Genomic DNA, 57,671 nt, shown 5'->3' with positions numbered 1-57,671 from the left:
TCCTCTATCTCTCTAAAATTACTTCTTTCCACATTTCTTTTTCTTAAATAATCTATAGCACTGTTTACAGCAATTCTATAAAGCCATGTTCTGAAACTACTATTCCCTTTAAATTTTTTTATATTTAAATACGCTTTAAGCAACGTCTCCTGCGTAAGGTCTAATGCTTCTTCTCTGTCAAAAATAATCCTTAATATCACATTGTAGATGTATTTTTGATGCTCACTTGCGAGAATTTCAAAAGCCTCCACATCTCCAGCTTTTGCCCTCTCCAACAACTCCTCCTGTCCCACCTTCTAACCTCCCTTTCATTCAATTTAGACGTAAAAAATAAAACTTGTTCCCAAATATTAAGATGCAATATATGGAAAATATGTGTTGCAGGAAAAAAGTTATTTCTGTAGAATAAATATAATTAAGATATATATTAATAATACGACATGCTGATTACTTTATCCTTCTAATTTAGAAAATTTTTGATAATGGAGTGAACAAATATGTATGAGCTTCTGATAATACTTGCAGAAAGGTTTAGCATAATAGCTCTTCTAGCTTTTGTGCTTTCTAAGGCAGAATTTTTCAAAAAAATAATCTATAACAGTCGCGTTACAAAAAAAGACCTTCTTTTGACCATGGTCATCTTTGGGGTAATAGGTATTGCAGGAACTTACGTCGGTGTACCTATAAAAGACGCTATTGCAAACTCAAGAGTGGTAGGTCCAATGGTAGCAGGCTTAATAGGAGGCCCTTTAGTAGGTTTAGGTGCAGGTTTAATAGCAGGAGTTCACAGATTTTTCTTAGGTGGTTTTACAGCAATGTCTTGTGGCGTATCTACTATTTTAGAAGGATTTTCTGGTGGACTTATAAGAAAATATTATAAAGGGGAACATGTCCCTTGGGAATTGGCATTTGTAGCAGGATTTATAGGTGAAGCTGTACAAATGTTAATCATTTTAACAACTGCCAAGCCTTTTTCCCAAGCTTTAGAATTGGTAGATATTATAGGATTACCTATGATGATAGTCAATGCAACAGGTATAGCTATATTTATGATAATAATTAAATCGGTCTTCGATGAAAAAGAACAAATCTCTGCCATGCAAGCAAAAATCGCCCTTGAAATTGCATCCAAAACTCTGCCATACTTAAGAAAAGGATTAAATGAAGAATCGGCACAAAAAACAGCAGAAATAATATATAATTCCACAAATGTATCGGCTGTTACATTAACTGACAAAAAGAAAATTTTAGCCCACGTAGGTATCGCTTCAGACCACCATAAACCTGGTACACCAGTACTCACAAAAGCGACAAAAGAAGTTTTAAAAACCAGAAAAATCCGCATAGCCAAATCAAAAGAAGAAATCGGATGTTCCCATGAGGATTGTCCTTTATCCTCTGCTGTAATTGTGCCTCTTTTTAAGTACGATAAAGTGGTAGGAACATTAAAACTCTACAAAGGAGGAAATAAATCGAGAAATAATGTCATCTCAAATACAGAAATTGAGCTTGCAAAAGGGTTAGGACATTTAATATCTTATCAATTAGAAATTGCTGATGCAGAATATCAGAGAAAATTAGCTACTGAAGCAAAACTTAACGCTTTACAAGCTCAAATTAATCCTCACTTTTTGTTTAATGCTTTAAATACTGTCATATCTTTTATAAGAACAAAACCTGATGAAGCGCGAGCACTTTTAATAAATTTAAGTGAATATTTTAGACACAATTTAAAAAATGTAGGAAAGTATGTCACTATTGAGCAAGAGTTAAATAATATCAATGCTTACTTATATATAGAAAAAGCTCGTTTTGGAGATAAACTAAACATAGAACAAGACATTGATGAAAGTGTACTGTCCTATTACATGCCTTCTTTTACCCTTCAGCCAATAGTTGAAAATGCCGTAAAACACGGTATCCTCCCGAAAGGTGATGGTGGAACTATCAAAATAAAAATAAAAGACAAAGTAGACTACATTAGCTTTTGTGTAGAAGACGATGGAATAGGAATAAAACAAGAAGACCAACAAAATCTTTTGAGAAAAGGTTTTGGCAATGGAGCAGGAATTGGTCTTTATAATGTAAATGAAAGGCTTACTACTATATTTTGTAAAGAATGTTCTCTAGTAGTTAAAAGCGAAGAAAAGATTGGTACAAAAGTTTCTTTTAAAATACCCAAAGCTTACTTAAAAAGGGATGATGTATATGAAGAAATTGAAAGCGTTAATTATTGACGACGAACCACCTGCAAGAGATGAACTCAAATATCTTCTTAGTGAGTATGAAGACATAGAAATTGTAGGAGAGGCTGACAACGGTCTTTCAGCGCTAAAATTGATAGAAGAGTTAAAGCCTGAAGTAGTATTTCTCGACATAAACATTCCAAAAATAAACGGTTCCGATGTAGCAAAACATATATCTTCTGTCGGGAAACTGCCTTATGTGGTTTTTGTAACCGCTTATGATATGCACGCAATAGAAGCTTTTGAAATAGGAGCCCTTGATTATCTTTTAAAACCAATAAGTCAGCATAGGCTATATAAGACATTAGAAAAAATAAGAACCTTTTATAAAGATATGGAATGGAAACAACAATATAATCCCCCCTTAGAATTTGAAAACAAAAAATAGAAAAATTAGCTGTTGAAAAAAACGGAAGAATAAAACTTATCGATTTAGATGAAATAATTTTTGCAGAAGCCTATGAAGGAGACGTTATGGTAAAAACTAAAAGTGACAATTTTATATACAAAGGAACGATAAAAAGCCTTGAAGAAAAGCTTAAAGAAAATGCCTTTTTTAGGGTTCAAAAAAGTTACATTGTTAACTTAAATAAAATAATAGAAATATTGCCTTGGTTCAAAGGCACTTACTGGGTGGTAATGGATGACAACAAAAAACCCAAATACCTGTAGGCAAATCTCAAATAAAAGAGCTAAAACTTTTGCTGGGTCTTGACAGGGATAATTAACCCTGTCATTTCTTTTTATCTATATATATTTCTTTTCATAGTTTAATTTCTTCTTTTCATTTCAAATTGGCTGAAATCGTTTAAAATCTGTGTTAAACTTATAATTGAAAATTATTACAGGAGGGGTTATATTCAATGAACGGTCTAGTTTTAGTTATCATAACAGCAAGTGTATACGCTTTAGCATACCGGTTCTATGGCGCCTTCATCGCTGCCAAAGTTCTGGCATTTGATGAAAACAGGACAACACCTGCTTATAGACTGGAAAATGGCTATGACTACGTTCCAACTAACAAATGGGTCCTTTTTGGACATCATTTTGCTGCAATAGCCGGTGCAGGACCTCTTGTAGGACCGGTACTTGCTGCACAATTTGGCTATCTGCCAGGAGCTTTGTGGATTTTAATTGGCGCAGTACTGGCAGGAGCAGTTCACGACATGGTAATACTTTTCGCTTCTGTAAGGCATGATGGATCTTCTATAATAGACATTACCAGAAAAGAAGTAGGTAAAGTATCAGGAGTAGCAACTGCTATAGCCGTCCTTTTAATAATTATAATTACACTGGCAGGTCTTTCACTTGTTGTAGTAAATGCCTTATACAACAGCCCATGGGGAACATTTACAGTTGCTGCCACAATTCCTATAGCAATCTTTATGGGAATATACATGAAATGGATTAGACCTGACGATGTAAAAGGAGCAACAATAATAGGTGTGACTCTTTTGATATTGTCCGTTGTAGCAGGACCTTATATTGAACACACATCTTTAGCTCGTTATTTAACATTTAGCCAAAAAGAAATGACTGTAATATTGGCTAGTTATGGTTTCATTGCGGCAGTATTACCCGTGTGGCTTTTGTTAGTGCCCAGGGATTATTTGAGCACTTATATGAAATTAGGTGTAATGCTTCTTCTTGCAATAGGAGTTATAATCGTAAATCCTGAAATAAGAATGCCTGCTGTAACACAATTTGTCGCAGGAGGAGGTCCTATAATCCCTGGAAAAGTATGGCCTTATGTGTTTATAACAATAGCCTGTGGAGCCATATCTGGTTTTCATTCTCTTGTGTCATCTGGAACAACGCCTAAAATGATAAAAAACGAAAAAGATATACTGCCTATAGCTTATGGAGCAATGTTAGCAGAAGGTTTTGTTGCAATGATGGCGTTAATAGCTGCAACAAGTTTAATCCCTGCTGATTACTTTGCTATAAATGTATCTCCTGAAGTCTTTCAAAAATTGGGCATGAAAGTCGTAGACTTACCAGTTTTATCTCAGTTAGTCGGTGAAAATGTAGCAGGAAGGCCAGGTGGTGCAGTAACTCTTGGTGTAGGTATGACCTTTATCTTCTCCAAAATTCCTTTTTTAGAGCATCTCAGTGCATATCTCTATCATTTTGTAATACTATTTGAAGCATTATTCATTCTAACTACAATAGACGCAGGCACTCGTATAGGAAGATATTTGTTACAAGAAGCAGGTGGAGCAATATACAAACCTTTAGGAGATAGAAATTGGTGGCCAGGGATAATTTTTACAAGCTTCTTAATATCTTTCGCATGGGGTTACCTAGTATATACTGGAAATATTTCAACAATATGGCCTTTATTTGGAACTTCCAACCAATTACTTGCAGCAATAGCTTTAGCCTTAGGAACAACTGTCATCATTAAAAAAGGAAAACCTCAATACATGTGGATAACATTGATTCCCTTCATATTTATGGCTACAACTACATTATACGCTGCATACTTAAATATAGTCACCAATTACCTTCCAAAAGGTAACATGTTACTTGTGGTGCTTTCAATTACAATAATACTGCTAGCAATCATCATTATAATAGATTCTGTAGTAAAATGGTATGGATGGCTCAAAAAAGGAAAACTCACAAAAGAGGCAATTAAAGCAAGTGTATTTAATTAAAGTAGATTTTGAAACGGGGTGTTTTATTTGAAAATCACTAAAGCTGCAAAAGAATATATACTCAAAAAAGGCGGCAATATATACATTAAATATCATGACATCCAAAATTGCTGTATAGAGCCTAACCTCACCCCAGAAATATTTATTGGTATTCCAAAAAATCAAGAAAAATACTATATTGTAGGAGTTGACAGAATTAACGTATACGTAGACAAAATAATATATGAAAGGGAATTAGAAAATCTAACAATTGAACTTAAAAGTATTTTAGGTATAAAATATCTTGCAATCAATGGATGGAAAGTAATTTAAAGCAGGGAAATTGCTTATTAAGGCATTTTCCCTGCTTTCTTATTTAACTCTTTTATAAATTCCTCTCTTTTATCCACAGAAAAAATAGCAGTATCTACCCATCTTTTGAAAAAGAATAAATAATATACTCGAACTTTCTTTTTTAATTCTATCTTAACAAGACTTCTTTTAGCAAAAGCCATATAACAAGTATTTTTCAAAATACGCATTCCCCCAAAAGGAATGTCTTTTTCGTTATACTCTGAAATCGCAGATATATCACTATATCTTATATGCATAAATCCTAAAATTCCAAATCTCAATATCAACCGGTCTTCATTTAACTCGTGAAAAGAATTAGCCAAAGATAGCAAAAATCCTGAAAATACCATCACTAAAAAAACATATAAAAACCACTCAAGCAAAGTATCAAATACATGAATCCTTTTTTCGTTTACATCAATAAAAGCATTAAAAAAGCTCACTAAAAGCACTGTATAAATCAATAATATCAAAAGATATAAGAGCACCCTTTCTTTTTTTGTGAAAGTCTTGTATTTCATGCAGCACCTCCTTCAATTTATAATATCGAATTTTACTATAGAATAGTTAAATTTGCAATAATAAGCTAACACTAATTTGCCAATAATAATACTAACAATTTGTGGAGGTGTAAATATGGAAAAAGGTGCACTATCTGTCAACGAATTAGTACTTATCGGCGTTGGAGGAATTTTGGGGGCAGGATTTTTCTTAGCCAGTGGCATTGCAATTCATACTGCCGGCCCTATTATTATACTTAATTACGTTGTATCAGCTTTTATCATGTCACAAGTTTTTTATGCACTGTCACAAATGATTACTTATAAACCGGTAGAAGGAACTTTTAGAGTATACGCAGAAGAAGCTTTGGGAGATATTGGAGGTTTTTTGAGCGGCTGGGTGTACTGGACAGCAGGAGTTTTCATCATGTCCAGTGAAGTAACTGCATCAGCTATATTTACAAAATATTGGTTTCCTAAAGTACCCTTATGGATTTTTTCTCTTATATATTCCGCTTTAGTTATAACTATCAATTTAACGGGAACGAAAAACTTTGGAGAAATTGAATCCTGGTTTTCTACTATAAAAATAGTGGCTTTATTTATTATAGTCATAGTAGGGATCCTTACACTAATGGGCTTTTTTGCAAAGACTCCTACTATGGGAATTAAAAATCTCTATGTTCATGGGGGATTTGCACCTCACGGTATAAAAGGATTTTTAGGTGCAATGCTCATGTCACTAATCCCCTTTGGCGGTGTAGAAGTTGTAGCAATGTCAGCAGTAAAAACGAAAAATCCTCAAAAATATACTCCAATAGCTCGTAAATATATAGTCTTATTTCTTACAATATTATACATTTCCTCAATAACCCTATTACTAATGATAATACCATGGGACACCATCTCCATTAACGAAAGCCCTTTTATAAAACTTTTGTCCTTTACCAAAATTCCCTTTATAGCTTCAATAATGAATTTTGTAATACTTACGGCAGCTTTAACTACAATGAATGGCGCAATGTATGCCGTAACACAAGTCCTCTACTCTTTGGGACAAAGCAGGTTTGCTCCTACTTTTCTAACAAAAAAACAAAAAGAGATGTACCCATATATGCTCTTGCCTTAAGTAGTTTTGGGCTTTTCATAGCAGTTATTCTTTCTTACATACTACCAAAGGACGTCTACGAATATATAACAAGCGCTACAGGGTTTGTACAATTTTTCAACTGGATAATAATACTCTACACATTTATAAAATACAAACCTGTCATGGGAAATACATCATCTTCAAAAAAAGAATGGTTTACAATAATGCTGATAGGGATAGTATTGTCTTCCTCATTGTTAATACCAAAACAATCAGTTGGATTTGTCGGAGGAATTATAATACTCCTAATAATCTTCTTTTTATATTATATAACTAAAAAACTTAATCTTTTTGACGTATGGTAAAAGTACTAATAATTTGTCATATCTTTTGAAACTTTGTCATTCCTGCTACGTCTACATATATGGAAACCAAAAATAATTAAAAATAAACCTCAAGAGTAAAATTAATTCCTCTAAATATTACAAATTTGTAACATAAAATTAATTAATTATTAATAACTGCTAACAGTTTAAAGAGTATAATTGAAGCAACGAGGAGATGATTATATGGCCTCAAGAAGACGCCGCAAAAAAAAATAGAAGTATAATTTATACACTTATAATAGTGTTTTTACTGTCAGTCCTCATTGGTTCAGCAGCTTTTGCCTATAAATATATGTTTGAGGATAGATATGTACAAGTAAATTCTACCACAAAAATTTGGGACACACCATCTGACGAAGAAAAAAGTTCCTCCCCACTGCAACAACAACCTAATACTACCAAAAATCAGGAAAAAATAATTCTAAACAAACTTCTTCAAACCAAAATTCTGTAAACCCTAATACTACAAAAGACACTAAAGTAAGTGATACTACAAATGTGTCACCTGAGGAAAATATTTCTCCTCAAATTGATAATTTAGATAAAGATTATGGCATAAGTACTTTCATATTCAAATTGCTCAATAAATCTGAGATAGAAAAACTCTTTGGACCTCCTATCCCTTTTAATAAAAGGGTTTTTGGTTACAACAAAAGTGCAGGTAAAGTAGTTGCTCTTACCTTTGATGACGGACCGATACCAGAATATACAGAGAAATATGTTGATATCTTAAAAAGCATGGAGGTAAAAGCTACATTTTTTGTCATTGGTAAAAATGCTCAAAAACATCCTGAACTTCTAAAATATATTTATGAAAATGGCAATGAAATTGGACTACATTCCTACAGCCACTTTAATATGTCGAAAATGAAACCAGAGCAAATGGTAGAGGAACTTTACAAAACGCAAAAAATCGTCGTTGAATCTACAGGAGTAAAACCTATACTTTTTAGACCTCCTTATGGAGCTTTTAACAAAACTCTTTTAGAAATATCAGATGCATTGGGACTTCACGTTGTTTTATGGAATGTAGACCCAGATGATTGGCGAAGCCCAGCAGTAGAAAATGTAGTCAATCGGGTGATAAGTCACACAAAAAACGGTTCAGTAATTCTCATGCATGAAGGAAAAACTAATACTTTAGCTGCACTTCCTCAGATAATAGAAAAACTAAAATCTGAAGGTTATAGTTTTGTAACTGTATCAGAGCTTTTAAATTATGAAAAAAATAATATAGCAAATAACAACCAAGAACAGCAAAAAGATTAGGGAGCACATGCTCCCTATGTTTTTTTAAATAAAATCCCTAAACCAATTATAATCAGCAAAACCGGCCAAATAATTTTAAAACTCAACCAAGGTAATAATCTATTTAATAAAAGCAATACTCCCAAAATCACTAAAACCCAACCTAAAACTTCATTTGCTTTGTTAGTTTTATCTTCTGTTTCTACTGCGTTATCTTGTTGCTCTCCGGTTTTAGGCTCTTCATCTATAATTTTTCCCTTTAATTGATAAGGATTTTCTGGTATTATTATCCACGCAATGATATATGGAATCAATCCAAAACCACTAAATATAGCCAAAAGGCAAATAAGCCTTACTAAAGTCACGTCAACATCAAAGTACTCCGCTATTCCCCCGCAAACTCCTCCTAACATTTTTTGTTCCCTAGACCTGTACAATTTTCTACCCATATTTTGACCTCCAATCTAATTTATTATATATACTATCTCTACAGCTTTGCAGATAAATTTTTTCTTTCCATACTACTTTACCTGTCAAAAATTGATGATACTTAAAGGATCTAAATAAAAAAGTTTGCTTGTAAAAATTAAAATCAAAATTGCCAATAATATGACCCCTAAATTAATGCTACTATTTTCTTCTCCATAGAGTTTATTGCTAAATATCAACTCTAAACCTAGCAAAATAAAAAAGGCAGGCCATACCATTTTATAAACAAAATAAGGCACATATACATTAAAGTTCGGTAAAAGTAACAAAATCCCCACAAATATAAGAGAAAGTGCACTAGCTAAAATTCCCGTTCTTTTTTTCATTTTTACCGTTGCCTCCTTTATTTCACTCTATAAAACATTATACATATTATGAAAGTATAAAGTCAAAATAAAAAAATTTTTATAAAAAATAACTTTGGAGGTGTAATAATGGATAACAAATGGTATTTTGATATAGCTCCCGGTGCTATCGATGATTTGAAGGCCCATGCAAAGGATATAACAACCCTCATCCCTTTTTGGTATGGAGTAAAAGAAGATGGAACTCTCGCTGACATGTCTTCTACTGACGTCAAAAAAATTGCCTCCGACAACAATTTACCTATTTATGCCATAATCCACAACTATTCAGACCCTAAAAAGTCACAACTAATACACGATTTATTGTCGACTTCCTCTTTAAGAAACACTCTTATTGCAAGTATCAGAGATGTTGCAGTAATTAACAATTACCCCGGTATCAATATAGACTTTGAATTTGTACCACCAGAAGACAGAGAAAATTTAAACATTTTTATAAGAGACTTATACACTTCTTTAAAAGCCATAGGAAAAATTGTCACAATTTCTGTCCCAGCAGAACTGGCTGACAATCCAAGGCATCCATTTTCTGGCGCTTTTCAATATTCCTTTATCGCTCAATATGCCGACGAAGTATATATTTTAGCCTATGATGAACATTTTTCACAACCTGGTCCCATCGCCTCTATAGGTTTTGTAACAAATGTTTTAAATTACGCTACAACAGTTATACCTCCTCAAAAGATATGGCTTGGAATGGCAGTCTATGGATATGACTGGACGGAAGGAGTAAATTACCCAAGAACTCTCACCTACCAGCAGGCAATTGAACTGGCAAAAAATTTAGGAGTATCTATAACGTACGACCAAACTGCCCAGGAATCTACTTATACCTATGTATTGGATGGCAAAGTTCATACAGTCTGGTTTGAAGATTCAAAAAGCTTTTCTGCAAAATTATCTTTAGTGGACAGCTACAAACTATCCGGTATAGCAGTATGGAGATTGGACCAAGAAGACCCTAATATATGGAATATTTTAAGAGGAAGATAACTTTTTTATCTTTATGGGAACTTTTTTATCTTTTTTACGTCTAATAAAATGAAAAACTAAAGGAGGAGGTTTCTTTTATGAAAAAATTTATTTCCATCGCAATTGCCCTTGCCTTCCTGTTTACACTTATGATACCATCAAACATGGCACAGGCACAAGCTGATACAAAGATAAGTTTAAAACAGGCCATTGAAATAGCAAAACAAAAACTCGGCATAAGTGATAGCGGCTACGACTTTAACTCTAACTACTATGAATACGGCAATAAAAAGTCATGGAATCTCAATTGGAATTCTTCTTCAAAAGGCAACATAAGCGTCACAATAGATGCCGATACAGGTGAAATTACAAACTATTACAGTTGGAGCCCCATTGCACAAGAACAGCCGAGAATCCCAAAATACACGCAGGATGAAGCAAAAAAAGTGGCAATTGAATTCTTACAAAAAGTAGTTCCTGAAAAATTCAAAGAAACAAAAGAACAAATTAACAATAATAACTATGGTTACAATGAATACTATTCTGATGACTATAACTTCACCTTTGAAAGAGTAGTAAGCGGTATACCTTTCCCGTATAACGCCTTATACGTCACAGTAAATAAAAATACTTTAAAAGTAACCTCTTACTCATTAAATTGGGAAGATTATTCCTTCCCCGACCCAAAAGCTGCAATATCTAAGGAAGAAGCAATAAAAATCTTTAAAGAAAAAATAGGTTTAAAACTTCAATACAACTTAGTCTACAACCAAGTATACGGCAATGAACCTCAAGCAATATTAGTTTATGGCATATACCAAAATGCGCCAATTGATGCTATTACAGGAGAAATAAAACAAATGAATACTATTATGTGCCAATGTATGATGGCGGAGGTGGAGGCAGCGAAGTAGGAAGAGAATCTACACAAAAACTCTCTCCAGAAGAGCAAAAAGCAGTCGAAGCATCAGAAAAATACATATCAAAAGACAAAGCTATTGAAGTAGTTAAAAACAGCCTTCCTTTTTCAATAAGCGATTACAAGCTAAGCAGCGTAAACTTATATAGCGGCTATGATTATCCTCCTGCAAAATCAAATCCTATATGGTATCTTGATTGGACTTTAACTAAAGACAATAAATACTACTATGTAACCGCTTCTGTTGATGCAGTTACAGGTGAACTAACTTCCTTTTCCAGAGGAGGTCCCGACATAGACAATGTGCAAGGAAAAGAACTTTCCTACACCAAAGAACAGATGAGAAAAATCGCTGAAGATTACCTTAAAAAAATAGTACCTGAAAAGTTCAGCAAAACAGCATATCAAGAAACAAATATTCCCGAAAGCTCCAAAATGATTGAAATGCCAGCATATCCATTCAGATATGTAGAAGTAGCAAATGGAATTTTGTGTCCTTTCAACAATATAAACGTCAATGTAAGTCCATATACAGGGGAAATAGTCTCATATTCCATACATTGGACTTCTGTAAAATTGCCTTCTCCGGAAAATATAATAAGCCTTGAGGAAGCTTACAAGATAATGTTTGACAACTCTGAATTTACATTAACGTACATTCCAGACTATGACTATAAATCTCCAGATAAACCACCAACAATACGACTTGCGTATCAATCAAACTTCTACAACTATATAAATGCGAAAACTGGCCAAATTGTAGATTACAGTGGAAAACTTGTAGTTAAAAAATCAGAGGTTGTTTTTACAGACATAGAAGGCAACTGGGCAGAAAAGGATATAAAACTCTTAGTGCAATACGGAATAATTGATGTAAAAGAAGACAAATTCTATCCAGATAAAGACATACTCCAAAAAGATTTTGTAAAAATGCTCATTAGAGCAATACAGCCTCCCTATTATGACCCTGTGCCAAAATCTCCAGATGATTATGACACTTACTATGCCATAGCAATAAATAAAAACATCATAACAGAAAAAGAGAAAAACCCTGATTCTATGGTCACAAGACAACAAGCAGCAAAGATGCTTGTAAAAAGTTTAGGTGTGGGTTATATAGCTGATATTTCAGATATATTTACAATAAACTTTAAAGACAAAGATAAAATACCTCAAGACATGATAGGATATATAGCTATAATATCAGGTCTTAAAATAATGAATGGTTCAGATGGATACTTTGACCCACAACAGCCTTTAACAAGAGCCCAGGCTGCTGCTGTAATAGTAAGATACCTTCAATTGAATAAATAACTTAAGGCACGGTCTTCCGTGCCCTTTTATAATTTTTTATATCTTGCCCTTTCTCCCCCTATTAACTTAGGCCTTGTCCTTGCAGCAACAATTGTAGCTTCCCCTATTTTATTTCGGCTTAATCTCACAGGAACAACCACAGGCCTTAAGTGCATTCCAATCAGTACAAGCCCTATATCAAGCCCTGCATGTCCCAACCCTTTCAAATTTTCCACCATTACAGGATTCTTAAACTGCTGATAAGCATAAGTCTGTATTGACCCTCCTGCATGTTCATGAGGAATGACATTTACCACTTCAAGCCCGTACTTCTCTTGTGCTTCTTCCTCCACCAAAAGCGCCCTGTTTATGTGCTCACAACCCTGTACTGCAAGGTATAACCCTCGCTTATGTAGAGCCTCTAAAATTGGGTCCACCACTGCTTTTGCCACATCAAGACTTCCTGCAGTTCCCACTTTCTTGCCCAATATTTCACTTGTACTTCCACCCAAGACAAAAAGACTCCCCGGCTTTAAATTCGTTATATCAAGTAACTCCTCTATGACCTCCTCTGCCTGCTTTGAAATCTCTTTTAAATCCATTTCTATCCCTCCTAAACTACCCTTTACTATCATTATACCACACATTTCAAAATAAATCCCTTCAGACAAAAGGGACGGTTCCTTTTGTCCGATTGTACCAAAAGTTACTCGATAAATTAAAATAGCATTTTGAATAGATCACTATATAAATTTTTTTATGCACTAATTATACATCTTTTCATATGCTAAAATTAGATATTCAAAAGGAGGCATAATATGGATAAGCTTGTAGCAAAAAAATATAATCTAGTTTTAAGAGGAATATCCCAAAGAACTCTTGAAGAACACTACAAGTTATACAATGGATATGTAGAAAAGACAAACGAAATACGCGAAAAATTAAAAACAGTTGACCGTTCAAAGGCAAATGCCAGCTATAGCGAATATAGAGAACTTAAACTAGAAGAGACTTACAATTTAGATGGAGTAAAACTTCACGAGTTATATTTTGAAAACTTAGGTGGAGCAGGTGGCATACCTGACGGCATAATAGCCTCAATGATTGCTCTTGATTTTGGCTCTTTTGAAAGCTGGCGACAGGACTTCATAGCCTGTGGAATGGCTTCCCGAGGGTGGACTGTCCTTTGCTTTGACCCTATAGATTTAAAGCTTCACAACTACCTTCAGGACTTCCACAACCATGGCACAGTATCAAGGACGATTCCCCTTCTGGTCCTTGACACCTACGAACACGCCTATTTTATAGATTACGGCACTGATAAAAAAAGCTATATAGAGGCCTTTATGAATAATATAAAATGGGAGGAAGTAAATAGAAGGGTTACCTCTTGGATAGAAATGCATTCTTTTTGAATCATACAAAAGGAACCGTCCCCTTTGTCCGGTTCCTTTGTGAGCTACTTTGAATTTAAAAGCCACTTGTCAATAAATAAAACTCTTAATATTTCAAGTCCTCTCTCTTGCAAAGTACTCTGTGCTGTACTTCCAAAAAGTATGCTCCACGGGCTGGGGGCTGTGTAGTACTTCAAAACAGGTTTTCCTTTAATCCCAGCCTCTTTTGCAGCGATATCTACAGCATCGTAAAAATCCCCTAATTTATCTACAAGACCAACTTTAAGTGCCTGCCTTCCTGTGAATATCCTGCCATCTGCTAATTCTTTTACTTTGTCTATAGGCATCTTTCTCCCTTCAGATACAATCTCTACAAACTGCTCATAAGTATCATCTATGACTCCTTGTAATATTTTCTTTTCTTCCGGAGTTAAATCTCTGGTAGGAGAACCCATATCTTTATAAGGACCGCTCTTTATTGTTATCTCTTTTAATCCCAACTTATCGTAAAGCCCTTCATAATTTGTATACTGCATTATAACTCCAATACTTCCTGTTATTGTGGCAGGATTTGCCACTATTATATCTCCGCCACAAGCTGCCATGTATCCTCCTGACGCAGCCGCATCCCCCATTGAAATTATCACTTTTTTCCCTGTTTCTTTTAACCTTTTAAGCTCTGTGTATATTTCTACAGATTTTGCTGCAGAACCTCCTGGACTATTTATCTTGACAACAACTGCCTTTACAGTACTATCCTCTTGAGCTTTTCTTATCTGCTCGACTGGATCCCCTGTGACTTGTGGAATCCCCAATATGTTTGTCTCCCCTATAACTCCTTCAATTGTTATAACACCTATTGTGTTTGAAACCGATGGCACACTTTTATTCTCTTGAGGCATTGTAAGAAAAATGGAAGCAATAACAGTACTAATTATCAAGACTATAAAAATTAATCCTATTAACGCTTTTTTACTCATTTTTTTCTTCCTCCTTCATTCTCCTTTGTACAGCTTTTTTACAGCACTTTTTGCCAATAAATAAACACCTAAGTTTAACAAAATGAGCAAAATCCCTATTATTAAAGTTATTATTATTTCAGAAACATATAATTTCTTTAGTAACAACACAATTCCAACAATGCACCCTATCAAAATAGTAGTCAGTATAAGACTCAAAAGCACATTTAAATTCCCCTTCATAGCCTTTTGAGGATTCTCCCATTCAAAGGAAGGCTTCATGGCGTCTATCAAAAGGCTTAGTATATTTACTGCGGAAATGCCTATAAGCATTAAAACAATCAGTATTACTATACTTAAAAGGTGTATTTTAAAAAGATACCAGCCCAATACATATGTAGGAAGTATAATCACTATTGTAATAATTATACCAAAAATCCATTTTGCTTTTAACTGTATTGCAGGGTCTGCAGGCATCAATTTTGATATGTAAAACATTTTTCCTTCCCTAGAGAAGGAAGTAGAGGAAAGGCTGTTACTTCCTGCTACAAAAAGAGAAAAGAAAAGCCCTATCATCGAAACCCAAAACCAGCCGTCAGGAGCTGAGGTGTATTTTATAGCCATTTCAAACCCAATTTGTGGATTCCCCACAAAAGAAACAAGAAACACAAAGGGAATTATTATAGCCACAGGCAACACATTCATAGCATATACAGGAACTCTTATAAAAAGCTTCCATTCCCTTAACAGTAATGCCTTCAATAGGCTGGATCTCACTATTTCTTTTTTCAATGAAACTTCTTTTCTTTTTGCTTCAACCTCTTGCCCTGAAATTACAGCTTTTAAGTACATTTTTTGAGCAGAAACAGCCAAAACGGCTGTAAATATTATTGATACAGCGATAAACATCAAAAGATTTAAAAACCCTGACAAAGTATTATAATTCGTCATAGAAACTGCTCCCCATAAAGCAGGAGGGAAACTTCTAGATATCATCTTTGCAAGGTTAGCATTTTGCAAAATAAAATTTTCTATTGCCTGTTGTTCTCCATTTTGAGGAATCCGATTGATAAAAAATTGTATTGTAAAGAAGAAAATTAGCGCTAATATACTCACTATAACTGTATACAAGTCCTTTTTCCTTTTCAAATTTACAAATCTCATAATTAAAACAGAAGCAATTGCCGCAATAGAAAGAGGTATAATAGGTGTAAATATAAATACAATAAATGAAACGAGATAGTATAAAATTCCTGCCTGCGTGCCAATGCCATATATAAAGATTGCTGGTAGCATTAAAAATGCCAATGTAACATATTCATTCAATAAAATTATGCTATATTTTGACAAAACTATTTTATAAGGCTGTATAGGAAGAGGAAGCAAAATATTTATATCATCAGAAAAATAAAACACAGAAATAGTCCAAAAAAAGCCGAATACCAATGTCAAGAGCTGAGCTAAAAGAAGGACTGTCACAGGCATAAGCTGAGGCTGGTTAATTAACATGCTTGCTGCATACATGCTGTTTAAATACATTATGTACATAAAAAGCAATGTCCCACCGCCAACAGCTATTCCAAATGTAGCAAGCACTATTTCCCATAAATCTTTCTTTCTTACAAAATATTTGTATTTCATTGCGGAAATGCCATAATAAACTTTCATTTGTGTTCTTAAAAACGATAAAAACTCCCTCATTTTTCTGTCAACTCCAAGAATATTTTTTCTAAAGATTCCCATTCATGTTGGCTCTTTATCTCTTCCATAGTACCATAAGCTATTATTTTGCCTTTGTTTATTATTGCTATTTTATCACAGAGCTTCTCAGCAACTTCCAATATATGAGTTGAGAAAAATACAGTAAAACCTGCTTTTGTATGCTTTGACATCAACTCTTTGAGTAAAAATGCTGATTTCGGGTCTAATCCTACCATTGGTTCATCCAAAATCCAAACAGAAGGATTGTGAATAAGTGCGGCTGTAAGGAGAATTTTTTGCTTCATTCCGTGGGAATAGGTCTGTATTAGGTCTCCAATAGCATTCTTTAGCTCAAAAGCTTCAACAAAATATTCAATCCTTTCTTTCCTTTCTTTTTCAGATACCCCGTATACGTCTGCAATAAAATTGAGATATTCTATGCCTGTCAGTTTGTCATAAATATCAGGGCTATCTGGAACATATCCTATGCGCTTTTTGACCTCTATAGGATTTTTGTCAATATCAATTCCGTCTACTTTAATTTCTCCTGTATCATGGGACAAAAGGCCTACTATCATTTTTATCGTGGTAGTTTTGCCAGCCCCATTAGGACCTAAAAATCCAAATATTTCACCAGGATTTACAACAAGGTCAATGTTGTCAACAGCTTTTATTTTACCTTTGTTATAAGATTTTGAAACACCTTTTAATTCTATCAAGTTTTACACCTCCATTTTCTCACTTTTCTATTATAACATAAAATTGTTTAAAATTTGCCAATAAAATTAATAAAAAGATAGTGTTAAAAAACTTTTAACCTTCATATTATTATTTTGAATTACATTGGCAGGGAGGAGAGCAATTGGACACCAAAAATATTACAAACCAATTCTCCTTTTACTAGCACTCATTTTTTAACTTACTTTTCTATTTCCTTTTTCAATAAAACCATAGAGACAGTTGCAAACAACAAAGAAGAGATAAAAACTGTACTGGATGAATTTTTTAAAAAAAGAGGAAGTGTGCTTTTAAGCGGTGACTTAAAAGAGATAGAAGGCTTTTATGACAAATCTTCCACTTATGGCAAATGGGCATTGGACCATGAAAGGAGGCGAGTTGAATACGTTAAAGGATGGTCAGAAAAAAGAAATCTTAAATTTACAGAAGCAGAATCTTTTTACAGGATAAAAAGTGTAAAAGCTGGCGAAAATTCCGTATGGGTTTACCTTGTGGAAACTATGAAAATGGGATACGCTTACAACATAAAAAGTGATGTAATAAATTACATGGGATTAGGTATACGACATTCTGTACAGCTTGTAAAAGTTGATGGAAAATGGCTTATAAGAAGAGATTGGTACTATGACCCTCTTGACGAAGATTCCGCCTATATAGATGCTGCTCCTGCTGAAGGCATAATGCCTGAAATTGCACCTACTACTTCAAAGCCAGAAACTGAAGAAGAAGCAAAGCCTAAAAAGAAGGGTAAATACGACAGAGAAGGAGCAGTAGCTTATGCTGACAAATACGCAGGAGCTGCTTGGGGAAGCGGCAATAACTACGAGTACAATCCAAAATATAGGGATTATAACGGGGTAGGAGGAGACTGCACCAATTTCGTCTCTCAAGTATTACATGAAGGAGGAGGCCTTCCAATGGACTATGTATGGAACTTCAACGGCAAAGACTCTTCCACCGCTTGGGCACAAGCACCCGCTCTTTTTAACTATCTCATTTATACAGGAAAAGGTAAATTAATTGCAAAAGGATACTATTTAGATATGGTAAAGCCTACTGAACAGCACCCAAAAGGTGCCATAAGAGAAATTGAAAAAGGAGACCTTATATGCTATGAAGAAAAGGGAGAAATAGTACACTTTGGCGTAGTTACAGGTTTTGATTCTATAGGGATACCCGTTGTAAATACTCATACTTCCGATAGATACCATGTCCCTTTTGACTTAGGATGGGATAAGAGAGTGATTTATAGATTTATACATATAAATGATTAAAGATAGAGAAAAATTCTATCTTTAATTTTTTCATCTGCCTCTTGAAGTTTTATAACATCCTCATCCATAAGATTTTTGTCATGGTGATGCCTTACAATGCCTACTATTCTCTCATTTAACCCAATTTCCTTACAAATTTCTGCACCATATTCTGCATGATTATAATAGACTTTAAAAAAATATATATGTTTTTCAAGAAACTTAGCCAAAAAAGGAATTTTCTTTAAAATCACCGCCATGGCTTTTCTTTCAGGAGTAATTTTCGCTTTTATCTTTCCAATATCATGAAAAAGAGCCGCTTTTAAAAGGTCTTGGTCTTCTATTCCGTATTTATTAATAAGATAATAGCACACATCTAATGAATGCCTTTTTTCATAAACAGGCAATTTATTAAAATATTCTAATTCCTTTTCATTTAGGAATCCAAGTAAAAATTGATAATCTTTTTCATAAATTTTAGCTCTTTTAGCTTTAAAATATTGTTTTATCCTATTCACAAAATCACCTTTATTCTAATATTATACCTTCTTTTTCAAGGACCGCCAATACTTTACCTGATTTTATAATATTAAAACAGGCATTTATGTCAATATAAAGCTCCCTATCTTCTTCCAACGGCTTAACGTATTCTCTTACTAAATCATATATTATTTGAGAGCCCTTCCCTTTTTTAAAACCTTTCCTAAACTCCATTGCCTGCAAAGCTGCCATAAGTTCTATTGCTATAACCCTTGTAGCGTTTTCTATTATTTCCCTTGCCTTTCTCGCAGCAATAGTGCCCATACTCACATGGTCTTCTTGATTTGCAGAAGATGGTATAGAATCAACAGAAGCTGGATGCGCCAAAACCTTATTTTCTGACACTAAAGAAGCTGCTGTGTATTGAGCTATCATCATACCAGAATTTAGTCCCCCTTTTTCAGTCAAAAAAGGAGGAAGGTCGTTTAACTGATAATTTACAAGCCTTTCAATCCTTCTTTCAGAAATATTAGCAATTTCAGAAACTGCAATACCTAAAAAATCCATTGCTAATGCAATAGGCTCTCCGTGAAAATTGCCCCCAGATATCACCTCGCCATCTTCAGGGAAAATTAAAGGATTATCTGTTGCAGAATTTATCTCTCTTGTAAGAACTTCTTCCGCATATTCAATAGCATCTCTTATAGCTCCATGGACTTGTGGAATACACCTTAGGGTATAAGCATCCTGAACCCGTATTTCTCCCTGTCTCGTTATTAGAGTACTTCCTTCACACATTTTTCTTATATTTTTAGCAGTGATCATCTGACCTCTATGAGGCCTCACCATTTGGACTCTATCATCAAAAGCATCAATTATTCCTCTTAAAGCTTCTAAAGTAATAGAAGATACAGCATCAGCAGATTTTATAAGTCTTTTAGCATCATATACATTTAAGCATCCTATTGCTGACATAACTTGAGTGCCATTTATCAAAGCCAAACCTTCTTTTGAACTCAAAACAACTGGACTAATCCCTGCCTCTTTCATTGCTTTTTCTCCAGTCATTCTCTCACCTTTGTATAAAGCTTCACCTTTCCCTATCATCACAAGAACCATGTGAGCTAAAGGTGCAAGGTCTCCGCTTGCTCCTAAAGATCCTTTTTCAGGTATAACAGGAGTTACTCCTTTATTTAACATTTCAATCAACGTGTTTAAAGTTTCAAGCCTTACACCTGAAAAACCTTTCGCAAGGGCATTTGCCCTCAAAAGCATAATTGCTCTTACTACTTCTTCCGGTAATGGTTCTCCTACTCCACAAGAATGGCTCATAATCAAATTCTTTTGCAAAATTTCTGTGTCTTCTTTAGATATTACGACATCGCTAAATTTCCCAAAACCCGTCGTGATTCCATAAACTACTTTTTCATCATTTACATATTTTTCTACTATTTTTCTAGAATGAAGTACTCTCTCTTCAGCAATATTGCTAAGTTCTACTCTATACCCATCTCTTGCTACGTGCACTACATCTTCTATTGTAAGATTATTGCCATCTATTATGACCTTTCCCATAATCCCCCTCCTTTTTACGTTAATTCTTTATCGCAATAAAACAAAAAACGCGAGAGCTTTTCCTCTCGCGTTTTATTATTAAATTGTAAAATTTTCCCTCTCATTTCTATCCCACACTTAAATCCTTAAATTAGTCTTATAAGTATATTATATTCTACAAAGTTTAAAAAAATCCTTTTGACATTTCAAGATTTAAGTCTGATCAAGGCTTGATAAAACTTCATCAAAAACTCCTATTCTGCAAATTTTTCTATTCACATCCCAATGTTGACATATTTCGCAGCTTCTTTCTTGTAAAGACACAGACATACTCAAATTATTTCCATAGCGAGATGGATCTAACTCAAAATCCTCACAGCTTCTTCCTACAGCTTTCAATTGTTCAGTACTTACCACAAAATTCACCACCTGTAATTATAATCTTTTTATACTTTCTTCTACATCAAAAGGACTCATTCCCGTTGCATCTATCACCGGAACTTTTGTCGAAATATCATCTATGCCTAGCATATTTCTACTTTGCCCTGTTATAACTATGGCATCATAGGCATTTAAATTGTTTTTTTCTGAAAGAGTTTCTTTTAATTCTACAACTTCATATCCTTTTTGCTTTAAATACTCTTTAATATTGGAAAGCTGACTTTCTACCGCTACTCTTTTCCCCACACCAACACCTCCTGTAGCTCTTATTAATTAGTAGTATTTTCAAATAGTAGTATTCTCTATACCAATTATTTTATACCTCTAATTGCTTCTCCGACTAAGACAACTATGAAAGACAAAAACCACATTACTAACATGGCAATAATAAGATAGCTTCCCCATATTTTTATAAATTTTATCTCATCTCGCCGTTCTGGTAACTCTTCTTTATAATAAATTTTTTTGACAAGTCTTAAATCATTGATCCAATAAGAAATATACAATACGCCCCCTAATAATCCTATACCAACTCCTATTAAAAAAAGATAATTGCTATAATATACGAAAGAAGTAAAAAAACCATTTACTATAATGTTAAGCACTATTGCTATTATTCCTAACACAATTCCTAAAATAATTCCTTTTTTCATACTCCACCTCAATTTCTCCACTTCTATAAATTACATTTTGATTATATCACAAAAGCAAATTAAAATAATTTATCATAATATTATAAAAATTTAAAATTTGATTTTTTAGCAGGATTTTGACACCTTTATATAGAATAAGTATAGTTGTCCATTTTTTTAGGGTGGGGGTATAAATGAAAAAGAAAAAGAAAAATACCTCAATATTATGATTATTCCTGATTCAAATCAACAAATCAAAAGCTTTAAAATTTCTATTCCCCTTATAAAAACCGTAGTAATAGTGGCTTTTTCAATAATTATGGCTGCTACAATTTCTTTAGTCTATTTTGGCAAAACAACTGCTTACCTATACACTGTAATAGCAGAAAAAGATAAAAAAATCGCGCAACTAACCTCCCTTAAAGAAGAACAAGACAAAAAAATAGCTACTTTAGACAAAAATGCTCAATTGGTCAATGAAAAAATTAAAGGCTTAGATGAATTAGAAGAAAAGGTAAGGCGTATGGTGGGATTATCCACTTCCACTCCAAGCCGTGGCAATGTATCAAGAGATATTAGAGGTGAAAGCAACATATCTTATGACAATGAAACAACCGCTGAACTTATTTCGGAAATAGATCAAAAAACACAAAATTTACAAGACCTTATTTCAAAAGTAGCAGCTCGACTTGATTATCTGAATTCAATACCCAGTGTTTATCCAGTATATGGTACAACAACCTCCTCTTTTGGAACGAGAAAGTCTCCTTTTGGATATGGAAGTGAATTTCACCCTGGAATTGACATATCGGTACCTGTAGGAACTCCAGTAAAAGCCGCTGGAAAAGGTGTAGTTACATATGCAGGATGGTTATCAGGATATGGTAATGTGGTAATCATAGACCATGGTTATGGGATTCAGTCAGTATATGGACATAATTCTCAGATTCTTGTCAAAGTAGGTCAAAATGTAAAAAGAGGCGATATAATAGCAAAATCAGGGAATACCGGAAGAAGCACTGGACCTCATGTTCACTTTGAGATTAGAGTAAATGGCAATCCTGTAGATCCAATGAAATATCTTGCAAAGGGGAATTGATATGTTTCAAAAAAGAGAACAGATTGTAGAAGTTAATCCAGACAAAATTGATACCGTCATAGGAAAAAATTCAACTTTTGAAGGCACAATTAAATCAGAAGGCACTCTAAGGATAGACGGTAATTTTACAGGTCAAATAGAAACAAAAGGAAATGTTGTAATAGGTGAGTCAGCAAAAATAGAAGCGAATATAACAACAGATAATATAATCGTTTCAGGTGAAGTAAAGGGAAATATATTTGCCAAAGGCCAGCTACAACTTACTTCTACTGGAAAACTTTATGGAGATATAGAAGTTCAAAATTTGATAATTGAAGAGGGAGCTATTTTTGAAGGAAAGTCTAAAATGACAAAGTCTTCTCCTTCAGATTTTAACAAAAAAGATGAACAAACAAAATAAAAAGGCCATCTTACGGCCTTTTCAGTTTGTTGACAAAGTTGAAAAATATCAAAGGAGATATTTTGCATCGTCACTCCGGTGTTCCAAAGCGACAAAACTAAAGCTCGACCTTCGGGCTCCGGCAGGGTACCGGGCACAATCGGCATCCATGCCTTAAGGTGCCCGCCTCCGCCATCCATGGCTTCGGCCCTGCCTCCACCCTCGGTCTTGCTAAGTTTTGTTGCCGCTTTGTAACAAGTCGCTCCTTATGCAAAATATCTCCTTTACGAAAGTTTGTCTACAGTCTGAAAAGGCCATCTTACGGCCTTTTTTATATTATAGGAAGATATATGCCGTTTTCATTAGATTCTCCTTCTAAAACCTCTTTCAGTATATTTATCCCTTTTTCTATCTCCTCCAGCTCACAAGAGGCAAAACTTAATCTTATAAAATTGTTTTCTTTTTTTATTGCAAAAAACATATCCCCTGGAACTATAAGTAAATTTCTCTCTAAACATTTAGAATACAAATTTTTAGCAGAAATATTGTTTTTAAGCCTTAACCAGTAGTAAAAACCCCCTTTAGGATATTCAAACTCTACATAATTTTTTAATGTTTGAAGCCCTTTACCCATCTTTTCAAATCTTTTTTTCATCACTTGTTTTATTTCCCCAATATGGCTTTTCCAAATATTTTCTCTAAGATATAAATCAAAGGCTCTTTGCATTAAACCTGAAGTAGATAAATCTGTCACATATTTTGCTTTTAAAAAACTACTTACTAACCTTTCAGGAGCAATTATAAACCCTAACCTCAAGCCAGGCATGTATATCTTTGAGAAACTTCTTATATAAATGACTCTGTCATATTTATCATAGGCCTTAAGTGGCAATATCTTTTCTTCTGTAAAACTTAAATCACTGGCAAAATCATCTTCTAATACATAAGTCTCGTATTTTTCCGCTAGCTCTATCAGTTTCTTTTTTTTATCCTCACTATAGACAATGCCGGTCGGATTGTGAAAATTAGGTATAGTATATATGAACTTAGGCTTAAACTTCTTTAACTTATCCTCTAATTCCTCTAAATTTATGCCATCTTTTTGCAAATCTACTTCTAAAATCTCTGCTCCTCTCGATTCAAAAGAGGCTAAAGCCCACGAATAGGTGGGTCTTTCAACAATTATGCTATCTTCAAAATTTATTAGCGCTTTCGATACTACATCTATACCTTGCTGTCCCCCAGAAATTACCTGTATATTTTCAACATAAGTAAATATTTCATCTTTCTTTACAAATTCTTTTATAGATTCTCTTAATGGTTTATATCCTCTTGTGTCTTGATACTCAAATGCATATCCTCCATCTCTTCTCAATACTCTATTGATTAAATCTCCAAAATCCTCCACTGGAAAAAGCTCTGGATTAAGAGATGAAGAAGCAAAATTTATAATTCCTTTCCTTAAGGGAATTTCTCCTTGGTCTGTTAATTTAAAGGTTTCATCAAGGTCCTCCTCTTTTTTTATATCTTCACATACATAAGTACCACTTCCTACCTTAGTATATACATATCCATTTTGTTCTAAAAGCTTATAAGCGTTTATCACTGTAATATTGTTTACTCCCAACTCCTTTGCAAGGCTTCTTATAGTGGGGAGTTTATAACCGCCTGGCAGGCTGCCATTCTCTATAAATCTTTTTATTTGGCTGTACAACTGAATATACAAAGGTACATTTTTACTTTTATCAATTGTTATTTTATTCATATCCATCCCTCGCAAAATTGTATCGCTACAATTATTATATCATTATCATGATAAAAATTCTTTTTAATTTTAAAATGTATTATAATGGATATGGGAGAAGAAATATTATAAAGAAACCAAATGAGGTGAGATCATGTTTTTACTTTTAAAAGGTGGAGAAGTTTACTCTCCTCAGCCTTTAGGTAGAAAAGATATTTTAATCTGCAATGGAAAAATAATAAGAATTGCTGATGAAATAAAACCTATGAAGGAATTTGGAAACGTAGAAATTGTAGATTTGCAAGGCTTTATCATAGTTCCCGGATTCATTGACCAACACGTCCACATCGCAGGAGGCGGTGGAGAAGGAGGACCAGTCACAAGGACACCTGAAATAACTCTATCTGATATCACAAAAGGTGGAATAACTACAGTTGTAGGCCTCTTGGGAGCAGATGGAATAACCAGAAGCATGGCTTCTCTTCTTGCAAAAGCGAGGGCTTTAGAGCAAGAAGGCATAACTACCTACATATATACCGGTGCTTATGAACTTCCCACCCGCACTTTAACAGGAAGTGTAAGGTCTGATTTAGTTTTAATCGACAAAGTAATAGGTACTGGAGAAATTGCCATTTCAGATCACAGGTCTGCACAACCAACTACTGAAGATTTAACAAAACTTGCTGCAGAAGCAAGAGTTGGAGGACTTTTGGGTGGTAAACCTGGAATAGTTCACTTACACGTTGGAGATGGAATAAGAGGATTGTCCCCGTTATTTGAAATAGTGGAAAATACTGAAATACCTATTACGCAATTTGTTCCTACTCATATAAACAGAATAGGACATTTATTTGAACAAGGATTGAAATTTATAGAAATGGGTGGCGTAATTGACCTTACTTCTGATATAAAGCCGGACGCCCACACAAAAACTGCTTTAACCCCTAAAGAAGCAATTAAAAAAATTATAGAAAATAAATTGCCAATAGAAAAGGTAACTATGAGTTCTGACAGTAACGGTAGCATTCCAGTATTTGATGAAAATAAGCGATTAGTAAAGGTTATGGTGGGAAGTGCACAAACTCTATACCGCGATTTAAGAGAAGTTATAGTGGAAGGGATACTGCCAATAGAACAAGCAATTAAAATAATAACAGAAAATGTAGCAAAAGTGTTGAATTTATATCCAAACAAGGGGTGTATCAAGGAAAAATCAGACGGGGATATAGTAGTATTAGATAGCAATTTAAATATTCATTCTGTTATTGCAAAAGGAGTATTCATGATAAAAGATAAAAAAATAGTAAAAAAAAGCATGTTTGAAGAATAAAAGAGGCGGTCTCACGCCTCTTATTCTTTATATTCTTGCAATATCATTTCAGCTATTATTTCCATTGGAATTGACATATCCATGCTCATCTTTCTCATAATTTTATAAGCTTCCTCTTCACTCAATCCTTTAGCTTTCATAATATACCCTTTTGCTTTTTCAATCTTTTTTCTCGCTTCAAGTTCATGCTTTAATTTTTGAATTTCTTCTTTCATGCTCCTAAACTTTTTGTAATTTTCTATGACAAATTCAACTGTCGACAAAAGTACCCCTCTGTCTACTGGTTTTAATAAATAAGAAAATACAGAATATTTTCTTATTTCCTCAAGAAAATCTCTTTGAAGAGTAGAAGTCATCAAAATTACAGGTGCTATATCATCTTCATTTATAATGCGTCCAACTTCAAAACCATTTATATTGGCAAGATTCAAATCCGCTATAACTAAATCAGGAGCGAGAGCGCGACAAAGCCTTATAGCACTTCCGCCATCTCTCGCTTCATAAACCAAGTGTCCATTCGCTAATAACACATTCTTTATGAACTGCCGAGACAAATCGCTACTGTCTGCTAAAACAATTCGCCATTGGCTCATCGAGACACCTCTAATTTAACTTAGAATTTAGAAAGATATTGATCTAATTCCCACTGAGTAACGTATATTTTGTACTCATCCCATTCTGCTCTTTTAGCCTCCAAGAATTTTGTATACACATGATCGCCTAATGCTTCTTTTATAACTTCATCCTTTTCTAACTCGTTTAAAGCTTCTTCTAAAGAGCCTGGCAGTCTTTCAATTCCTAAGTTTTCTAATTCTTCTTTATTCATATGGTATATATTTGCATTTACAGGTGGTGGCGGTGTTATATTATTCTTTATACCATCTAATCCTGCTGCCAATGCAACAGCCAAAGCAAGATAAGGATTGCTGGTTGGATCAGGACTTCTAAGCTCTATTCTTGTAGATTCTCCTCTTTTGGCAGGAATTCGTATTAAAGGACTTCTGTTTCTTGCAGACCAAGCAATATTTACAGGAGCTTCATAGCCTGAAACTAGGCGTTTATAAGAATTAACAATAGGGTTAGTAATAGCTGTCATAGCTTTTGCATGTTTTATAATTCCTCCTATATAGTTATAACATACTTTACTTAGCCCTATAGGGTCAGAAGGGTCATAAAAAGCATTTTTACCATCTTTTGTAAGTGACATGTTCATATGCATTCCAGAACCCGCAATGCCAAAAACTGGTTTTGGCATAAAGGTGGCGTGTAACCCATGTTTTTGAGCAATTATTCTTACCACCATTTTAAAAGTCATCACATTGTCAGCAGTAGTTAATGCATCGTCATATTTGAAATCTATCTCATGTTGTCCTGGTCCTACTTCATGATGAGATGCTTCAATTTGAAACCCTAGTTGCTTAAGAGTGGATACCATTTCTTTTCTTGCGCTTTCTCCTAAGTCCACAGGTGCCATGTCAAAATAACTTGCATCGTCTTGAGTTATTGTTGTAAGATTACCCTTTTCATCCGTCAAAAAGAGATAAAACTCGCATTCAGGCCCTACATTAAATTGATAACCTAATTTCTTCGCCTCTTCTAAATTTCTTTTTAAAACATAGCGAGGGTCTCCTTCAAAGGGAGTTCCATCGTAATTGTAAATATCACATATGAGTCTTGCCTCTACACCAGAGTTTGTCCTCCATGGGAAGATCACAAACGTATCAGGATCCGGCCTTAAATACATGTCTGATTCTTCGATTCTCACAAATCCGTCAATTGAAGATCCGTCAAACATAATTTCATTGTTGAGAGCTTTATTTAGTTCTTCTACTGGGATAGAAACATTTTTCATGACTCCAAAGATGTCACTGAATTGAAGATGTACATATTCCACTCCATACTCATTTGCCAGTTTTAAAACATCCTCTTTGCTATATTTTTTACCCATAATCTTCCTCCTCTAATAAATTAAGGGCGCACTCAAATAGGGTGCCAATACCCATTTGAAGACGCCCTTGCCTTCCCTATAAATTATTATTAAATTTTAACTAAGAAATATTATATCACATTTTTTTCACAGTGCAATATAGTTTTAATAATTTTTTGCTATTTTTTCTCTACTAGTATGTCAATGCCATCAATCCAGCCAGAAACTACGTTGAAAAGCCATGCTCCAAAAGCACTAACTATAGAAAAAATTATGCCATAAACTATTCCGCCAATGAGGCCACCAATTATTCCTGCACCAAAAGCTCCAAAGCTGTTTACAAAAAGTCCACCAAATAAACCACCAATGAGTCCCAGAATTAGGCCTATCACAATCCCGTAAATCAAAGTAAATTTAAAAACTGACAAAACAGATATTTTTTTGAGTTTATAATTCCACATTTTAACACCTCCTTCCTTTTTTGAAATTTTAAATGTTTACGTTATAATTATATTATATCCAAAAATAATTATGCCTGTCTGTAGTTTCAGGGGGGATTTTATGAAAAGTTTTACAACAGTTATTCCATTTATAAAAAAGCACAAGTGGAATTACATAATAGGTATAATTTTTTTATTAGCAGTAGACTTGCTTCAAATGATAGTTCCCCATTTACTAGGTTCAGTAACTGATTTATTTAAAAGTAAAGATTTAACTCCAAAAGTACTATTAACGTATTCGTTTTGGATAATAGGTATAGCTATTTTGGTATTTGCTTTTAGATTTATTTGGCGTATGAAAATAATGGGGATGTCAAGGCTTTTGGAAAAAGAACTAAGGGAACAACTTTTTGCTAAGTTTCTTGAACTTTCGCCACAATATTACAATGAACACAAAACAGGTGATTTAATGGCTCATGCCACCAATGACATAAACGCCGTCAGAATGGCAGTAGGACCTGGAATTGTAATGTCTGTAGATGCATTATTTTTAGGCATATCCATAATAATCATAATGATTTTTACTATCGATCCAAAATTGACTATATTAGCACTTCTGCCTTTACCTATTATCGCATTGGTAGTCACTCGCTTTGGCAAACTCATTCACTCAAGATTTTTAAAAGTTCAAGAAGCTTTTTCCTCTTTAACAGATAAAGTTCAAGAAAGCATATCCGGTATCAGAGTTATTAAAGCCTTTGTTCAAGAAAAAGAAGAAATAGAAAACTTCAGACAGGAAAATTTAAGAAATTTTAAAACAAATATGAACATGATTAAAATCTGGGGATTATTTGACCCTACTGTTCAATTTTTAGCAGCATTAAGTTTTACAATAGCTTTGCTTTACGGTGGAATACAAGTAATAAAAGGGATAATCACTTTGGGTGATTTTGTAGCATTTACCAGTTACCTTGGAATGCTCATCTGGCCTATGATGGCTTTTGGCTGGGTGATAAATATTTTTCAAAGAGGTTCTGCTTCTATGGAAAGGCTTAATAAAATTTTCAGTGAAGTACCAGAAATAACCGATAACTATGCAGATCCAAATATTACACTAATTGAAGGAAATATAGAAATAAAAAATCTCTCATTTTCTTATAAAAAAGGCCTACCTCCTGTTTTAAAAAATATAAATATAAGTCTTCCAAAGGGAAAAACTCTGGCTATAATAGGTAAAACCGGCAGTGGTAAAAGCACTCTTGTAAATTTACTTGCAAGACTTTATAAAGTACCGCAAGATACCATATTTATTGATGGGCATGACATCAACGAAATACCTTTAAAAGTTCTAAGACAAAACATGGGTTTTGTACCTCAGGACAACTTTATATTTTCAGATACTATAGCCAATAATATAGCTTTTGTCAATGAAGAACCTCTAGAAAAAATACAAGAATTTGCTTCAATGGCAGATGTACATAAAGATATAATGGACTTTCCACAGCAATATCAAACAATTGTAGGCGAAAGAGGAGTAACTCTCTCAGGCGGTCAAAAGCAAAGGATAGCTATCGCAAGGGCTTTAATAAAAGAACCAAAAATCCTTATTTTAGATGATAGTCTCTCTGCTGTAGATACAAACACAGAAGAAACCATACTAAACAATTTACGCGAATATATGAAAGATAGAACAACTATAATCGTCTCTCATAGAATCTCTACTATAAAAAACGCTGATGAAATTATAGTATTAGATAATGGAGAAATAGTTGAAAGGGGAACCCATGAAGAGCTTATTAAGCTAAAAGGTCTTTATAACAGCATATATGAAAAACAGCAATTAGAAGATGCAATATTAAAAGAGGTTTAAGGCGGTGATAAAATGGAATACCAACAAGAAGAAGTAATGACCAAACCTTTTGACATTAAAATAATGAAAAGGCTTTTGACATACGCTAAACCTTACTGGTTGTACATTTTTATAGCAGCTGTAGGTATACTTTTAGTAACAGCATCAAACCTTTTACGACCATACCTCGTCCAAAAAGCTATTGATAACTATATAAATAATCCTAACATTCCTAAAGTAGAAGCAATAAATGGCGTTACACATATAGGGATTTTGTATTTAATAATCATAACTGTAGCCTTTATCATAAATTATGGACAGATTTATTTGATTCAATACACAGGTCAAAAAATAATTTTTAACTTAAGGCAACAGATATTTGAACATCTACAGAGTTTATCATTATCATTTTTTGATAAAAACCCTGTAGGAAGGTTGGTGACCCGTGTTACAAACGACACTGACACTTTAAATGAATTGTACACAAGTGTTATAGCAAACCTTTTTAATGACATCTTTATAATATTAGGAATAATCATTGCCATGGTAAGTTATAATGTAAAACTTGCATTAATCAGCCTCTCTACTACTCCGTTAATTATTGGAGGAATGTACATATACAGAAAATTAGCTTCACAAGCCTATAGACTTGTAAGAGTTCGCCTTGCCAGAATAAATGCTTTTCTTTCAGAACATATAAGTGGGATGAAAATTGTACAACTTTTTGTAACAGAGCATAAAAAAAGCAAAGAATTTGAAAAAATAAATAAAGATTATTATGACGCTAACATGAGGCAGCTTACAATTTTTGCAATATTCCGTCCTTCTATGGATGTAATATATTCTTTAACTTTGGCTCTTTTAATCTGGTATGGTGGGAAAGACATAATATCTCACAAAATTGAATTTGGCGTACTTTACGCTTTTGTAAATTATCTGCAACAACTGTTTCAGCCAATTTTTGATATATCAGAAAAATATGACATACTTCAATCGGCAATGGCTTCAGCAGAAAGAATTTTTATACTTTTAGATACAAAAGAACAAATAAAGGACCCCGAAAAACCTATTCCTTTAGAAGACATCCAAGGAAAAATAGAATTTAAAAATGTTTGGTTTTCTTACAACGGAAAAGAGTGGGTATTAAAAGATGTAAGTTTTGTGGTCAATCCTGGCGAGACAGTAGCTTTTGTAGGGGCAACTGGTGCAGGAAAAAGCTCTATAATAAGCCTTTTAAGTCGATTTTATGACATACAAAAAGGAGAAATTTTAATTGACGGAATTGACATAAGAAAAGTAAGGCAACAAGATTTAAGAAAACATATAGGTGTTGTATTACAAGATGTCTTTCTTTTTACGGGAGATATTAAATCAAACATAAGACTAAACAACAAAAACATAACAGACAACGATATTTACATGGTAGCAAAATATGTAAATGCTCATCACTTTATAAAAAAACTTCCAGAAGGCTATGAGTCAAAAGTAACCGAAAGAGGCTCTACTTTGTCAGCCGGTCAGAGACAGCTTTTAGCCTTTGCAAGAGCTTTAGCTTTTAATCCAAAAATATTAGTATTAGATGAAGCAACAGCGAATATTGATACAGAAACAGAAAGGCTTATACAAGATGCATTAAAAAAACTAACAAAAGGCCGTACTACCCTTGTAATAGCCCATAGACTATCTACAATACAGCATGCAGATAAAATAATTGTACTTCACAAGGGACGCATAAGAGAAATGGGTACTCACAACGAGCTTTTGCAAAAGAAAGGTCTGTATTATAACTTATATATGTTGCAGTACAAAGACCAATTAATAGAAAAAGAAGCATAAGTAGCATACTAAGATTTATGATGGACATACTATTTTTGAGGTGATAGTATGAGAAAATACTCTAAAATAGTATGTGCCATCTTTATTTTCTTACTTTTATTCAACTTATCAGGCTGTAAAAATAAACAACAAAATAAACCTCAAAAAAAGCCTCAAACAAGTCAAAAAACAGAAGTACCAAAAGAACTATCTAAAATAGAAAAAATATAGAAAAAATAATAAAAGAAGCACAGAAAATAAAGGAAAAACCACAAAGTGATCAGGAAAAACAAAGTGATAAAGAAAAAAAGATAAAAAGGAAGAGGATAAAAAATCACCAAAGAAAACTCCTGAAGATAAATCTTGGGAAGAAATTAACAAAGCAATAAAAGATATTCATACAGATTGGAACTCATTAACTCCTTTAGTTACTAAAGAAGGAGCAAAATTAAATCTAATAAATAGTATGAGTGCCGCTATAAATGACCTTACTATTATAGCAAATAAAAAATCAAAAATTGATGTTTTGATATATGCAAATAATGTGTATAAATATATTCCTGATTTAGAAGACCTTTTTCAAACAGAGGCAACTACTGACATAAAACGATTAAAATTTTACGCTCAAGATATCGCTTTTAAAAGTGAAGTGCAAAAGTGGGAAGAAATTTCAAAAGATTTGATAGATATAAATTCTGTGTGGCAAACTTTTAAGCCAAAACTTCCTAAAGAAGCAAAAAATTCAGCTGACAAATTTGAGGCAGGAATTACTGAATTACAAAAAGCAATAAAATCTCAAAATAAAGTTTTAACTAAAATAAAGGCAGAAGTACTTTTACAAGATATAAAATCTCTTGAAAAAACTGCAAAGCCTAAAAAGTAAAAAATTACTTTTTAGGCTTTTTGTTCATCTGTAATCCTTATTTTATTGACTTCATATAATAATAATGATATATTTTAAATTAAATAAACCTGCTTTAATGCAGTATAATTGAAATATTGTCATAATTTTAGAACTTTAGAGGAGGATAATAATGGGAGTTAATGTAGCAATTGTAGGAGCTACCGGAATGGTAGGTAGGACTTTTCTTAAAGTAATGGAAGATAGAAATTTCCCAGTTGACAAACTTTATTTATTTGCTTCGTCAAAATCTGCAGGTCAAAAAATCACATTTAGAGGTAATGAATACATTGTAGAAGAACTTACTGAAGAAAGTTTTAAAAGAGACATTCAAATCGCTCTTTTTTCTGCTGGTGCAACTATAAGCAAACAATTCGCTCCAATAGCTGCTTCTCATGGCGTAGTCGTAATTGACAATTCCAGCGCTTGGAGAATGGATGAAAATGTACCTTTGGTTGTCCCTGAAGTAAATCCTCAAGACATTTCATGGCACAAAGGAATAATAGCAAATCCCAATTGCTCTACCATTCAAATGGTAGTTCCTTTAAAGCCTCTTCACGACAAATATAAAATAAAAAGAATAGTGGTATCCACCTATCAAGCAGTGTCTGGAGCAGGTAAAAAAGGTGTAGATGACCTTGAAAGAAGTTTAAGAGGAGAACCATGCCAAGTATTCCCTCATCCTATTGCAAACAACTGTATTCCTCACATTGATTCTTTCGCACCAAACGGATACACAAAGGAAGAATTAAAGATGATAAACGAAACCAAGAAGATCATGGGAGATAGTTCAATAAAGGTATCTCCAACCACAGTAAGAGTACCTGTTGCAAACTCTCACAGCGAATCTGTCAATGTAGAATTTGCAAGGCCTTATGAAATGGAAGAACTAATAGAAGTCTTAAAACATGCCCCGGGAGTTGTTGTACAAGACGATCCTCAAAATAATATTTATCCTCTTGCAACTTATGCTACAGGAAAAGATGAAGTTTTTGTAGGTAGAATAAGAAGAGATGAGACAGTTTACAGCGGTCTTAACATGTGGATTGTAGCCGACAACATAAGAAAAGGAGCGGCAACAAATGCCGTTCAAATAGCAGAACTTTTAATTAAAAATATGTGAAAGGAGAATAATTATGCCTGTTTTTAAAGGGTCAGGTGTCGCTATTGTTACTCCATTTAACGAAGAGGGCGTAAATTTTGAAAAACTTGGCGAGCTTATTGAATGGCATATCAAAGAAGGAACTGATGCTATCATCATATGTGGTACCACTGGTGAAGCCTCTACAATGACACAAGAAGAGCAACAAGCGGCAATTAAATTTACAGTAGAGAAAGTCGCCGGAAGAATACCAGTAATTGCAGGGACCGGTTCTAACAACACTGCCCATGCTGTTGAAATGAGTGAATATGCTCAATCTGCAGGTGCTGATGCTCTTTTAGTTATAACACCCTATTACAACAAAACAACACAAAAGGGATTAGTGGCTCACTTTACTGAAATAGCAAGACACGTAGACATACCTATTATTATCTATAATGTCCCCAGCAGGACATCTCTCAACATGCTGCCAGAAACTTATCTTGAATTGAGTAAACATGTAGACAACGTAGTTGGAGTAAAAGAAGCCAGTGGTGACATCGTACAGGTAGCTGAAATTGCCCGCATTATGGGTAAATCTTTTGAAATATACTCAGGAAATGACGACCAAGTAATACCAATAATGTCTTTAGGCGGCTTAGGCGTAATATCCGTCACGGCAAATATAATCCCGGCAAAAATACATGAAATGACAACCGCTTATTTAAATGGAGATATTGAAAGGGCAAGAGACATGCAGTTAGAACTTAATCCTCTAAATAAAGCCCTTTTTATAGAAACAAATCCTATACCCGTAAAAACTGCTATGAACTTAATGGGATTTAATGTAGGACCTTTGCGCCTCCCACTTGTTGAAATGAGCGATAAAAACTTAGAATATCTGAAATCTGTTCTTACAAAATACGGTTTGCTGAAGGAGGCAAATTAATGATTAGAATCATAATTCACGGTTGCAATGGAAAAATGGGAAAAGTAATAACAAAATTGGCAGCAGAAAATCCTGATTTCAAAGTCGTAGCAGGAGTAGATAAAAATACTTCTCCTCTCGACTTTCCTGTTTACAGCGATTTAAAAGATGTAAAAGAAGAAGCAGATGTAGTAATTGACTTTTCATACCATGAAGCTGTACCTAATTTAGTGAAAGCCGCTCTACAAAAGAAGCTTCCTGTAGTCATTGCCACGACTGGACTTAGTGAAGAAGAATTAAAGGTCATAGAAGAAGCATCAAAAGAAATACCGATTTTTAAATCTGCCAATATGTCCCTTGGAGTAAACATACTTATAAACCTTGTAAAAGAAGCTGCAAAAATCTTACAGCAGGATTTTGACATAGAAATAATAGAAAAGCATCACAATATGAAAAAAGACGCTCCAAGTGGCACTGCGTTAATGATTGCAGATAGCATAAACCAAGTGCTAAATGACAAAAAGGAATACGTGTATGGACGCCATACTAAAACTGAACAGAGAAAGCCAAACGAGTTAGGAATACACGCAGTAAGGGGCGGCACAATTGTGGGTGAACATCAAGTAATTTTTGCAGGTCACGATGAAGTAATCACCATAAGTCACTCTGCCCAATCCCGTGAAATTTTTGGTTATGGTGCCCTACAAGCTGCAAAATTCATAATAAATCAAAAACCTGGCTTATATACAATGGAAGACCTTGTGAAGAAAGGATGATAATTTTGAGCACAAATGATAACTTGACAAACCCTTATGAAATTGCAAAATATATCAAAGAAGCGAAAAAAACCACACCTGTTAGAGCTTACATACAAGGGAATATAGAAATTGAAGAAACCGAAGAATTAGAAGTATATGGCTGTGACAACTTTAAAATCGTCTTTGGAGAACTAGATGTCGTTGAAAAATTGATTGAAGCAAATAAAGATAAAATAAAACATTATCGCTTAGAGTACGACCGCAGAAATTCTGCAATTCCTTTGCTGGATATTAAGCATCTTGACGCGAGAATAGAACCAGGTGCAATAATTAGAGATCGAGTAAAAATAGGCAAAAACGCTGTGATAATGATGGGGGCAGTAATAAACATAGGTGCAGAAATTGGTGAAAATTCTATGATAGACATGAACGCAGTAATAGGCGCCAGAGGAATTATAGGCAAAAACGTCCATGTAGGAGCTGGAGCTGTTATAGCCGGGGTATTAGAACCCCCCAGCAGTGTACCAGTTGTGCTTGAAGATAACGTACTTGTCGGGGCAAACGCAGTTATATTAGAAGGAGTAAGAGTAGGTCATGGAGCTGTTGTAGCAGCAGGATCAGTTGTGACAGAAGATGTACCACCTAACACAGTAGTTGCAGGAGTTCCAGCAAAGATTGTAAAAATAGTAGACGACAAAACCCGTGAAAAAACAAAACTCATGGAAGACTTGCGAGGTTAAATAAAACACCCGATTTTGTCGGGTGTTTTAATATTCTATTCCGTATCTCGCTGGTATTCCTTTTTCAAAAGGATGTTTAATCGCTTTCATCTCTGTAACCAAATCCGCTTTTTCAATTATCTCCTGAGGAGCACTCCTTCCTGTCAAAACCAATTCCATCTCCGTCGGTTTCATATCTATTAACTTTAACACATCTTCCACTGTGTACATTTTACTATGTATTGCCGCCATTATCTCATCTAAAATTAAAATATCGCACTTTTTGTTTTGGAGGACATCTACAACAAATTCATAGGCTTTCTTCATATCTTCAGCAAGAATCTTCTTTTCCTCTTCATTTAAACTCCAAAAAAACTTTTCTGTTGATTGAAACCTAAAAACCTTGAAATTTTCAATATTCTTAAGTGTATGCAACTCCCCTGTATCCGTGCCTTTCAGAAATTGTACCATATAAACTTTAAAGCCTCTTCCCACCGCTCTTATGCCAAGTCCAATAGAAGCCGTCGTCTTTCCTTTGCCATCTCCAGTATAAACTTGTATAAGTCCTCTCTCCAAAACTCATTCCCCCTTGTGTCCTCTGTTATTTCCATTCTAACTCTTTTGTAATTCTTTTTCAACCACTTCCATTCTCGTAATAGAAACCTCATAAGCGACCTTTGTAACCACTTCATCGCCCAGTTTTTTTTGGTATTCCCTACTCTGTACTCTTCCCCATAAACGTATACGATCTCCTATTTCTAACTTTTCAGAAAACCTTGCATTTCTTCCCCACGCTATGACAGGTATGTAATCAGATTTGTTATAAGGCCTATTTACCGCAATTAATAAATCAGTTATCTCTCTCCCAAAAGGAGTAGTTCTATAAACAGGTTTTTTACAAATAAAGCCGTCCAAAAAAATTTCATTTGGATTTTTTACTACTTCCTCCTCAGGTATCGTCATTATGTCCCGGGCAAATATGGTCAAAATTAATTTATTTTTCCCTTCTTCTGGAGATTTCCTATTATAAGACCTCAATTGCCCTTCAATCTTTACCCTTGTGCCTACCTGTAAATTCATACCTTCAAACAGGCGGTTAGAAATAGTAACCGGAAGATAATCCTTTGTTTCACTCAATCTTGGCACTTCCAAAATAAAATTAAAAAATTCTTCGCCATATAGTTCATGACTGTACTCTAAATCAGTAAAAATTTTTCCTACAACTACAACTACGTTGTTCTCCAAAAAGTTGCCTGCCATGTGTTCACTCTCCCCTTCCCCTTATGTGTCCTTCTAAAAATATATATTAAAATTGGAAAGCATTTATGACAGGTGGCAAAAGTAATCGTTAAAATTATCTTCAAAAAATTTATCACCGCCCACTATTCTCAAAGGTTTTAACCACATTTTGTATATCTTTAATTTCATATCCTAAAATTAATAATACAGTTATTACAAATAATGAGTTATATATATTATACTGTCCAGGAACTTTTATTTCAACAGGTATTTCCATTGGCTCTATCAATTTGCCCTTTAAATTAAAAAAAGTCCTTTGTACGCAATAATTAAATTCATAACCTTCATCTTCATAAGATATTGAAGAAGCAGTAATGGAAGATTTTGGATTTAAACCGCATGTTATAAGGGTAGAATTTATTCCCTGTGCAAAGAGTTTATTTGATAGCTCATCATCTGCATTTGTTATTATAATACCGCTCGGAAAATTATAAATATAATTTTTTAACTTGTGAAAATCCTCATCACATAGAATATCAGAGATAATTAAAATATCTGCTCTCTCTTTATAATTCTTTAACTCTTCTATCACAATTTCTTTAGAATGTACACAGTAGGATAAAAATTTTATAATAGAACTTTTTTCTGAACTTCCTCCTACAAATATATGTACCATATAATCAGCTCCTATTTTTAATGCTATTCTTATTCTTTTACAAAAGTAAAATTTTATAATGTAAAATATATGCAATATAGGAAGGCTTCTGCCTTCCTATATTGCAAACCAGTGGTGTCCTATCACATTTGTAATTGTCCTTGTCCATATCCACCAAGAAGTTGAAGTAGCTGGATTGAAGAAGTATAGGGCTCCTCCTGTTGGGTCCCATCCGGCTAAAGCTGCATCTGCTGCTTTAAAAGCTGTAAGGTCAGGTTCATGATTGAAAAATTCACCATTCGTTACAGACTCAAAAGCATCTGGCTGATATATAACTCCTGCTACAGTATTTGGGAAAATACCGCTTTTTACTCTATTCAAAATCACCGCACCTACAGCGACCTGACCCTCAAAGCTTTCTCCACGAGCTTCAGCATAAATCATTTTTGCGATTAAATATCTGTCAACAAGATAATTGTAATAAGCACTATTTTCATCTACTGGCACCACTAATTTTTCACCAGGATATATCAAATCGCTCCAATTCCCATTTGCCTGTTTTATGTTATTTACATCACTACCATACCATTTCGCTATTAAATACAATGATTCACCTTTTGAAACAACGTGGATTTTGTCGTAAGCGTACGCCGAAGTAATTCCTCCAAATAGCATTATAAATATCATTAAATATACTACAGCAATTTTCAAAATTTTATTCTTCATCATGAGTTTCCTCCTTTCTATTGTTGCGCAATAGCAGGAGTTAATTCGATTACAATTATAAACTCTCGCATCAATATTGTCATCCTTTGTATTTCCCGATAATTCTCCGTTAATTAAAAATATCTCCAGAATGATATATTATAGTGATATATTCTTAGATATACTAATCTATGGATGATTCCCATTTTTCCCAAAATTATCACCCAACATAATTTCAAATATTTCTACTATTCCTTTTTCTTTTAACTCATTATACTTCATAGCAATAAACTCATAAAAATCATATTTGTCTATTTCCCTTTCAATTTCAGAGGAAATGATTAAAAATTTATCAAAATTTATCGTTTTACTTTTCCCTACATTAAAATAAACGGAGGGCAACAGAGTAAGATCAATTTTTAAAAAATTTCTCTTCGTTTCGTAATTCATTAAAAAAGCTTTAGAACAAAGCAATTGAATGATAGATTTTAATTCTCCAATATTTCCCTCATACTGCAAAGACAAAAGTAAAGAAATTAACTCTGGATGTACAATAATATTTAAGTTTAGCCGTTTGGCTTCTTCTTTAAAAAGGTAAACAATTATCTCAATTTTCTCGTTTAGAGGCCTTCCCTCAAAAGATGGCAGTTGGATGATAACTGGTATTCGTCTCATAAAAGTTTTTAAAAGAAAAGAATCAGGTTTTTCTGTAGTAGCTGCTACAATCATTAAGTTAGCCGTTCTTTCAACAGTATCTCCTAATCTCCGATATACTCCTTTGTCAATAAGATAAAATAACATTTCTTGGCCTTCTGGAGGTAATCTGTGAACCTCGTCAAGGAATAATATCCCTTTATCGGCTTTTTCGACTAAACCTATCTTATCTACATCAGCTCCAGTATAGGCTCCTTTAACATGTCCAAACAAATGAGACATAAGAAGTTGAGGATTGTTATAGTAATCCGCACAGTTTAATACTTCAAGAGGTCCTACCCTACCATTTTGAAGACTGAATTTGTACATCATCTCTGCGAAAAAAGATTTACCAGAGCCAGGCGGTCCTATGATAAGAGTGTGGAGCCCATAAGGAGGATATAATACAGCTGCTTTGGCCTGTTCTATTTGTCCTTTGAGGCTGCCATCATGTCCTATTATATTTTCAAAAGCACATTCTTTTTCTTTCCTTAAGTTTAAAAAATCAATTAAGTCTTTTAGAAGCATTTCTTCCTTAACCTTATTCCCTAAAAAATAAGCCAATCTATTTTTTTCAATATAATACACAGGTTTTGAAATAATTTTAACTATTTTCCCTTCTCTTACAAGATGATTTAAAATAAAAGACACATTTGGTCGAGCCATTTTTAGCAATTGTGCTACTTCTTCTGTAGTGATTCCACCTTTTCTACTTATCAAAAATTTTTGAATATCAAATTCTTTACTTTTTTCTACAATAATATTATAAATTTTTTCCTTATTAGTCATATAAAACACCACTTCCTTAATTAATAAACCTCCTACCAAAAGGCAGGAGGTTATATATAAATGTTGGTAGCCCGGCTATCATAGCAAAACTGTTGCATTAGACCCGTAGCTTTGCGTCCCCGCCTTTCGACGAGTTTGCCTTTTTCAACAAAAATTTATCTAATTTTCCTATATTACTATTTCGACATAAATATGAATTTTCCTTCTATTTTTAAAAAAGATTTTTTCTACATAATTCGTTAAATTTATACTAATTTCTAAATGTATGTGTTTTATGCATTCTTTTGTGTATCAAAAATGTGTATAAAAAATTATACACATTAAAAACTTTTATTAATTTTGTCTATATACAGTAAATTGGCATAAAAATTGCTTGAGTTTTATTATAGAAAATAAATCTTACAGAAAGGAGATGATGAATAGAAGAAAGAAACAGTTTCACTTAGCGACTAGAAGGGCTGACTTAAATTTTAAAAAATATTAAATTTTTAAGGAGGTAAGAAAAAATGAAGAGCCGACAAACATTAAAAGCTTTACTGGCTTTTGTGTTAATTGTAGCTTTAATGTCGCTAAGTGGAGTATTAGTCCAAGCTCAGCCCAACTTAACAAACTTATCTGGCGACTCTCCAACAAAAAATTACTCGCCTCAAATTCAAAAAGTTTTAATGCAAGATTCTAACAAAAACAAAATCTTTGATAACTTGGAAGCAAAGCTTCCTGATAAGCTTGACAGTGCGGAATTCCCTGTCATAATAACCTTCAACAAAAACATAGATGATAACGAACTATTAAATATTTCTAAATCCATTGGAAAGTTTAATATAAAGCATAAATACAAAATTATTCCAGGAGTTGCTGCTACTTTAACTAAAGGACAAATAAACGCTTTGTCAAAATTAGATATAGTAAAGCAAATTGAGTATGACGAGCCTGTATATGCGACATTAGACACTGCAACAAAATGGTTTGGCGTTACAAAAGCGAGAAGTGACTTTGGCGTAACTGGAGACAAAGATGGTAATCCTTCCTCTTACTCCAAGAATGATATAGTAATAGCAGTTATTGATACAGGTATTGATGGATCCCATGTTGACCTTGCTGGTGGCAAAATAATAGGATGGCAAGATTTTGTAAACGGTAAAACTACCCCTTACGATGATAATGGACATGGAACTCATGTAGCAAGCATTGCGGCAGGCACTGGGACAGGGAACAGCCTTTATACAGGTGTTGCTCCTGGTGCAGCTTTGGTAGGAATAAAAGTACTCGATTCAAATGGAAGCGGAAGTATGAGCACTGTAACTGCAGGGATTGACTGGGCTGTTCAAAACAAAGACGTATATGGAATTAAAGTCATAAATTTAAGCCTTGGAACTTCTACAAGTTCTGATGGAACTGACTCTACCTCATTAGCAGTAAACAGCGCCGTAAATAGCGGAATTGTAGTAGTAGTTGCAGCTGGAAATTCAGGCCCTGCAAGGTACACCATAGGATCACCTGGTGCAGCAGAAAAAGCCATAACCGTTGCAGCAATGGCGGATGTAGGAGAACTTGGATTCAACCTTGCAAGCTTCTCCAGCCGTGGTCCCACAGCTGACGGAAGGATAAAACCTGACATTGCAGCACCCGGATACAATATAACTGCCGCAAAAGCAAACTCTATAAATGGTTATGTGACATACAGTGGCACAAGCATGGCAACACCTTTTGTAGCAGGTACAGTAGCCCTTATGCTCAATGCAAATATAAGCCTTGCACCACTTGATGTAAAAAATATAATAATGACTACTGCAAAAAGTTGGGGGCCTCCAAGCAAAAACATTGACTATGGTGTAGGAAGATTGGATGCATATGAAGCAATTAAAACAGCTGGAAATTTCACAGGAACTAATATATCTGTGCCAAACCACTATTATGCTAAAGATTCACTCCCTGGGTCTCGTTACAGTGACATTTGGACATTTAACGTGACAGACACATCATATCCTATTGCAATAACTTTCATAATACCTGATTGGGCAAACTATAACCCTGATTTCGATATATACCTCTATGACCCCACCGGTACTCTTGTTAAAAGTTCAACTGGAACACAAAGGCAGGAAACAATAACATATATTCCGACACAAACGGGAACCTATTATATCAAAGTATATTCATATAGAGGCAGTGGAAATTATTACTTTGATTTAAGTACGGGCGGCGGTTCACTCACCCTTTCAAATAACGATATATAAAAATTAAAGAAGTATGGTGCCGATTGGCTCCATACTTCTTTAATTTTTGCGACTTTCTACTTTATTTTCTCCTTTTTCAAGTAAAATTTTTTCGTCAAAGTAGTAGATTTCTATAGGCTCTCCTTCTAATAGTACAAACACAACATTTTCTTTGGTTAATTTGACATTTATTTTTCTACCTTTGTATCTCACATTAAAAGAGAGCAAATTCCATTCTTTTGGCAATCTCGGTTCAAAATGCAGTTCATTTGTATAAACCCTCATTCCACCAAAGCCATTCACAACTGCGCTCCATGTTCCCGCCATAGAAGCAGCATGAATTCCGTCCTTAACATTGTCATTGTAGTCGTCCAAATCCATTCTTGCAGTCATCATAAAGTATTTATAAGCTTTGTCAGTATATCCTATTTCATTGGCTAGTATGCTAAATATAGCTGGCGACAAGGAGGAGTCGTGAGTGGTAATAGGTTCATAATAATCGTAATTCTTTTTAAGTTCATCTTTAGTAAATTTTTCTCTCTGTAAAAACATCAAAAGCAACACATCAGGCTGTTTACATATTTGATATCTGTAAATATTTAGGTAATGCCAGTGCAACAAAAGTGGAAATTGATCTTGTGGTATTTCATCCACTGTTATCCTTTCTTTATACAAAAAGCTGTCATCCTGTGGTATAATATCAAGTTCTTTTGAATAAGGAAGGTACATATTGTCAGCAGCTTTTTTCCACGCATTAATTTCTTGATCTTTTAGATTTAACTTAGAAGCAATTTTTTGGTATTTCTCAGGCACTTCTTTTTTCATTTTATTTGCAATATCATAAGCGTATTCCAAATTCATCTTTGCCATGTAATTAGTATAGGCGTTATTATCAACCAATGCAGTGTACTCATCTGGACCAGTTACACAGTTTATGCAAAATTTATTGTCTTTAAGAGGAATATACGCCCCTAAATCTTCCCAAAACCTTGCTGTCTCAAACACTATTTCACAGCCATAGTCATAAAGAAAATCCACGTCATTCGTCGCTTCTACATATCTTTTCAAAGCATAAACTATATCAGCATTTATGTGATACTGTGCCGTACCAGCTGGAAAGTAAGCAGAACATTCAGGACCATCTATCGTTCTCCAAGGATACAAAGCTCCTTTGTGACCTAATTCCTTTGCCCTGGATCTTGCTGCATCCAAAAGATTATACCTGTACATTACCAAAGCTTTTGCAATTTCAGGCTTTGTATAAAGAAAGAAAGGCATTATATAGATATCAGAATCCCAAAAATAATGGCCTTCATAACCTTCTCCAGTCAGCCCTTTTGCTGCAATATTTGTCTTTCCATCTCTTCCGACAGATTGAAGTAGATGAAATTCATTAAAGCGTATGCCTTGCTGCAGAGCTTTATCTCCTTCTATGATTACATCAGCATCTTTCCAAAAAGAATTCAAAAATTCTTCCTGCTCTTTTTCTATCGTTTCAAAGCCGTCATTTTTGGCTTTTTCTATTTCTTCTAAAGCAAGAACAACTAATTTATTTTCATCAAAATCCTTTGAAGTGTAATAGGAAATAAATTTATTCAATGTGTATGAGGTGCCTTTTTCAGCCTCTAGATCTACAATTACTTTTACTCCATCTTCTTCTAAACTATTTGAGACTTCATATTTACTATCTCCCACTAATACATTGTCTATCGCGCAAACATAGGAGAAATTACTCTTTTGCGTCTTTTGAACAATCCACCCTTTTAAACCCTCTACACTTTTATCTATAGTCTTTAAAACCTTTCCTTTTAAATTTGACCCTACTCTTACATCTTCACTATCATTTATATTTGAAACATTTCCGTCAATAGCGGAAACAAATCTAATTTTTCCGGTAAAATTTACAGGTTCCACAGTAAAAGAAATCGCCGCTAAATGTTGTCTATTTAATGATACAATTCTCTTTATTTTTACCTCTAAAATTTTTCCTGTAGGGGATTCCCATTTTACTTTTCTTTCTACAAAACCTTTCTTCATGTCAAGTACTCTCTCATAAAAGAGGATTTTCCCTTGTAACAAATCAAACTTTTCCCCATCTACATATAATTTTATTATTTTACTATCAGCCACATTTAACATCGTCTGCCCTATTTTTGCAAAACCATATCCCCCTTCAGGGTAAACTATATCGTGTATTTCATAAAATCCATTGATATACGTCCCATTAAAAGAGGTATTTTTAGGCCCTGAATATCCTTCTTCAAAAGTTCCTCTCATTCCAATATATCCATTTGCTAAAGCAAAAATAGTTTCATTTCTGTAGTTAGTGTCTATACTAAACTGCGTCTCTCTTATAACCCAATCTTCAAAAGGGTAAATTGGTTTCTTCGTTTTGTTGGCCATATCCATCCTCCACTCTTACTTTATTCAAAATTTTAGTCGGAAACAAAGTCGTTTCCGACTAAAAACAATTTAAAACATTTACTTGCTTTCTGCAGCTTTCTTAGCTTCTTCTATCATGTTGTGATATTTATCAAGAGTTGTCTTGATATCTTTGCCTTCAAATATTATTTCTCTCAATGCTCCATTTATAGCTTTGTCCACATCAGCCCAGTATACAAGGTTTGGCCTTGGTTCTGCATGTTTTAATGCCTCATTTATAGCTTCAAAATATGGTTTCTGCCAATCTGCAACCTTACCATAAGCATCGCTTCTCATTGATGGCCATCCTAATTTAGTGACAAGTTTCTCTTGAACTTCTTTACTCATAAGGTATTCCATAAACTTTATAGCCATCTCTTTATTAGGTGCACCAGTTGGTATTCCTATAACTTCTCCTCCCAAAACGTGGGACTCTTTAACCGGACCTGCCCAACCGTGATATGCCAAAATGTTCTTTTTACCATACTGCTCTACAAGAACGTTTGCAGTGTAAGGCCAATTTTCAACCAAATATACACTATCTTTTGCGAGATATTCTACAGGTGTATTCCAGTCAGCTTTCTTTGAGTCAGGAGAGAGGTATGGCTGTAATTCTTTCAAGAATGTAAATGCTTTTATTGAACCTTCATCATTCAATACTGTTGGGTCACCACCAGCAGACCTTATAAGGTCAAACATTTGAACTGTGCTGTCAGGCCCTAAATTTTCTTTAATTATAACTCTGCCTATGCCCTCTTTTTCTTTAAAAGTCTTTGCAACCTGCAAAAGCTCATCCCAATTTGTAGGAAGTTTTAAACCGTATTCGTTGAATTTATCTTCGTTGTAGAAAGCTATTTCTACATTTGGTCTATACGGCATAAAGTACAACTTTCCATCAAACTCTCCTACTGGCACAAGACTTGGTATTACTTCCTTTGGTATCATGTCTCTATACTGAGACAAATCTTCCACAAGCCCTTTTGCCACAAGCGGAGCAAGTTGCATGTTATCTTGAGTTATAATATCTATATCCATCGCATTTGCTTTGTGCATAGCATCTAACTTTTTAATAAGGTCTCCTGCTTCAATTTGAAGAGGCTCAATTTTTACACCATACTTTTGCTCAAATGGTGGGAAAATATCTTCCTTCATCACTTTCCATTCTGCTTCTCCAAGTCCCATTGAAACTTTCAAGACTTTTTTCCTAGCATCTGACACATTTTTACTCCCGCATCCTGCGATAAGGGTACCCAAAAGGGAGAGAATCACTAATACTGCTATTACCTTAGCATAAAACTTCCTCATAACTTCAGAAAACCTCCTTAAAATTTAATTTTTTATATATACAGTATCCGAAAAATTCGGATACGTATATGCTAACCTTTAACAGCCCCTGCAAGATAACCACTCTTCATGTACTTTTGTAAGAAGAATGTCACAAGCATTACAGGGATTGTGAGTATTGCCGCATATGTGGCAGAATCAAAAATTCCTCCTCTTTGAACATAATAGTAAGTTTGAAGAGGCAAAGTCCTGTCTGAAATAGTCAAGTAAAGAGCATAAGTAAATTCATTCCAGGAATTCAGCCACACAAATATAGCAGTAACAGCTATGCCAGGAAGTGCAATTGGCATTATAATCCTCATCAATGCCGTCAATTTACTTGTTCCATCAACCAATGCAGCTTCTTCTAAGTCCTTTGGTATTGTCTCAAAAGTTCCAACCAATATCCATGCTGCAAAAGGTAAATTTACAATAAGGTGTGCCATAACTAATCCTAAATAAGTGTCCATTAAATTTAATTTTATAAACTCAACTGCTATCGGAAGAGCAATACCTACATCAGGAAACATCCTTGTAAAAAACAGTGATAATACTACTGCGTATTTTATTTTCGATGGCATCCTCGCTATAACATAAGCCGCTGGAGCAGCTATTATAATTGCGATGATAGTAGTCATTGTTGCCACTACAAAACTTTTCTTAAAAGGAGGCCATATATTTCCTGAAAGAAATACGTCTTTCCAATGGTCCAAAGTAAAGCGAGTGATGAAAAAGTCTGGATGAGGTTTTAATATATCACTTGGCACTGCAAAAGAAGTTATAAAAAGTATATATACTGGTATAATCATCAATATTGCCGCTATTATAGCTATTGGAATATACGCTGTATTTGAAATTTTTTCACTAATATCTATTTTCCTCATCATTATTCCTCCTTAGTACCAGCTATTTTTAAGTAGCTTACTATAAATACTGCTATTATTAGGAGCAATATTGTAGATGCTGCCGCAGATGTATAGGCATTTGCATAATTATTATACTCATCATACGCAAAGGTAGAAATAACAGGAGTAGCACGGCCTGCAAGAACAAGTACAAGTTCAAATATTCTAAAAGCATCTATCGCTCTTAATATCAAGGCCATCGTTATAGAGGGCTTTAAAAGTGGCAATGTCACATATTTAAAAGTTTGCCACGCAGTTGCCCCGTCAATATTGGAAGCTTCATAAACTTCATCTGGTATACTTTCAAGACCAGCCAAAAGCAATAGTATGACCAGTGGGGTAACTTTCCATATATCAGCTACAGAAACCATAAGCAATGTCTTAAAACCACCACTCGCCCAATCTACAGGAAGCTTAATTAAGTGTAATTTTTCTAAAAGTTCATTAAAATAACCATTTAATCCGAAAATATATGTCATAGCGACACCTGATACAAGTGTAGGAACTCCCATAGGAACCAACATCAAAGACCTCAAAAGCCCTTTCCCTTTAAAATTCCTTTTTAAAATAAGCGCAATGACGAGGCCTGCAGTCATTTCCAAAGTGAGGCTTATAAATGTAAGAGCTATGGTATTGAAAAAAGCATTTTTAAATTCTGTTTTACCTATAATCTCTTTATAATTTGCCAATGTGAATGCTTTAGTATACTGATCCTGAAAGCTTAAAGTAATAGTTTGAATGATAGGGTATACAGTAAAACCTAAAATATATAATAGTAATGGTAAAACCATGGCAATTTCAAGTTTGTATTTCTTTACGAAGTTTACATAAGACATGCCATATTCTCCTTTCGTAAGCTTAAAATCTTCACTGCGCTTCGCTTTTCATGTTAAAACTGTAAGCGCTTACAATTTAAAAAATAAAACAAAGATTATTCTTTTGGAAATTTACAAGAATTTCTTACTACAATTTTGTGTTTTAAAATTATTTGATAATCATCAATTTCTTCCCCATTTAACATTTTTATAAGCATTCTAGCTGCAACAGCCCCTATTTCATACATAGGCTGTGATACAGTAGTGAGAGAAGGCCTTGTTGCTTCTGACAAGTCAATATTATCAAAACCCATTACTGATACATCTTCAGGACAGGAAAGCCCGCTGTCAAACACCGCATTTATTGCTCCCATTGCCATAATATCACTTATCGCAAAAATAGCAGTAGGTCTCATTTCGCCTTTTAGCATTTCCATCGCCGCATTATATCCGCCTTTATACTTAAAATTTGCTTCTTTAATAAATTTATCATAAATTGGTAAGCCATTATCAATAAGAGCTTGCTTATACCCTTTTAGCCTGTCTACGCTATCTATTGTCTCTTTCATGTCATCAAGAGGGCCATGAATAATTCCAATCCTCTTGTGGCCTAATGATATCAAATAATTCACTGCATCATAAGCCGCTTTAAAATTATCAATCCCTACATAAGGCACATCAAACTTTGTTGTTCTTCCTGCAAGTACCACCTTTATATTGTCATTTTTAAAGACTTCATAATGCTCTTCAGAAAAATAGTCACAGTGAAATATTATTCCATCAACCCACCGATTTTTTAGCATTTCTATATATTGAAATTCTTTTTCTCTTTTATTGTCTGCATTGCACAAAGTAATATTGTATTTATAAATATTGCAGACATCTTCAATACCTCTTACTACTTCTGCATAGTAAGGGTTTGATATATCAGGCACAATTAGCCCTATAGTGTTTGTTTTCTTCATCGCCAGGCTTCTGGCTGGCATACTGGGTTTATATCCCAACTCTTCTGCAGCTTTTAAAACTTTTTGCCTTGCTTTTTCACTTACTAAAGGGCTATTATTAAAAACTCTCGAAACAGTTGCAATAGAAACACCTGCTAATTTTGCCACATCGTCTATTGTCGCCATTTTGACACCCTTTTCTTAATTTACTGTAACCGCTTACAGTTACATTATATTACGATTCTTTTAAAAATGCAAGAGTTTTTTATAAAAAATATTCCCCAAAACACAGGGGAATATTTCCACACTACAGCAATTCTAATATTTTATCTGCTTCACTTAAATCCTTTAAAATTAAGTCTGCTTCTTTTACTGTTTCAGGATTGCCCACTCCTACTGCAAACATTCCTGCTTTTTTTATTGCAGTAATTCCCGCAGCCGAATCTTCTATTCCAATGCACTTCTCCGGAGGAATCCCAAGATGCTTCGCTGCATTTAAAAATATCTCAGGGTCAGGTTTTCCATGCTTAATTTCATTTGCATCCACTATATAGTCAAACTGATCTCTTATTTTTAAATTTTCAACAACAGTAAAAGCATTTTTGCTGACAGATGCAATTGCTATTTTAATACCTCGTTTTTTAAGCTCTTCAATGAATCTCTCCACTCCAGGCAATAAATCCTCAGGTGTAATTCTCTTTATCATCTCTTTATAGTACTCATTCTTTTTATTTGCATAATATTCTTTTTCTTCTTGAGAATATTTTTTATCACTTTTCTCTAAAATTATCTCTAAAGATTGTAGGCGGCTTACACCTTTTAACCTCTCGTTGATAACTTCATCAAAATATATCCCTAACTCATCAGCAAGTTTTTTCCATGCTAAATAGTGATACCTTGCAGTATCTGTAATAACACCATCTAAATCAAAAATTACTCCACGATATCTTGCCATTTTATTCCTCCTTCGTAACGTTTATTTTAATCCCGTTGTAGATATTCCTTTTACAAAATATCTCTGGAATATTAAGAATATCAATATAGTAGGTAACGTCAAAAGTATAGCTCCTGCCATTACCTGATTCCAAAATTGATAGTATTGGCCGTAAAAGGAATTAAGTCCTACCGGCAGTGTATACATATCATCACTAGACGTCAAGAGGCTAGGCCACAAGAAACTATTCCAATTGCCAGTAAACATAAAAATGAATTGAGTTGCAAGAGCAGGTTTAGACAAAGGCAAAACTATTTTAAAGAAAATCCCAAATCGTGACAAACCGTCAATTGTAGCTGCTTCTTCTAACTCTTTGGGAAGAGATAAGAAAAATTGCCTCATTAAAAATATTCCAAAATTACTAGTCAAAAATGGAATTGTAAGGCCCATGTAAGTGTTCACCCAGCCTAATTTGCTGAGAAGGATATAAGTTGGCACCATCACTACCTGTCCTGGTACCATCATGAGAGCAAGCACAACCATAAACAATAAATTTCTTCCAGGAAAATTTATTCTTGCAAGTGCATACCCTGCCATAGAATTAAACAGTATATTGCCAAACGTCACTATAGCTGCAACTATAGCACTATTTATAAACCACCTTAAAAAAGAAAATTTTGTAATTATCATTTTATAGTTATCTAAAGTTAAATGTTTTGTATTTACAGCAAAAGTATTTAATTCACTGGTGGGTTTTAGAGATGTTATTATAGACCATATAAAAGGACCAAGTGTAATTACTGCATATCCTACTACAACGATATAAAATAAAAGCCGCAACACCTTTTTCATCTATTGCCACCTCCTAATAGGTTTCTTCTTTGAAAAGCTTTCGCTGTATAAGAGTCAATATCAAGATTATTACAAATAATGCAAAAGCCATAGCTGAAGCGTAACCCATGTTAAAATCTCTAAAGCCTGTCCTATATATATCCAGCACGACTGTCATTGTAGCATCAAGAGGCCCACCAGTCCCTTGCGATACTACATAGGCTTGGTCAAAAACCTGAAAAGTACCAATTAATGACATTACTAGATTAAAAAACACTATTGGCCTCAACATTGGAAGGGTAATTTTGAAAAACCTTTGAAATTTATTAGCTCCATCTACTTCCGCCGCCTCGTACAATTCTGATGGTATATCCTGTAATCCAGCAAGAAAAATCACCATGTAATTACCTACAGAAGACCATATCGCCATCATCATGATAGAAGGAAGCGCAAACCTTACATCATTAAACCAAGCAGGTCCTTGTATGCCAAATTTAGCTAACAAAGCATTAACTAAACCATCTGCTTTAAATAGATATAAAAATATTACAGAAACTGCAACTGTGGATGTAACAGTTGGTATATAATAGGCAACTCTAAAAAATGTTTTACCTTTAATATTCGAATTTACAATTAATGCTAGTATTAAGGCAATAATTAGCTGTGTTGGCACTACTCCTAAAGAATAAAGTGTTGTATTTAAAAGAGCCCTTTTAAATGTCGGGTCGCTAAATAACTTTATATAATTTGCAAATCCAACCCATCGGCTTGCTTCAGGATTTAAAAAAGAAAATTCTTTAAAACTTATAATAAAAGCATAAATTAATGGTCCTATCAAAAAAATAGATATTGAAGCAATAAAAGGTAACACAAAAGCATACCCTGACAAAGCTTCGTATAAATACCTCTTTTTCATAGTCATTTTAGCTTCCATAAATACATCCTTCCCTTCAACCTTAAAAAATCATAATTGCAGCACCTTATTTTAGTAAGGTGCTGCTTGTTTAAATTATTGTCCAACTTCCTTTTGTGCATTGTCAAGAGCTTGTTGAGCACTACTTATTTGCTTCATTATTAATGCTTCACAGGCTTTATTAGCCGCATCTACTACCTTTGTGCCATACAAGCCAAACTGCCATGGTACTGCATAGGAAGCACCATCTACAAAGGCAGCTCTTTCAGGATATTTCTCCTTAAATCCTTCTTGCATAGACTTTCTCGATGGAAGTGCAAGACCTGAATCTACTACAAATTGCTGTCCTTCTTTACCGGTTAAAAATTCAATAAGCTTAAATGCTTCATCTTTATGTTGGCTGTTTTTATTCATCACATATGCAACAGTGAAAGCCATTGTAGATTTTTGCTTTCCTGCTGGAAGCTCTGCTATACCATAGTTTAAATCAGGAGCTTTTTCTTTGAGGAATGGTATCATCCAGCCACCTTCTATTGCCATTGCAGCTTTTTTAGCAGCAAAAGCATCTCCATTCCAGCCTTCTCCCATGTTTTGTGGTGTGTCAGCAACTTTGTCTTTTGTAATGAGGCCTACATAAAAATCAAGAGCTTGTGCATTCTCTGGCAGATTTAAAGTAACTTTTCCATCTTGATATACTGAACCGCCATTTTGATTTATAAAAGCATCAAATCTTGCAAGGTCTGCTGATAAAACCAAACCTTTGACACCGTCTTTTGTCAACTTTTTAGCTACATCTCTTAATTCCTCCCATGTTTTTGGAGACTCATTTATTCCAGCCGCTTTAAACATGTCTTTGTTGTAAAACAAAGCTAGAGTATTGAAATCCTTTGGCAAACCATAAGTTTTTCCTTCCCACTGAAAAGCGGAAAGCAAAGCAGGTTCGAAATCATTTACATCCACATTGTATTTCTTAATATAATCATCTAATGGCTCTAAAACTCCTGAAGACATAAGCTGTGGTGCAGGCATGCTGTCAAGATAGAATATGTCTGGTGCTGTATTTGACGCCAGTTCTGTTTGTAATTTTTGCATGTAATCTCCCACAATTGTCTCAATTTGCACATCTATATTTGGATATTTTTCTTTAAACTTAGCTATTTGGTCATCCACTATCTTCTTTTCTGCTGGAGATGAAGACCACATACCTAATTTTATAGTAACTGGTTTCACCGTCTCTTGTTTTTGTGTATTTGTCTCATTGGCACTGGAGGTATTATTTTTACTGGATGAACAACCAGCTAAAACAGTAGCTAATACAAAGATCGTCAAAACAAAGATGCTTAAAAGTTTTTTACTCATTACCACTTTCCCCTTTCATAATTTTATAGTAAAATATCTGATTGAGGACTTAAAATTTTACTTCAACTTCACTTATCCCCCCTTAAAACTTAATCAATTTATTTTAAGGTATAGCAGGTTACCACCTGCCTGTACCTTTTTGACTATTGTAACGTAATCTCTTTCCCTTTTACCTTTACTTTTATATTTCCTTTTCCTTCTAATTTTTTTACTGACACATCCTCTTTTGTAACAATTACCTCAATTAAATTGCCTTTCCAGAATACTTTATAGGAAAGTTTGTCCCATTTTTCTGGCAGCCACGGATTTATATTTAATATCTCTTCTTTGTCAATTTCCATTCCGCCAAATCCAAAAACAGCTACTTGCCATGTACCACCAGCAGATGCAGCATGCAAACCTTCTTTAGTGTTACCCTGATTGTCCACAAGGTCAACGTTGGCACTTCTCATAAAAGATTGGTACGCGTTTTTGTGGTCCCCAACTTTTAAACCCATAATGGCATACATACTTGGACCTAAAGAAGACTTGTGCATAGTCCGCTTTTCATAATATTCGTAATTGATTCTTTTCGTCTCTTCGTCAAATTCCTCGCCTAACAAAAGCATTAACATAACAACGTCAGCCTGTTTAATAAGCTGTGTATCACCTAATTTTGTTATATCAACACCTTCAGGCCATATAGGCATATTGTTTTCATCAAATTTATCAATGACATAATCTTTTTTATCAAAATAGCCTTCAAATTGTTCAATGAGCTTTTTGCTTTTCTCATAAGGTATATATATTTTTTCTTCAACTTTTTTCCACTTTTCTATTTCCTCGTTTGTCAAACATATCTTGTTTGATATAGCATGATAATGTTCGTGGTATTTTTCTTTTAACATATTGATTAGTTCAAGTCCCTTTTTAATATTCCATTTTGCAAGGTAATTAGTATAAGCATTATTATCAACATGTTCATGAAATTCGTCAGGACCTATGACATTGTTTATTTCATACCTATCTAATTCTTTTACATATTCACATCTAGATACCCAAAACCTTGCAGTCTCAAAAATGATTTCTGCACCATAATTCAACATAAACTCAATATCCTCTGTCGCTCTAAAATACTCCCACACTGCAAAAGCTATATCAGCAGTTATATGATGCTCTAAATCTCCTGTCCATATCCTTACAGGGTTTCCTTTGTAATCAAATCCCCATTTAGGTGTCTCTTCCTCTCCTGTGTCTGCAGATTCCCAAGGATATTGTGCTCCTTTATATCCATTTAAAGTCGCATTTTTTCTTGCTGCATCAAGCATATTGTACCTGTACATCAAAAGTGTTCTAGCTGCCTGCGGATACACATATATGAAAAAGGGAAGCATAAATATCTCAGTATCCCAAAATACATGGCCTTTGTATCCCTCACCATGAAGAGCTTTCGCAGCAATACTTACCAGGGGGTCATTTTCATTGACAGAACTCATGAGATGAAAAATATTAAAACGCAAAGCTTTATCTGCTTCTTCATCCCCTTCAATATTTATATCTGCAACAGACCATAGTTCTTCATATACCTCAATATGTCTCTGCAACTCTTTGTCAATACCTTCTCCAGCAAAAGCAAAGAGTTCTTTTTCCACCGTCGTCTTTAACAGGTCTTTTCTTACGTCTCTGGTGGTATAAGTTATTACAAATTTGTCAATTACTACTGTTTTGTTCTCTGTACCGTCAAACTCAAAGTACTCAATACTTCTCTCACCTAAAGGCAAAAACCTTTTAAATTTAGCTACGTTATTTTTTTCTTCATCTTCATGATGATATATCCTCACTGTACTACCTGTTGCTATGCGGGTATCATCGTCAACAGTTGCTGTTTCAAGATAAACTCCATTTTTACTTAGACTACTATTGTTAGCCACTTTCAAATGCTTTACTCTATACTTTGGGCTATCTGCTGAATTTAAAACAGTCCCATCAATAATGCTCTCTATACCTACAACACCACTGTAATTTACAGGTGTTACAAATAGCTTAATTGCAGAACGATGAAGGTCGCTACGGCTTATAAACCTGTATCCCTCAATTCGAGTAATTCTATCTTTGCTGTCTTTTATCAACATACTCCTAAATAGAATACCTTTTTTCATATCAAGAATTCTTTTAAATTCTATCAACTGGCATTTATCCAAACTTAATTCTTCACCTTCAACATACAACTTTATTCTCAACCAATTTTGAGCATTTACTATTTCTCTAACCTGCGCATCTGACTTGTCAAAAATTCCTGCAATAAAATTTCCCGACCTTTCTCCCTCGCTTCCTTCCTCAAAAGTACCTCTTACGCCCATGTAACCATTTGTAAGTGTAAAAAGGGTCTCATATCGAGGATTTACCTCTGTATTATACTCATTTTGGAAAATAAGCCATTTGTCATCACTTATTAAATTGTTTACATCCTCTAAAAACATGTGCTTTACCACTTATATACCTCCATCCTTACCAAAAATTCTATCCGAAACGTTTTGGATACTTTTTAAAAAAATTATATCTTTCTAGCTGAATCTCTAATTACAAGCTTATGAGGTATTAATATATGCTGAGGCTTTTCCCCTTTTATAATAGATAAAAGATGTTTTGCTGCATTATATCCCATCTTAAAAGTATCTTGTCTTATAGTAGTAAGTCCAGGAGTAATAAGGGATGCAAGTTCAATATCGTCAAAACCTACAATAGAGATGTCATCAGGCACTTTCATTCCTAAGTCTTTTGCTGCTTTGAAAGACCCTATTGCCATCAAATCAGAAGCATGAAATACAGCAGTTATTTCCGGATGTTCAAAAACCAACGTCTTAAAAGAATTATATCCACCTTCTTGAGTAAAATCATCAAAAACTACATATTCCTCTTTGTAAGGTATATTATTTTTTTCAAGAGCTTTTTTATAACCTTCTAACCTTTCAAAACTTACAGCCGCATCACCATGCCCATTTATAAATCCAATATTTCTATGTCCTAACTTTATAAGATAGCTTGTAGCTTCAAAAGCCGCCTGAACATTATCCGAACTTACATATCCCACTTTATCAGTCAGTATTGGTATATCAATCAAAACAGTGGGAATTTGTGTTTTCTTTATTTCTTTAATGTAAGGATCACTCAATCTTAAGCCTTCTACAATAGCCCCTTCCACTTTTCTGTCATTGCAAAGCTTCTCATAGGAAGTGGCATCTTGGCTTTCCGGGTCTACAGTAAAAAGTATAAGGTCGTATTTATCTTTCTTTAATCCTGCTTTTATACCTGCAAGCACTTCGAGGAAGAAAGGATGGTACGCCCCAGGTTTTATTAATTCAGAAACAACCAAGCCAACTGTATGAGTCTTATTTGTAACAAGCCCTCTTGCAAGAGAATTTGGAGTATAATTAAGTTGTTCCGCTATTTTTTTAATTCTTTCACGGGTTTCTTCGCTTACATCCGGATATCCGTTTAAAGCTCTTGAAACCGTTGTAACAGATACACCCGCATATTTCGCTATATCCTTTATTGTAACCGCCATTTACTATCCACCTTTTCCAAAACGTTTTGGTTGTTCAATTTCATTTTATCAAAAACCTTTTCACCTGTCAACAGATTTTTTCTTTCCGTAAGGACACACTTTCATACAAATACCACATACATAGCCTCTTCCAATGTGTTTAAAATTTTTATTCATATATTCGCTACAGGCTCTCGCATCAACTATTTCTTCTCTCGGCATCCCTTCTTTCCATAAAGTACCATAAAGTGCTATAGCAGGACAGGCATCTACACATAATTTACAGCTGCCACATTTACTTTCAGTAATAGGGGTTCCTGTTTCAAAAAGCATGTTAGTAAGAACAGTCCCCAACCTTACCCTGGGACCATATTTTTCAGTCACAAGAAGACCATTCTTTCCTATCCAGCCAAGCCCTGCTCTTGTAGCAGCAGTTTTATGTGGAAAAAGTCCTCTGTATTCTCCCAAATCAGCAATCGATTGAGATGCAGGAACAGCTAATGCTTTATAGCCCCATTCTTCAAGAAGAAGAACCGTCTTTAAGGTTATCTGGTCAATTAGCGTATTTACAGAACGGTAATGGTGATAATAAGTGTGAGTCGGCTTATTCTCAATTTCATCCACTATTCTATCTGCTAATTTTATTACAACTGTAATGGCATACGGAATATCTGAAAGAGTATCGGGAAGGATACCTGTAAGATTTGAAAAACCCACTAAAGACGCTCCCCACTCTTTGATTTTTTGCTCTAAAATTCTTTGTTTTTCCATCTTTATCAACCC

Annotated in this window: 53 protein-coding genes, 4 pseudogenes and 1 riboswitch (1 of these 58 cut by a window edge); of the genes and pseudogenes, 23 read left to right on the top strand and 34 right to left on the bottom strand. The window is 34.2% G+C overall.

The genetic code is table 11. The annotated features are described in order from the left end of the window. On the bottom strand, positions 1–293 hold the 5' portion of the coding sequence (locus THESIDRAFT1_RS09425; RefSeq protein ID WP_003871281.1) for a sigma-70 family RNA polymerase sigma factor. 283 nt of this gene lie to the left of the window's left edge; the window shows 293 of its 576 coding nt (coding positions 1–293); it begins with the start codon at positions 291–293; the stop codon falls past the left edge of the window. Positions 294–497: 204 nt separating this feature from the next. On the opposite strand from THESIDRAFT1_RS09425, the gene THESIDRAFT1_RS09420 reads away from it, so the two are divergent. The 4 genes and pseudogenes from THESIDRAFT1_RS09420 (at position 498) to THESIDRAFT1_RS09405 (ending at position 5,218) form a co-directional block, all read left to right on the top strand. Beyond that, positions 498–2,237, top strand: a complete 1,740-nt coding sequence (locus THESIDRAFT1_RS09420) for a sensor histidine kinase (protein ID WP_006570230.1) — start codon at positions 498–500, stop codon at positions 2,235–2,237. Then, positions 2,209–2,974 (top strand): annotated as a pseudogene (locus THESIDRAFT1_RS14970) (LytR/AlgR family response regulator transcription factor). Before THESIDRAFT1_RS09420 ends, THESIDRAFT1_RS14970 begins: the two are co-directional and overlap by 29 nt. A 135-nt stretch (positions 2,975–3,109) precedes the next feature. After that, entirely contained in the window at positions 3,110–4,906 is a 1,797-nt protein-coding gene (locus THESIDRAFT1_RS09410) for a carbon starvation CstA family protein (RefSeq protein ID WP_006570228.1), read from the top strand. An 18-nt stretch (positions 4,907–4,924) separates the two neighbouring features. Next, positions 4,925–5,218 carry a CC/Se motif family (seleno)protein gene (locus THESIDRAFT1_RS09405; RefSeq protein ID WP_004401694.1) on the top strand — a complete coding sequence of 98 codons (294 nt, stop codon included), beginning with the start codon at positions 4,925–4,927 and terminating at the stop codon, positions 5,216–5,218. A 17-nt stretch (positions 5,219–5,235) separates the two neighbouring features. Here THESIDRAFT1_RS09405 and THESIDRAFT1_RS09400 read toward each other — a convergent pair whose 3' ends face one another. Beyond that, positions 5,236–5,760, bottom strand: coding sequence for a hypothetical protein (locus THESIDRAFT1_RS09400; protein ID WP_004401696.1), 525 nt, complete (start codon positions 5,758–5,760; stop codon positions 5,236–5,238). Between the two features lie 115 nt (positions 5,761–5,875). Here THESIDRAFT1_RS09400 and THESIDRAFT1_RS09395 point away from each other — a divergent pair. The 3 genes and pseudogenes from THESIDRAFT1_RS09395 to pdaB form a co-directional block, all read left to right on the top strand. After that, a pseudogene (locus THESIDRAFT1_RS09395) lies at positions 5,876–7,011 on the top strand (amino acid permease); the annotation flags it as partial. Between the two features lie 379 nt (positions 7,012–7,390). Then, positions 7,391–7,669, top strand: coding sequence for a hypothetical protein (locus tag THESIDRAFT1_RS14180; protein ID WP_006570226.1), 279 nt, complete (start codon positions 7,391–7,393; stop codon positions 7,667–7,669). Positions 7,670–7,713: 44 nt separating this feature from the next. Continuing rightward, a complete protein-coding gene (gene pdaB / locus THESIDRAFT1_RS09390) occupies positions 7,714–8,484 on the top strand; it encodes a polysaccharide deacetylase family sporulation protein PdaB (RefSeq protein ID WP_006570225.1) in 771 nt (256 codons plus the stop codon). A gap of 14 nt (positions 8,485–8,498) precedes the next feature. Here pdaB and THESIDRAFT1_RS09385 read toward each other — a convergent pair whose 3' ends face one another. Beyond that, complete coding sequence (locus tag THESIDRAFT1_RS09385; protein WP_004401700.1) at positions 8,499–8,912, bottom strand: PspC domain-containing protein; 414 nt, start codon at positions 8,910–8,912, stop codon at positions 8,499–8,501. 84 nt (positions 8,913–8,996) lie between these two features. Next, the gene (locus THESIDRAFT1_RS09380; RefSeq protein ID WP_003871713.1) at positions 8,997–9,278 is read right to left on the bottom strand and encodes a LiaF transmembrane domain-containing protein; all 282 of its coding nucleotides are present in this window, start codon (positions 9,276–9,278) and stop codon (positions 8,997–8,999) included. A 108-nt stretch (positions 9,279–9,386) separates the two neighbouring features. Between THESIDRAFT1_RS09380 and THESIDRAFT1_RS09375 the strand changes: the two genes are divergently transcribed. The 3 genes from THESIDRAFT1_RS09375 (at position 9,387) to THESIDRAFT1_RS14170 (ending at position 12,522) form a co-directional block, all read left to right on the top strand. Further along, positions 9,387–10,310: a glycosyl hydrolase family 18 protein gene (locus tag THESIDRAFT1_RS09375; RefSeq protein WP_006570224.1), complete on the top strand. Its 924-nt coding sequence runs from the start codon at positions 9,387–9,389 to the stop codon at positions 10,308–10,310. Positions 10,311–10,387: 77 nt separating this feature from the next. Then, entirely contained in the window at positions 10,388–11,203 is an 816-nt protein-coding gene (locus tag THESIDRAFT1_RS14175) for a YcdB/YcdC domain-containing protein (protein ID WP_244262625.1), read from the top strand. After that, a complete protein-coding gene (locus tag THESIDRAFT1_RS14170) occupies positions 11,170–12,522 on the top strand; it encodes an S-layer homology domain-containing protein (RefSeq protein ID WP_244262808.1) in 1,353 nt (450 codons plus the stop codon). Before THESIDRAFT1_RS14175 ends, THESIDRAFT1_RS14170 begins: the two co-directional genes overlap by 34 nt. 26 nt (positions 12,523–12,548) lie before the next feature. On the opposite strand, the gene THESIDRAFT1_RS09365 is transcribed toward THESIDRAFT1_RS14170, so the two are convergent. Next, positions 12,549–13,103 carry a TIGR01440 family protein gene (locus THESIDRAFT1_RS09365; RefSeq protein ID WP_039929313.1) on the bottom strand — a complete coding sequence of 185 codons (555 nt, stop codon included), beginning with the start codon at positions 13,101–13,103 and terminating at the stop codon, positions 12,549–12,551. A gap of 216 nt (positions 13,104–13,319) precedes the next feature. Between THESIDRAFT1_RS09365 and THESIDRAFT1_RS09360 the strand changes: the two genes are divergently transcribed. Continuing rightward, positions 13,320–13,916 (top strand): superoxide dismutase, encoded by a 597-nt coding sequence (locus THESIDRAFT1_RS09360; protein ID WP_006570221.1) that lies wholly within the window; start codon positions 13,320–13,322, stop codon positions 13,914–13,916. A 44-nt stretch (positions 13,917–13,960) separates the two neighbouring features. On the opposite strand, the gene sppA is transcribed toward THESIDRAFT1_RS09360, so the two are convergent. Genes sppA through THESIDRAFT1_RS09345 form a run of 3 tightly spaced genes read right to left on the bottom strand, consistent with a single transcriptional unit; the run spans position 13,961 to position 17,274 of the window. Beyond that, entirely contained in the window at positions 13,961–14,875 is a 915-nt protein-coding gene (sppA, locus tag THESIDRAFT1_RS09355) for a signal peptide peptidase SppA (protein ID WP_006570220.1), read from the bottom strand. Positions 14,876–14,890: 15 nt separating this feature from the next. Next, entirely contained in the window at positions 14,891–16,555 is a 1,665-nt protein-coding gene (locus THESIDRAFT1_RS09350) for a putative ABC transporter permease subunit (protein ID WP_425274155.1), read from the bottom strand. Further along, the gene (locus THESIDRAFT1_RS09345) at positions 16,552–17,274 is read right to left on the bottom strand and encodes an ABC transporter ATP-binding protein (protein WP_006570218.1); all 723 of its coding nucleotides are present in this window, start codon (positions 17,272–17,274) and stop codon (positions 16,552–16,554) included. The genes THESIDRAFT1_RS09350 and THESIDRAFT1_RS09345 overlap by 4 nt, the downstream gene beginning before the upstream one ends. Positions 17,275–17,416: 142 nt before the next feature. On the opposite strand from THESIDRAFT1_RS09345, the pseudogene THESIDRAFT1_RS09340 reads away from it, so the two are divergent. Next, positions 17,417–18,567: pseudogene (locus THESIDRAFT1_RS09340) on the top strand (amidase domain-containing protein). Here THESIDRAFT1_RS09340 and THESIDRAFT1_RS09335 read toward each other — a convergent pair. From THESIDRAFT1_RS09335 to THESIDRAFT1_RS09315, 5 genes are all read right to left on the bottom strand, one after another. Continuing rightward, the gene (locus THESIDRAFT1_RS09335) at positions 18,564–19,064 is read right to left on the bottom strand and encodes an HDIG domain-containing metalloprotein (protein WP_006570216.1); all 501 of its coding nucleotides are present in this window, start codon (positions 19,062–19,064) and stop codon (positions 18,564–18,566) included. The pseudogene THESIDRAFT1_RS09340 and the gene THESIDRAFT1_RS09335 sit on opposite strands and share 4 nt — an antisense overlap. A 10-nt stretch (positions 19,065–19,074) precedes the next feature. Next, positions 19,075–20,601 (bottom strand): histidine ammonia-lyase, encoded by a 1,527-nt coding sequence (gene hutH, locus THESIDRAFT1_RS09330; RefSeq protein WP_006570215.1) that lies wholly within the window; start codon positions 20,599–20,601, stop codon positions 19,075–19,077. Positions 20,602–20,793: 192 nt separating this feature from the next. Further along, positions 20,794–20,997 (bottom strand): hypothetical protein, encoded by a 204-nt coding sequence (locus THESIDRAFT1_RS09325; RefSeq protein ID WP_003870295.1) that lies wholly within the window; start codon positions 20,995–20,997, stop codon positions 20,794–20,796. 18 nt (positions 20,998–21,015) lie between these two features. Further along, entirely contained in the window at positions 21,016–21,267 is a 252-nt protein-coding gene (locus THESIDRAFT1_RS09320) for a YkuS family protein (protein WP_003870296.1), read from the bottom strand. 65 nt (positions 21,268–21,332) lie between these two features. Continuing rightward, positions 21,333–21,674 (bottom strand): hypothetical protein, encoded by a 342-nt coding sequence (locus THESIDRAFT1_RS09315; RefSeq protein WP_003870297.1) that lies wholly within the window; start codon positions 21,672–21,674, stop codon positions 21,333–21,335. Between the two features lie 205 nt (positions 21,675–21,879). Between THESIDRAFT1_RS09315 and THESIDRAFT1_RS09310 the strand changes: the two genes are divergently transcribed. Together THESIDRAFT1_RS09310 and THESIDRAFT1_RS09305 are read left to right on the top strand one after the other, a co-directional pair. Further along, positions 21,880–22,752: a M23 family metallopeptidase gene (locus tag THESIDRAFT1_RS09310; protein ID WP_039929310.1), complete on the top strand. Its 873-nt coding sequence runs from the start codon at positions 21,880–21,882 to the stop codon at positions 22,750–22,752. A gap of 1 nt (position 22,753) precedes the next feature. After that, a complete protein-coding gene (locus THESIDRAFT1_RS09305) occupies positions 22,754–23,152 on the top strand; it encodes a bactofilin family protein (protein ID WP_003870299.1) in 399 nt (132 codons plus the stop codon). Between the two features lie 310 nt (positions 23,153–23,462). Here THESIDRAFT1_RS09305 and pdxR read toward each other — a convergent pair whose 3' ends face one another. Beyond that, a complete protein-coding gene (gene pdxR / locus THESIDRAFT1_RS09300; protein ID WP_003870300.1) occupies positions 23,463–24,896 on the bottom strand; it encodes a MocR-like pyridoxine biosynthesis transcription factor PdxR in 1,434 nt (477 codons plus the stop codon). Positions 24,897–25,029: 133 nt separating this feature from the next. Here pdxR and iadA point away from each other — a divergent pair, with 133 nt between their 5' ends. Beyond that, positions 25,030–26,205 carry a beta-aspartyl-peptidase gene (iadA, locus tag THESIDRAFT1_RS09295; protein WP_003870301.1) on the top strand — a complete coding sequence of 392 codons (1,176 nt, stop codon included), beginning with the start codon at positions 25,030–25,032 and terminating at the stop codon, positions 26,203–26,205. 20 nt (positions 26,206–26,225) lie between these two features. Here the strand turns inward: iadA and THESIDRAFT1_RS09290 are convergent, their stop codons facing one another. From THESIDRAFT1_RS09290 to THESIDRAFT1_RS09280, 3 genes are all read right to left on the bottom strand, one after another. Next, on the bottom strand, positions 26,226–26,798 hold the full coding sequence (locus THESIDRAFT1_RS09290) for an ANTAR domain-containing response regulator (RefSeq protein ID WP_004397072.1): 573 nt from the start codon (positions 26,796–26,798) through the stop codon (positions 26,226–26,228). 20 nt (positions 26,799–26,818) lie between these two features. Continuing rightward, positions 26,819–28,153 carry a type I glutamate--ammonia ligase gene (gene glnA, locus THESIDRAFT1_RS09285; protein WP_003870303.1) on the bottom strand — a complete coding sequence of 445 codons (1,335 nt, stop codon included), beginning with the start codon at positions 28,151–28,153 and terminating at the stop codon, positions 26,819–26,821. 158 nt (positions 28,154–28,311) lie between these two features. Then, complete coding sequence (locus THESIDRAFT1_RS09280) at positions 28,312–28,593, bottom strand: hypothetical protein (RefSeq protein ID WP_006570213.1); 282 nt, start codon at positions 28,591–28,593, stop codon at positions 28,312–28,314. Positions 28,594–28,693: 100 nt separating this feature from the next. Between THESIDRAFT1_RS09280 and THESIDRAFT1_RS09275 the strand changes: the two genes are divergently transcribed. From THESIDRAFT1_RS09275 to dapD, 7 genes and pseudogenes are all read left to right on the top strand, one after another. Next, on the top strand, positions 28,694–30,442 hold the full coding sequence (locus THESIDRAFT1_RS09275; protein WP_006570212.1) for an ABC transporter ATP-binding protein: 1,749 nt from the start codon (positions 28,694–28,696) through the stop codon (positions 30,440–30,442). Between the two features lie 12 nt (positions 30,443–30,454). Further along, a complete protein-coding gene (locus THESIDRAFT1_RS09270) occupies positions 30,455–32,257 on the top strand; it encodes an ABC transporter ATP-binding protein (protein WP_003870306.1) in 1,803 nt (600 codons plus the stop codon). Positions 32,258–32,305: 48 nt separating this feature from the next. Beyond that, positions 32,306–33,119, top strand: a pseudogene (locus tag THESIDRAFT1_RS14775) (hypothetical protein). A 151-nt stretch (positions 33,120–33,270) separates the two neighbouring features. Next, positions 33,271–34,260, top strand: coding sequence for an aspartate-semialdehyde dehydrogenase (locus THESIDRAFT1_RS09260; RefSeq protein ID WP_003870308.1), 990 nt, complete (start codon positions 33,271–33,273; stop codon positions 34,258–34,260). 13 nt (positions 34,261–34,273) lie between these two features. Continuing rightward, positions 34,274–35,167 carry a 4-hydroxy-tetrahydrodipicolinate synthase gene (gene dapA / locus THESIDRAFT1_RS09255; protein WP_003870309.1) on the top strand — a complete coding sequence of 298 codons (894 nt, stop codon included), beginning with the start codon at positions 34,274–34,276 and terminating at the stop codon, positions 35,165–35,167. Next, positions 35,167–35,922, top strand: a complete 756-nt coding sequence (gene dapB, locus THESIDRAFT1_RS09250; RefSeq protein ID WP_003870310.1) for a 4-hydroxy-tetrahydrodipicolinate reductase — start codon at positions 35,167–35,169, stop codon at positions 35,920–35,922. Before dapA ends, dapB begins: the two co-directional genes overlap by 1 nt. Next, entirely contained in the window at positions 35,919–36,644 is a 726-nt protein-coding gene (gene dapD / locus THESIDRAFT1_RS09245; RefSeq protein WP_003870311.1) for a 2,3,4,5-tetrahydropyridine-2,6-dicarboxylate N-acetyltransferase, read from the top strand. The genes dapB and dapD overlap by 4 nt, the downstream gene beginning before the upstream one ends. Before the next feature lie 27 nt (positions 36,645–36,671). Here the strand turns inward: dapD and THESIDRAFT1_RS09240 are convergent, their stop codons facing one another. From THESIDRAFT1_RS09240 to THESIDRAFT1_RS09220, 5 genes are all read right to left on the bottom strand, one after another. Further along, positions 36,672–37,199, bottom strand: coding sequence for a cob(I)yrinic acid a,c-diamide adenosyltransferase (locus tag THESIDRAFT1_RS09240; RefSeq protein WP_003870312.1), 528 nt, complete (start codon positions 37,197–37,199; stop codon positions 36,672–36,674). Positions 37,200–37,235: 36 nt separating this feature from the next. Then, positions 37,236–37,883, bottom strand: a complete 648-nt coding sequence (locus tag THESIDRAFT1_RS09235; RefSeq protein ID WP_003870313.1) for a single-stranded DNA-binding protein — start codon at positions 37,881–37,883, stop codon at positions 37,236–37,238. Between the two features lie 112 nt (positions 37,884–37,995). After that, positions 37,996–38,538, bottom strand: coding sequence for a Mur ligase family protein (locus THESIDRAFT1_RS09230; RefSeq protein ID WP_004397096.1), 543 nt, complete (start codon positions 38,536–38,538; stop codon positions 37,996–37,998). Between the two features lie 96 nt (positions 38,539–38,634). Next, entirely contained in the window at positions 38,635–39,243 is a 609-nt protein-coding gene (locus THESIDRAFT1_RS09225; protein WP_006570210.1) for a cell wall hydrolase, read from the bottom strand. 168 nt (positions 39,244–39,411) lie between these two features. Beyond that, complete coding sequence (locus THESIDRAFT1_RS09220; RefSeq protein WP_208854058.1) at positions 39,412–40,704, bottom strand: sigma 54-interacting transcriptional regulator; 1,293 nt, start codon at positions 40,702–40,704, stop codon at positions 39,412–39,414. A 62-nt stretch (positions 40,705–40,766) separates the two neighbouring features. After that, positions 40,767–40,854, bottom strand: a riboswitch (cyclic di-GMP riboswitch). Between the two features lie 356 nt (positions 40,855–41,210). Here THESIDRAFT1_RS09220 and THESIDRAFT1_RS09215 point away from each other — a divergent pair. Beyond that, positions 41,211–42,941: a S8 family serine peptidase gene (locus tag THESIDRAFT1_RS09215; protein ID WP_006570208.1), complete on the top strand. Its 1,731-nt coding sequence runs from the start codon at positions 41,211–41,213 to the stop codon at positions 42,939–42,941. A 39-nt stretch (positions 42,942–42,980) separates the two neighbouring features. On the opposite strand, the gene THESIDRAFT1_RS09210 is transcribed toward THESIDRAFT1_RS09215, so the two are convergent. The 12 genes from THESIDRAFT1_RS09210 to THESIDRAFT1_RS09155 form a co-directional block, all read right to left on the bottom strand. Continuing rightward, positions 42,981–45,323 carry a glycoside hydrolase family 65 protein gene (locus tag THESIDRAFT1_RS09210; protein WP_006570207.1) on the bottom strand — a complete coding sequence of 781 codons (2,343 nt, stop codon included), beginning with the start codon at positions 45,321–45,323 and terminating at the stop codon, positions 42,981–42,983. A gap of 78 nt (positions 45,324–45,401) precedes the next feature. Next, a complete protein-coding gene (locus THESIDRAFT1_RS09205) occupies positions 45,402–46,646 on the bottom strand; it encodes a sugar ABC transporter substrate-binding protein (protein WP_006570206.1) in 1,245 nt (414 codons plus the stop codon). A gap of 71 nt (positions 46,647–46,717) precedes the next feature. Beyond that, a complete protein-coding gene (locus THESIDRAFT1_RS09200; protein ID WP_003870320.1) occupies positions 46,718–47,548 on the bottom strand; it encodes a carbohydrate ABC transporter permease in 831 nt (276 codons plus the stop codon). Between the two features lie 2 nt (positions 47,549–47,550). Then, positions 47,551–48,405, bottom strand: coding sequence for a carbohydrate ABC transporter permease (locus THESIDRAFT1_RS09195; RefSeq protein WP_006570205.1), 855 nt, complete (start codon positions 48,403–48,405; stop codon positions 47,551–47,553). 95 nt (positions 48,406–48,500) lie between these two features. Then, positions 48,501–49,514, bottom strand: coding sequence for a LacI family DNA-binding transcriptional regulator (locus THESIDRAFT1_RS09190; protein ID WP_006570204.1), 1,014 nt, complete (start codon positions 49,512–49,514; stop codon positions 48,501–48,503). Positions 49,515–49,635: 121 nt separating this feature from the next. Continuing rightward, positions 49,636–50,283, bottom strand: a complete 648-nt coding sequence (gene pgmB, locus THESIDRAFT1_RS09185) for a beta-phosphoglucomutase (protein ID WP_003870323.1) — start codon at positions 50,281–50,283, stop codon at positions 49,636–49,638. Positions 50,284–50,304: 21 nt separating this feature from the next. After that, entirely contained in the window at positions 50,305–51,114 is an 810-nt protein-coding gene (locus tag THESIDRAFT1_RS09180) for a carbohydrate ABC transporter permease (RefSeq protein ID WP_006570203.1), read from the bottom strand. 13 nt (positions 51,115–51,127) lie between these two features. Then, positions 51,128–52,027 carry a carbohydrate ABC transporter permease gene (locus THESIDRAFT1_RS09175; protein ID WP_003870325.1) on the bottom strand — a complete coding sequence of 300 codons (900 nt, stop codon included), beginning with the start codon at positions 52,025–52,027 and terminating at the stop codon, positions 51,128–51,130. Positions 52,028–52,102: 75 nt separating this feature from the next. Then, positions 52,103–53,365: an ABC transporter substrate-binding protein gene (locus THESIDRAFT1_RS09170; RefSeq protein WP_006570202.1), complete on the bottom strand. Its 1,263-nt coding sequence runs from the start codon at positions 53,363–53,365 to the stop codon at positions 52,103–52,105. A gap of 143 nt (positions 53,366–53,508) precedes the next feature. After that, positions 53,509–55,836 (bottom strand): kojibiose phosphorylase, encoded by a 2,328-nt coding sequence (locus THESIDRAFT1_RS09165; protein ID WP_006570201.1) that lies wholly within the window; start codon positions 55,834–55,836, stop codon positions 53,509–53,511. Between the two features lie 62 nt (positions 55,837–55,898). After that, complete coding sequence (locus THESIDRAFT1_RS09160; RefSeq protein ID WP_004397117.1) at positions 55,899–56,909, bottom strand: LacI family DNA-binding transcriptional regulator; 1,011 nt, start codon at positions 56,907–56,909, stop codon at positions 55,899–55,901. 60 nt (positions 56,910–56,969) lie between these two features. Continuing rightward, positions 56,970–57,659, bottom strand: coding sequence for a 4Fe-4S double cluster binding domain-containing protein (locus THESIDRAFT1_RS09155; RefSeq protein ID WP_006570200.1), 690 nt, complete (start codon positions 57,657–57,659; stop codon positions 56,970–56,972). Between the last annotated feature and the right edge of the window lie 12 nt (positions 57,660–57,671).

The organism is Thermoanaerobacter siderophilus SR4, assembly GCF_000262445.1.
In the GTDB taxonomy this organism is placed as follows: Bacteria; Bacillota; Thermoanaerobacteria; order Thermoanaerobacterales; family Thermoanaerobacteraceae; genus Thermoanaerobacter; species Thermoanaerobacter ethanolicus.
Note: the sequence above shows the minus strand (reverse complement) of the source record. Positions and strands in the feature narration are given on the sequence as shown.

Coding starts and splice junctions, on each gene's coding strand:
- THESIDRAFT1_RS09420 (WP_006570230.1), top strand. CDS start 498: ATGTATGAGCTTCTGATAATACTTGCAGAAAGGTTTAGCATAATAGCT.
- THESIDRAFT1_RS09410 (WP_006570228.1), top strand. CDS start 3,110: ATGAACGGTCTAGTTTTAGTTATCATAACAGCAAGTGTATACGCTTTA.
- THESIDRAFT1_RS09400 (WP_004401696.1), bottom strand. CDS start 5,760: ATGAAATACAAGACTTTCACAAAAAAAGAAAGGGTGCTCTTATATCTT.
- THESIDRAFT1_RS14180 (WP_006570226.1), top strand. CDS start 7,391: ATGATTATATGGCCTCAAGAAGACGCCGCAAAAAAAAATAGAAGTATA.
- THESIDRAFT1_RS09385 (WP_004401700.1), bottom strand. CDS start 8,912: ATGGGTAGAAAATTGTACAGGTCTAGGGAACAAAAAATGTTAGGAGGA.
- THESIDRAFT1_RS09380 (WP_003871713.1), bottom strand. CDS start 9,278: ATGAAAAAAAGAACGGGAATTTTAGCTAGTGCACTTTCTCTTATATTT.
- THESIDRAFT1_RS09375 (WP_006570224.1), top strand. CDS start 9,387: ATGGATAACAAATGGTATTTTGATATAGCTCCCGGTGCTATCGATGAT.
- THESIDRAFT1_RS14175 (WP_244262625.1), top strand. CDS start 10,388: ATGAAAAAATTTATTTCCATCGCAATTGCCCTTGCCTTCCTGTTTACA.
- THESIDRAFT1_RS14170 (WP_244262808.1), top strand. CDS start 11,170: ATGTATGATGGCGGAGGTGGAGGCAGCGAAGTAGGAAGAGAATCTACA.
- THESIDRAFT1_RS09365 (WP_039929313.1), bottom strand. CDS start 13,103: ATGGATTTAAAAGAGATTTCAAAGCAGGCAGAGGAGGTCATAGAGGAG.
- THESIDRAFT1_RS09360 (WP_006570221.1), top strand. CDS start 13,320: ATGGATAAGCTTGTAGCAAAAAAATATAATCTAGTTTTAAGAGGAATA.
- sppA (WP_006570220.1), bottom strand. CDS start 14,875: ATGAGTAAAAAAGCGTTAATAGGATTAATTTTTATAGTCTTGATAATT.
- THESIDRAFT1_RS09350 (WP_425274155.1), bottom strand. CDS start 16,555: ATGAGGGAGTTTTTATCGTTTTTAAGAACACAAATGAAAGTTTATTAT.
- hutH (WP_006570215.1), bottom strand. CDS start 20,601: ATGGGAAAGGTCATAATAGATGGCAATAATCTTACAATAGAAGATGTA.
- THESIDRAFT1_RS09315 (WP_003870297.1), bottom strand. CDS start 21,674: ATGAAAAAAGGAATTATTTTAGGAATTGTGTTAGGAATAATAGCAATA.
- THESIDRAFT1_RS09310 (WP_039929310.1), top strand. CDS start 21,880: ATGATTATTCCTGATTCAAATCAACAAATCAAAAGCTTTAAAATTTCT.
- THESIDRAFT1_RS09305 (WP_003870299.1), top strand. CDS start 22,754: ATGTTTCAAAAAAGAGAACAGATTGTAGAAGTTAATCCAGACAAAATT.
- pdxR (WP_003870300.1), bottom strand. CDS start 24,896: ATGAATAAAATAACAATTGATAAAAGTAAAAATGTACCTTTGTATATT.
- iadA (WP_003870301.1), top strand. CDS start 25,030: ATGTTTTTACTTTTAAAAGGTGGAGAAGTTTACTCTCCTCAGCCTTTA.
- THESIDRAFT1_RS09290 (WP_004397072.1), bottom strand. CDS start 26,798: ATGAGCCAATGGCGAATTGTTTTAGCAGACAGTAGCGATTTGTCTCGG.
- glnA (WP_003870303.1), bottom strand. CDS start 28,153: ATGGGTAAAAAATATAGCAAAGAGGATGTTTTAAAACTGGCAAATGAG.
- THESIDRAFT1_RS09280 (WP_006570213.1), bottom strand. CDS start 28,593: ATGTGGAATTATAAACTCAAAAAAATATCTGTTTTGTCAGTTTTTAAA.
- THESIDRAFT1_RS09275 (WP_006570212.1), top strand. CDS start 28,694: ATGAAAAGTTTTACAACAGTTATTCCATTTATAAAAAAGCACAAGTGG.
- THESIDRAFT1_RS09270 (WP_003870306.1), top strand. CDS start 30,455: ATGGAATACCAACAAGAAGAAGTAATGACCAAACCTTTTGACATTAAA.
- THESIDRAFT1_RS09260 (WP_003870308.1), top strand. CDS start 33,271: ATGGGAGTTAATGTAGCAATTGTAGGAGCTACCGGAATGGTAGGTAGG.
- dapA (WP_003870309.1), top strand. CDS start 34,274: ATGCCTGTTTTTAAAGGGTCAGGTGTCGCTATTGTTACTCCATTTAAC.
- dapB (WP_003870310.1), top strand. CDS start 35,167: ATGATTAGAATCATAATTCACGGTTGCAATGGAAAAATGGGAAAAGTA.
- dapD (WP_003870311.1), top strand. CDS start 35,919: ATGATAATTTTGAGCACAAATGATAACTTGACAAACCCTTATGAAATT.
- THESIDRAFT1_RS09235 (WP_003870313.1), bottom strand. CDS start 37,883: ATGGCAGGCAACTTTTTGGAGAACAACGTAGTTGTAGTTGTAGGAAAA.
- THESIDRAFT1_RS09230 (WP_004397096.1), bottom strand. CDS start 38,538: ATGGTACATATATTTGTAGGAGGAAGTTCAGAAAAAAGTTCTATTATA.
- THESIDRAFT1_RS09225 (WP_006570210.1), bottom strand. CDS start 39,243: ATGAAGAATAAAATTTTGAAAATTGCTGTAGTATATTTAATGATATTT.
- THESIDRAFT1_RS09220 (WP_208854058.1), bottom strand. CDS start 40,704: ATGACTAATAAGGAAAAAATTTATAATATTATTGTAGAAAAAAGTAAA.
- THESIDRAFT1_RS09215 (WP_006570208.1), top strand. CDS start 41,211: ATGAAGAGCCGACAAACATTAAAAGCTTTACTGGCTTTTGTGTTAATT.
- THESIDRAFT1_RS09210 (WP_006570207.1), bottom strand. CDS start 45,323: ATGGCCAACAAAACGAAGAAACCAATTTACCCTTTTGAAGATTGGGTT.
- THESIDRAFT1_RS09205 (WP_006570206.1), bottom strand. CDS start 46,646: ATGAGGAAGTTTTATGCTAAGGTAATAGCAGTATTAGTGATTCTCTCC.
- THESIDRAFT1_RS09200 (WP_003870320.1), bottom strand. CDS start 47,548: ATGAGGAAAATAGATATTAGTGAAAAAATTTCAAATACAGCGTATATT.
- THESIDRAFT1_RS09195 (WP_006570205.1), bottom strand. CDS start 48,405: ATGTCTTATGTAAACTTCGTAAAGAAATACAAACTTGAAATTGCCATG.
- THESIDRAFT1_RS09190 (WP_006570204.1), bottom strand. CDS start 49,514: ATGGCGACAATAGACGATGTGGCAAAATTAGCAGGTGTTTCTATTGCA.
- pgmB (WP_003870323.1), bottom strand. CDS start 50,283: ATGGCAAGATATCGTGGAGTAATTTTTGATTTAGATGGTGTTATTACA.
- THESIDRAFT1_RS09180 (WP_006570203.1), bottom strand. CDS start 51,114: ATGAAAAAGGTGTTGCGGCTTTTATTTTATATCGTTGTAGTAGGATAT.
- THESIDRAFT1_RS09175 (WP_003870325.1), bottom strand. CDS start 52,027: ATGGAAGCTAAAATGACTATGAAAAAGAGGTATTTATACGAAGCTTTG.
- THESIDRAFT1_RS09170 (WP_006570202.1), bottom strand. CDS start 53,365: ATGAGTAAAAAACTTTTAAGCATCTTTGTTTTGACGATCTTTGTATTA.
- THESIDRAFT1_RS09160 (WP_004397117.1), bottom strand. CDS start 56,909: ATGGCGGTTACAATAAAGGATATAGCGAAATATGCGGGTGTATCTGTT.
- THESIDRAFT1_RS09155 (WP_006570200.1), bottom strand. CDS start 57,659: ATGGAAAAACAAAGAATTTTAGAGCAAAAAATCAAAGAGTGGGGAGCG.